Below are 54724 nucleotides of genomic sequence, written 5' to 3'. Positions count from 1 at the left end.
TTTTCTACCATTTAGTGGTTAATCAACAGGCGTGATATTGTATATCTTGAAGGTGGATTTGATCCGGCAGGTGCAACACAGCCGCGAGGACCGTGAACAAGAACGCATCTATGGATGGGAAGCCGGACTCGAATATTTACAGGCCAAGGTAAGGGAATTCGAGGATGGACTGAATATATAGTGTATATTGGACCCAATCCGCTCTTGATGAATTAAGCGGGATACTTGCCTATCACCGGAAGTAAAGGAACGTATTTACCTGGATTCGTTTGATCGGTTGTAGTATACACCAACTCATCTAATGATGTAATAGACTCCACCTCCGCGGCGGAGTTTTTTGCTGTTGCAGCGAGAGAACACTGCTCAGGTAGCTTCATGATTACGGCTATGCTTAGATGAAAGAATCACAACAGTGCATATTTTGCGTGGCAGAATGCTATAATGATAGTAATAAGGCTGGATCAGCTTGATTTTCGGACAAAGAATCCTTGTGAACGATTCGATTAGGAGAAATGCTATGACAAATCAAACCCTGTTGAAGCTTCTGCAGGAAGAAATGAAGATGAGACTTAAGGGGGGACTGTATCATCAGACCCAAATTAAGCTTGCCTATAATTCCAACCGTATTGAAGGAAGTCGATTATCTGAGGATCAGACCCGGTATATTTTTGAAACCAATACGATAAATGTAGCGCCGGAAGAAGCTGCAAGCGTTGATGATATTATTGAAACGGTAAACCACTTCTCCTGTTTTGACTACATGTTGAATATGGCGCATGAAGCTTTGTCTGAAGGAATGATTAAGGAGTTCCACCGAACCTTAAAGAGAACGACCTCGGATGAAAGGAAAGAGTGGTTTCGGGTTGGCGATTATAAAGCGAGGCCCAATGTGGTGGGGGATATGAAAACCACGGCTCCGGGAAAAGTAGCAGACGCGATGGCCAAGTTGCTGGCCGCATACCATCAAAAGCCGAATATATCCCTTGAGGACATTGTGGATTTTCATCATGAATTTGAGAGCATCCACCCGTTCCAGGATGGCAACGGTCGGGTTGGCAGGATCATCATGTTTAAAGAATGTCTAAAATATGATGTTATGCCTTTCATCATTGATCATGAGCATAAGTTGTTTTATTATCGCGGCCTGAAAGAATACCGTTCCGAAAAAGGGTACTTGATGGATACCTGCCGATCAGCTCAAGATCGCTATGAAGCGCTCGTTGATTATTTCTTTCCAGAGTTGAGGAACTCCGGGCAAGAGCCGGGGACTCATCCGGGAATGGGTCAATCGTTGTAAGCCGCAAGGGGTTGAATGGACTTACGATAAATCTACCAAGATTTAATAGAAAACTTCATCCGTGTTAGCCCCCCAGGGTACGTGGAGTGCTATGTGTTGCTTATCAGCAAATAGCTTGTTGGTGCCACATTTACCTGTCCAAATACACGAAGATCTCAAGCGAGACTGAGCAGCCTGAGATCTTCGTTTTTTAATGTAAGTTTAACCAAATACGCTTGAGGTCTGATTCAAGATAACGTTATAGTAGGTCTTAATTACGCATGTTTCCTTGATAGTATCACGAGACCCCTACATTAATCCAAGAGGATGTGAATCGTGAATAGCAGCAGTTGTTGTGACCCATGCTATGCAGTGACATTATGATTCGGTTAATTCAGAAACAGCTTTATCGAAGGCTTCCAAGTACTGGTTCAATTTCCCGGCATCGAGATTTCCATTTTTGTCGTTAGCTTTAGGCGGTGTTGTTTGAAGTTGTTGGTACATACGGTCGGCTTCGCCTGATAATTTAGTCCATATGCTTTTCAGCGAATCATATTCAGACGGAAGGCCCTCCACGTATTGGTCATACTCCTTTTTCTTATCCATGGTTTTTCCCAATTGCTCCATCGCAAAATCAATATCCATACTCTCTCCGGTGCTGTTCGTGCCACTTCCGATGAACCAGTTTATATCGACAAATCCGCTATTCCAAATATCAGAAATGGTGAAGTTCCGAATTTCTTTTAACTTTTCTTTTGTATCAGCAACGGCACTTTCAGCTGGTGAGCTTGAAGGGATCGGATGAGCAAACTCCTTCCTTATTACATCAAAGGTTTCTTTATTCGATGGGCCTGTGGCCCACCCTATCTTATTATTTTTAATCAAGATGATAAGCTCACTTTTAGGAACGGATGACTTCTCTCCCTCAATCAGAACGATTTTATTCTTCCCGCCTTCTTTGTCTGTGTAATCTTTGGATTCAAGGACCTTTGGATTATGCAACTTTGATGACTCTGTGCTTTCTTGCGAGGCAGCTAGTTGGAATATGGGTTGAACGTCGGGATAAATGTTATCAGCAACGAACTTTTTCTTAGCTTCAAGATCGGTCCCATTCAAAAAAACAGTTACATACTCCAAAGCAATCTTCTCAGAGTCACTTAATTTCCTGGGTTTCTCAGTCTCTATGGCCGCAGTCGGAGAGCTTTCTTGATTGTTTCCTTTAGCGCTGCATCCCGAAACTAAGGATGTAGCAATTATGAGACCCCAAATAACTTGTTTCTTCAAGTCTTGTCCCCCTAAAATGTGGCAATATAACAAACCCATTCTAGCAGGATTAGGTATTTTTTACTATGAATTTTACAACTCGGATGGACTTTATCGACAAGCGGTGAACAACATAAAGCATACATGACTTCACTCCTGGCAATCACATCATAACGTGCGGTTGCTTTTTACATTGGACTCAAGCTCAGATGCTGATCTGCAAAATATCTATAATCAAAGTCGCTCTTGCCTAAATTAGATGGATCATCCATTATTGGGAGTGTACGTCATGAAGCACTCAAAAGATGGGAGACGATGTTTATTAGAATGAAGGACTTTGTAATCCGAAATCCGAAAGATGAAGATGTGGAGAAATTTGAAAAGCTGGACTTTGTGCTGAAAATGCTTTATCTGTATCATGGCGATTTCGATAAAAGAAATATGTTCTGCGCGGTAAATGGGGAAGACGAACTGTTGGCAGTTGCTCATTTGATGAAGCATGGTACCTTCAATGCGGCTGGACATGATGGAGATCCGGATTTTATCCGCTACCTGAACTATGAAATCACGTTTGCAAAGCACGTTGAGGATGAAGCTGTCAAAGCCGCTCTGACCGATGCGTTGATCAGGCGTTCCCGAGAAATCAAGGCAGAGAATCCGGAAAAACGCATTGTGATGGCCCAGTATATCGACACAGACAATCTCAAAGAACTGAGCTATTTCCTGGCGCGAGGATTTACCATCCATGATACAATCGTCGTATTCAAATTCGACCTGAGCCGGGACATCCCCCGCTATCCTCTGCCGGAAGACGTGCGAGTAGTGCCCTTTGCGCTGAATAACAGTGAGGCTTTGGAAAAATATCATCAAGCCGAACTGGCTTCCTTCGACGGTGTGGCTCGGAGCATGAACCATCTGGGATGGATGCAGGGAGGGCCGGAAATGACCAATTTTTGCGCCTTTAGCGGCGAGCAATTGATTGGCAACACCTCAACCTGGAAAGTCACAGAAGAGAGAAGCGTCACGGAAAATGTTTTTGTGATCCCAGATTGGCAGAAAAAGGGCGTTGCGCGAAACATGATCTGTACAGCGCTAACTCATCTGAAACAACAGGGCAAAACAATCGCCACATTGGGCACCCATGGGACCAATCGGAAGGCTATTTCTCTCTATACGCAGATCGGATATGAACTGTACGGATTCAGACTGACGATCGGCTATGAAATCGAATAAACAGCATAATAAGTCAACGCAAAGCAATCACATTTCAACGTGTGGTTGTTTTTTATTTTTCAGAACCGCAAGCGCCTGCTGCTGATTGCCCGCGACCATGTGAAGCTGACGCTGGAGTATAGATGGATTATCCCATTCCAGAACAACATCAGGATCAGGGTCTGGCAATGTTTGTCTGTAAATATTTTCTTTATATGGTGTACAATTTATAAGCATATAACAGGGGGAACAGCATGAAAGAATGATGTACCTGTTTAATGAACACTAAGGAGAATGATGATGAGAGTTACCTTATTTGAAGTTGGCGGTTTTTCGGTTCACTCCTATGGAGTGATTGTCGCTCTCGCAGTTTTGCTTGCCCTGGGCGTTGCTCACTCATTGACAAAGAACACCATTTATCAAGAACATTTATTGGAGTCTTTCTATTATGCAATTGTTGCCGCCATTATAGGCGCGCGGGTTTGGCATGTGTTCTTCTTCCAATGGGGGTATTACTCCAACCACTTAGGCCAAATATTCGCGATTTGGAACGGCGGAATTTCGATCATGGGAGCGATTATCGGCGGAGCGAGCGGAATCGCGATTTATGCATGGAGAAAGAAGCTCTCATTCTGGGAATTTGCGGACCATCTTGCTCCGGCATTGGTATTAGGTCAAGCGCTTGGACGGATTGCCTGTTTGTTAAACGGAGACGCATTTGGATCACCGACCGGTTCCGGGTACGGAATTGTATATCCGGAAGGAACCATGGCATATGAACGTTATGGGTCGCAGCCTCTATGGCCGGCCGAAATCTGGGAAGGGCAATGGGATCTTGTGGTCTTTGCCTTGTTGCTGATCTTGCGAAATAAGAAACTGCCTAATGGCGTACTTTTTCTTATTTATAACATTTTGTACGCGTTCGGCAGATTCATGTTGGAATACTTGCGCGGGGATTCGCCTAGATATGCGTTACAGTGGACAGCCGGACAATGGACTAGTGTAATATTAATACTTGGCTCACTGATTTTAATCGCCTATTGTTACACGCGTTCCAGACCAGGACGCCAGATTCCGACGGAAAGCGAAGAAGACAACGCTTGAAAATATACAAGATTACAGATGCAGGTAAGGTTTCCGACATCCCCCGGCTTTTTCATTAACACGTTCCAGAAAGAGACATGTTCACAAATTCCTGAAGCAATTGATCTGCTTCTCGTTGGACACTAAATAGCTAATCCATGCGGAAAACCTTACCTCTCGGGACAAACGGCAGATGCTGGCCTTTCGGTATAAGGAAAGCGTGCTCCCGATGGACTTTTACTCTGTCGCAGAAGCCGTCTGTAATAATCAACAATGGCCCGTTCTTTGGGAAATCCTCGGCATGCTCCAACAAATCAATGCCAGGCTGAAGGATGGTGCCTCCTCTGCCTTTGATGGATACCCGATCCGCTATCACTTCCGGAGCAAGATAGCCCTGATCGTAAACGGCCGCATCGCAAAAAACTACGCGTACCAACGGGACATCCCGTGACAGGCTATAGCTTGCAATGGCCCCCAGCGCTTTCCCCAACAGCTTGGTATCCATAGAACCTGAAGTGTCCAACACAACACCGAAGGTGCGGCCGTCTTCGTCACCTGCACTCGGCCCCCAGCGCGGTCTTGGAATATCTGGGGTGGAAGATTGTCTCCGGCTGATTCTGGAATAGGTTCGAACCTTCTCTAGCGGGGAGAAGTAATGATCAAACCATTTCGCAAGCTCCACATCCCACAAGATTGGCGGCTGAGAAAGAGCGCGGATTTCTTCAACAAGGCCAGCGGGAAGCAGTCCACGTTTCTGCTCATAATGGTAATCAAGACCGTTGCTTAAACAGCTTCGATAAAATTCATCGAGTGTAAGTCCATCGTTCCGGTCCCACCAATCCGGTACACGTGGGGGGAGTATATCCCCCAGGCCGACTCCCCGAAATGTAGCGACTCTACGGTATAGCCTTATATCGTTGACGATACGATCATAGATGGATTCGGCTGACATTCCTTTTAGATCGGGATCATGAAGCCCGCCAATCCTGGGGAAAGCCCCTAGCCCCATTTCCATTAACCACTGATTGATGACGTAGTCGCATGCAACATTCCATAAATACGGGTCCCGTCCATCGGCACGGGCATGGTGCCGGAGCCCCACATGCAGAAATTCATGAGCAAGCACGAAACGGCACTCCTGCTCGTCAAGGCCCGCAGCCGGATTGACGTAGATTTCTTTTGCCTCAGCATCAACAGCAGCTACCGAGATGGATAGCCGGTTGCAAATCACAGGGTCCTCAATGATTTTGAAATCTGCCGCCATGGCGCCCATGAGAGGATAGCTGCTGATAAACCAGTTCCGGGCTTTCAGAGCGGGGGTCAACACATCTTGGTTGGCACCCAAATAAGCTTCATATCCTGCCGTTACATTGACAGCACTGGTTACGGCCATTGTCAGCCCTTTACCCAGACAGTCCTGCCAGTTTACATTATCATTATTCCAGTATGAAGGACCTGTTGTTCGAGGATTCAGGATCATATCCTGATATCCATGCCCGGCCGTGCCGAGATTATGGAAGGAAGAGGGGAGCCCCCTCTCCATAAAGCTCAGGTAAAGATCTTCCTCACTTCCGGCAGTAAGCTCCACTCGCCCATCTCCTGCAGGGGGCCGCCCAAGCTTCATATCATAAAGAAATTTCGCTATAAAGCAATCACAGGCTGCATTCCACAGGTCCTGCCGCTCCTTCACCTGAAAATGTCCGAAGCCAAGGTGCAGCAAAGCATGGGCAAGAATATAAATCCATTCCTCCGAAAGCGCCCTTCGTTTGGGGTGAACGTGAATGTGCCCTGTACTTGTTGTGACGGCCCAGCCATTTTCCGGACAGAGGTTCCCCTCCCGTCGTACAAACTGTGCATGGGATGCGAGGGGAGCGAACATAGGGTGTTGACTGACGAAATGCAGCCCCTCCATATAAGATTTTGCAGCAATGTCCAGCTCTCTGAACTTTGGTTTGGCCATGATCAAGCTTCCTTCTTCTGTACTAATCTCGGTAGGTCACGGACAATCTCCACGAGGAACCAATCAGGGAGACTCTCACCGTTTTCACTTTTTGCAACGGTAAGTTGGGCAATTTCGAGACTGATCGTGCTCAGACTTTTAATCAGAGCTTTAGCACGGTGGGCCAGCCTCCTGTGATGCTCGGCCAGTATGTCTTTAGATTCCGGCAGCTCTTTAATAAGTTGAGCACGGAAGGACTGCGCCATGAAGTACAACACATCCCGATCTTCCGGTTGATGAGGCCAACCTGTCTCGCCCTCCAGAATGGCATTCAGTTTATATTTGTTGTTGGTTTGCTTATAGAAAGCCTTGAGCTGACCGGCATGATGGGGAGACAAACAGCCCGTTGCCAGAATGTCTAATGTTTCCGTCCGCAGTCGATCACCGTATTCCTTTAATGCATCGCTTAACATATGCCATGACCGGGGAGTGGAGAACGGTTCTTCATGTTTCGGAGGCTGAACCCATAAATGATCCGGACGAGTCTCAATATAATTAATTACTAAAGGGTGGATATCATTCTGATAGGCCCACTCCAACCATTCTCGGTGGGAAACTCTTAGTTGAACATGAAACATTCGGTTGATAAGTGCTGATGACATGGGTTTCACTATGGCACTATCCTGAGCACGGTTCCCCGCGCCAATCACGATGGAGCCCTCCGGCAGTATGTATTCCCCAATACGCTTCTCCAGGATCAGGCTGTAGAAAGCCTTCTGAACCTCATGAGTACAAGCGTTCAGTTCATCCAGAAACAGACAATAGGGCTCACTTCGGGCAATCATGCCAGGAGGACAAAATCTGCTTTTTCCGTCCACAATTTGCGGGACCCCGATTAAATCCTCCGGTGCCAGTTGGCTGCCTAACAGCGAAATACAGGGCAACCCCACCATATCGGCAAATTGTTGTACCAGGGAGGACTTCCCTATTCCGGGCGGCCCCCAAATAAAGACGGGACGTACAATAGCTATGTTTAATAAAAGATCCATTATTTGCTTAGACGTAACAGAGGCGGATATATTCATGCATCAATTCCTTCCGTAAATTAACGTTAAAGTAATAATATTATAAGGTCCCGGGAGGCTTGGCGGTAAAGTTTAGTTAAACAATTTGGGTAATCTTTCCGGCTTCGTAATACTTTCACCCTGTTCCTCTGCATAAAAATAAGTGAAAATAAGGCTCAGATCATGTAGGGGCATGGATTCCATAGGCATTTACATCATTAGGCGGGGATTAAGGTTCCCCGCCCAGGGTTCCCAATTTGCAGTTTAGGAGTAGATTGAGATGGCAATCATTCAAGTCAGATCCACGAATCCGCAGTTTTCATTTTTGATCAAGAAGAATCCGAACTCCGGCATGATGCTTCGCTCGGTCCGTAGAGGCATGGCGTACGGCTGGTATACGGATGAAGAGACCTATAATGTGTATTTTAAGGATGCGGATAATGAAATTTCCTATAGGCGGCATGAGCAGGAGAACTTCGAGTATCTGAATGTATCGCGCTACAACACCCCTTTATTTCCGCTGAATGCGATAAATGAATTTTTCTCGGCACCGCTTAAAGCGCAGGATGAGAGAGACGTCGAAGGCTATGAGCACACTTTTTTCATCAATATGGTACATATCGAACTCATCCGGTATATCGAGTTTTTTGAGAAGCATTTGCAGGATTTCTCATTTGAAATCATCCATCAGGCCCACAAGAGCTATTCACTTACCGTTACAACCAGGAAGAGCCTGTATCAACTGCTTCATACTGTAAGTGTGTTGTGCTTGTTCCTCTCCATGTTCGGCAATGAATACTTCGATATCTCGGACAGCATCCTGGATAAGTATATCAAGAGCATGAATGTGATTGATGCGCCGTTCTATATACGCAGCCTGTTCGTGCGAAATTTTCTGTCTTCGAGAGACCGGTTTCAGAAGTACAAAGGTGAGCTTGAGAAAACGGAGCGGTATGACATTCAGTTCGCCTACGGAGGCACGGCGTTGCAGCGGAGAAGTTACATTGGAAGCGCGCTGGCCTTTGACAAGTCGATCCTGGATGTGGGCTGCGGAGAGGGCTACTATGCGATTCCTTTTGCCGGAAAAATGGAGGGCAGCTACTATGCGGTTGACATCAATGCGGAGCTGCTGGAGAAGGTGAGGCGTAAAGCGGAGGCCAAAGAGCTGGGCAACATTGTCACATTTGGCTCGATGGATCAGTTTCTGGAAAGCTACAACGGGGAGCAGGTCGATGTCATTTTGACAGAGGTTATTGAGCATATGAGCCAGGATGAGGCCAAGCGGCTGATTCATCAAATCTGCGCGCATGTCGATTTCGACAGCTTTATCATTACGACGCCTAACGCTGATTTTAACCGCTACTACGAGCTGAGCCATTTCCGGCATGACGATCATAAGTGGGAGCTGGGCGAAGAATCTTTTCAACAGTGGGTGCATGACGTGATTAAGGAAACGAATCTGCATGCCGAATTTGTAGCTGTCGGAGACGGAGTCAACCATATCAAGACGACACAGGGCGTCATACTCAGGAAAAAGGGGGCCTGACCCATGGATATCCAAACCAGGGTTCATACGATTTTCATGCTGATCGGGTCGACCGAATGCGGCAAAACCACGTTTGCCAAGGAAGTGCTGATTCCCGGGCTGCGTTTTGAGGATGCCCTTCGGAATGTCAGGGCCAACATTCAATATTTGTCCTCCGACCAAATCCGCCAGGAGATCCTTGGATATGAATATGACAAGTATGATCAGGTAATGCTGGAGGCCAGCGAGCAGGCTTTTCACCTGCTGTTTGAACGGTTGAAGATGGCGACGTCTTTTCCAATCAATTCGGAGTTTGTGGTCGTCGATACAACCGGGTTATCCGCGGATTTCCGGGCCAAGGTCAAGGAGCTTGCGCTTCAGAACAACTACAACCTTGAGGTCATTGTCTTCGATTACCGGAAGCGGGAGGATTACTATGCGTCGGAGCGTTCGAAGAAGCTGATTACGAACCATATTAACCGGCTGAAAAAGGATGTCCTTGGCTCGCTGGCTCGCGAGGGATACAACAAGATCCATAAAGTGCGTGCAAAGGACTTTTATCTTGCCGAAGAAGGTAGGGCGAATCCGGAATACAACATTGTCATCGAAGATCTGGATGCTTACCTGGCGACCATACTCCCTCAGGATCAGCAGTACATCATCATTGGCGACGTACATGAATGTGTGGACGATTTGAAGGGGCTGCTGCTCGATCACGGGTTCAAGCTTGATGCGGGCAAGCTGATTGCGGCGGATAGACTGAAGCATACCAAGCTTATCCTGGTTGGGGACTGGATTGATAAAGGCAAGCAAACGAAGGAGATCATTGAATTTCTTTACGAAAACCAGGAGCACTTTTACTTCGTCCTGGGAAATCATGAGAACTTCGTCAATAAGTATATGAGAGGCGAGGTTAACGGCCTCGACCCGAAGCTGCTTCATTCCTATTTTGATTCAACACAAGTATTGATGAATGATTCGGAGCTGCTGGAGAAATTTCAGTACCTCGTATCCATATCGAAGCCCTTCTATCGGTACTTGGGGGCCAAGGGGTCATCCTTCTATGTCACTCATGCACCATGCCGGAATAAGTATATCGGGAAGCTCGACAAGAATTCCGCCCGGCATCAGCGGATGTTCCGAATCGACCGGGAAGCGCCCATGGAGGAACAGCTGGCCTTTCTGCAGGAGGAAGCGGTCAAAAATCAACCGTACCATATATTCGGTCACGTCGCGGCCAAGCAGTCCTTCCGCATCGGGAACAAGATTCACATCGACACGGGCAGCGTTCATGGCAACCTGCTGACTTCGGTCAGCATCACGTACAAACCGTTGATGAAGTCCAGGAAGTCCCGCCAAGCGGTGATTGCCGAGGAGCTGCAAACCCTGTTCAAGCAAGAGAGAAAGGTATCCATTCAAGACCTTGGGGAAGATGATATCCGCAGACTCCGCTATTGCTCGCGGAACAAAATCAATTTCATTTCGGGCACCATGTCCCCGGCGGATATGAATGACGAGACGAACGAACTGGAGTCCTTAAAGCGCGGTCTTGATTATTTCAGGGAACGCGGCGTCCGGCAAGTGGCTCTGCAGCCCAAATATATGGGCTCGAGATGCAACATTTATTTGCGTAAGGACCTGGAGCACAGCTTTGCTGTCAGCCGGAACGGCTACAAGATCAACCATGTGGATATATCGGAGATTTACAGCAAGCTGCTGCTCAAGTTTGGGGGCTACATGGAAGAGAACAGGATTGCCATGCTGATTCTGGATGGAGAGCTTCTTCCCTGGAAGGCGCTGGGCGAAGGGCTGATCGAAAGACAATTCAAGCCCATTGTGAAAGCGCTGGAGACGGAGCTTGCGTTCCTGCAGCACAACGGTTTTGAAGAAGCCTGCACTAAGCTGATCACCGAATATGAGGCGAGCGGGTTTGAAGAAGACCGGCATCATACCGCCAAGTCCGCTTTAAGCGATAAGTACGGCCCAAGTGTATACCAGAACTACAAGTATGTTTACGACCTTCGAGACACCTATGTTCCTTTGTCCGAACATATGGAGGCTTATCAAACGTACAAGAGGCAGTTGGAGTTGTATGCGGAAGACGAGCCCATGGAGTATAAGCCGTTTGCCGTTCTGAAGATCGTATATGAGGACGGGGGGGAAGAGGTCCCGGACTGGAAGACCTCCGAAATGTATGCTTTTCTGTCGGAGGACGAGGCACTCGCGCTGGATCTGTCCGAGCCGGAGTGCTTGAAGAGAGCGGAGCGTTACTTCTCTCGGCTTACACTTGAGAACCATATGGAGGGGATCGTGATTAAACCGGAGATATGGGACGGAACAACAGTACCTTATATGAAGGTGCGGAATTCCGATTATTTGTCCATTATCTACGGATATGACTACAAGTTCCCGCATAAATACCGCAAGCTGCTCAAGCAAAAGAATGTCGGTCAGAAGCTTCGCACCTCGCTAAGCGAATACCAGCTTGGGATGCAAATGCTGGCGATTGCGTTTGACGAAGTTACGCCTGAGCATGAGGCCTATCAAGAGATTGCGGCCAATCTGCTGTTCGAGGTTGCGAAGGAGAAGGAGATTGATCCGCGGCTATAACAAAGTGAAGAGTGCTAAATAAAGCCTATAAAAAGCTCAAGCGCCGGGCTTCCCTTACCGGCGCTTGAGCTTATCTTCTTCTATAGCGCTCCGGTACCATTTGCCGTTTTGAACGGTATCTGTGAAACGGCGCACGGCCTTGCTGGCCTGCCGTTTACTCCAGCGGGTACCAGGTGTATGGTGGTCATTCCATACGGGTGATTTTTTTACACTTCTGCTCATTTGGCTCTCTAACCCCTCCTTACGGGAAGCTAGAGGCCGTCTAATATCTTCATAGTTTCACCTCATCAAAAGTTTGTCGTTGTCTGTATAGATAGACGTTGTCGATGCAAATAGGTTTCTTTATAATGGAAATGTAAACCTCAGGACAAGGTGGTTTTGGTTAGAATTATTGTTGTGTGGAGGATACCGGATGAAGATTTTATTTTGCTCTGATCCCTTGAATAATAAGGCTGTAGACATGGAATATGAACAGGAGTACAAATGTGCCCGAAAGCTAGGAATGGATGTCCATTTGATTTCGCTCGAGTCCCTTCTCGATGGGGAGTTAACTACAGCAGTTAAGCGAGTTCCAGCATTCGAAGCACCCGAAAGGTTCATCTACAGAGGATGGATGTTAAAGCCGCATGATTACGAACAACTGTATCACACACTAGAGCGGAAAAATGTCGTCTTGATCAACTCTCCTGCGGAATATAGAAATGGACACTACTTTCCTTATTCTTATGAGGCAATTAAACAGGCTACCCCTCAGAGTATTTGGCTCGAAATGAAAGAACTTTCAAATGGGTTTGACATTCTGTTTGAGAAGATGCGCATATTCGAGAACAAACCGGTTATTGTCAAGGATTACGTAAAATCCAGAAAGCATGAGTGGGAAGAAGCCTGCTATATCCCTGACGCTTCCGACAAGCACAGGGTTCTAAAGGTTCTTCGAAACTTTATTGATCGTCAAGGCTCGGAGCTTAATGGCGGCATCGTAATTCGAGAGTTTATTCAATTGGAGCAGCTCACCAGGCATCCGAAAAGCGGTATGCCTTTATCGAATGAGTACCGGCTTTTTTTTCTTCATCACAAGCTGATTGCATGTACAGAGTATTGGGATGAGGCGGTCTACCAGCAGGGCATTACAGACCTTGATTCGTTTACAGAGTTAGCCAAGGGCGTAGCGAGCCCGTTTTTTACGATGGATATTGCCAAAACCGCAAGCGGAGAATGGACGGTTATTGAAATTGGAGACGGGCAGGTCTCTGGGCTGCCAAGTCATACAGACATGGAACATTTTTATAAATCTATATTATGAGCTTGTCAAGGTGTGAATGACATAGGAGGCAGGCAGGTTGCCCGCTGTAGTTACAACTGCTTTGTCAGCAGCGCAGCCTTCCTGCCGGATTACGAAGACAACTCCTCACCCTCCGAAATAACCCCGTAACGATCCAAAGCCTTCGTCGACGCTTCCAGCATCCTTCTTTTTAAATAATCGCCCTCCATTACCCGAACCCGCTTCCCCAGAAAACGAAGCTTGGACAGTAAATACTCCAATTCATCCGCAGATAGGGAGACTCTGACCCGGTAGGTATCGTTCTCTGTATCGTACTCCACATTTTTTTCGAAGCTGGAGAAGGCGTACAGGATGCGGGACAGCTCTTCGTTATAATCGCGGATGATTTCGATGACCGCCTCACTTCTACGCGAATCCAGCTTCTTTCCGAGCTTCTTCAGTATGCCTTCTGCCATGGACGGCTCCATAGGCTCTGCCGCAACAGAGTGAATGTTCTTTAGTCTGGTTCGCATGAAGGCGTGATGCCGGGTGTGATACCAGAGCAGATACCATTCTCTTTTGACCATGGAGTATTCCAATTTATACGGACAGCCTGAATGGTCGGTGTTCACGCGCCCGCTCTTGATCTGGTAGGTTAACCGGATTCCGGTCTTGTTCATGATGTGGCGGCGCAGAGGCCGCAGGAGCGGGTGATAGACCTGCTGCTCCTGACTTCGGGCTTTTTCAATCAAGTGGCGGGAAGTATCCATGACTTGATCCGGCTCCAGGATCGAACGCAGCTTGTCCAATGTGCCTGGAGTGAAAGCATCAGCCGCAGCGGGATGATCCAGCATCGTCTTCAGCCATGCCCGTTCGTGCGAGGTGACCATGAAGGTGCCGGAATCCTCCAACCGGGAGATGATCTGGTGGTTAAAGATTTTCTCAAACAGATTCATAGTAGGCCTGTATCTCCTTCCATTCGGCAATCATTTCCCGGCGGAGCCGAGCGGGCTCCAGAACCTCGCAGCTGGAACCGAAGCTGCGCAGCCACGGCTTGATTTCGGTAGTCCCGTTTACGGTGATTTCGTAGAGGAAGGAATGCTCATCTTCCATCACAATTTGTCCCCACTGTCCCTGAAGCCGTACCCGCTCCTTGACGAAGTTCGGTTCAGAGTCTTCCGGATTATAAAACCGGGCGCGCACCGTCACTGGCCGGCCGGTATCAATCAGCCAACTGTACCGTATTTTCTCGGCAAGCTCATGCTTTTTTTCCTCATACCAAGCCTCATTTACGGATTCATCCTCTTCGATTTGGGTGATCCCTTCCATCCGGTATTTCCGAATGCCCTCTCTGCCGTAGGACAGCAGATACCATCTTCCATATTGATGATCGTACACGATCTTGAGCGGAAGCGTCTTTTCGGTTTTGCCCTCCGTACCCCGCTCAAATAAGGGGTTGGTGCTCCTGGCGACGTAGCTTTGTTCAGACTTTGGCGAGAAGTAGAGAAAATGGACCTTGCGGCGTTGACGGATGGCATGAAGCAGTGTGAACAGATGCGCTTCATCCAGAATTCGCGAGTAATAGTGATATTTATATAAAAATGGCTCGACAGCGTGCTGCCTGGCCTGATTGCGCAGCAGATGCTTCTTGAGTCCGTCACGCAGCAGATAGCCTTGAACGGAAGGCACCTGCGTGTTCGCCATCACATCCACAAAATCATACAAATCCATAAGCTCCTCATCCGACAGGCTCCGGACCAGCTCATCCTGAATGCGATACCGGTAGGGGCGAGGCCCCGATTCCCTCTTGATGACGCCCACCTCTTCCAGATACTTGAGGTCCGACCGAATGGTCTTCTCGTCAGGCAGCGGAAGGCCCGGAGACAGACTGCCGCAGTACATATCGAGCAGTTCCATCGCCGTCAAAGCCTGTTCATTCATCGCACCCAAAAGCAGTGAAATTCTTTGGCTTTCGGATTCCTTGACGGATTTGGCCCGAAACAGAAACAAGAGCAGCGGATCGGCGGAGTCATAATAGCTGAACCGGATGGTTTCGGATAATTCCTTGCGCTGTTCCTGCGGTAAATGCTGGTGCATGGAGCTTACGACATCCTTTAGCCGCCGGATTGTTTTATCAAAGGTATGGACGGAAATGCCGAGCCGCTCGGCGAACTGCTGCCTGCTGAATGCGCCGCTTGTCAGCACAAGCATGCGCAGGAATTGAATTTCTTTATCAAAGCTTTCTCTAGCCAAAATAATCCCCCGTTCAAATGAAGCTTCTTCTTTTATTGTAACAGGGGAGGGATATGGGGCAAATGGAAAAGTTTATGTTCGTCGTAATACTTTTGCCATGTTCGATCAGAGTGAATTGCGCGATGATAGAACCTGTTAGATGCATTGAGTAAGGTGGTAAACGCCAAATGGCGTTTAATCATACATTGGCTCTTGTTCGGACGGTCGTAACGAGGCGGGGATATCGATTTATCCCGCAGTGCCGTGCATGGTATGTTGCGGTATCCTGTACGATCGATCGGTAAGAAGCCACTATTTGGGGTTCGATTCCCCAATCGCCTGTGACGCGAATCTGGTAGAATACTCGACTTCCAATCGAGCGAGAAATTGTACTAAGACCAAAGGGTAGAATCCCCGGCGGCTAGTTTGAGCGCACTGCAGGTTGGCCTTGCAATCCGTGGATACCGATGGAGCGAAATTCCGGGGGCTTTTTAGGATGGAAGAGGAAGAAGGATGGCTGAAGCAGGGTCACCCTCCTGAATCAAATGTCCTTAAAAATCCCTGGCAGATCGCTTATCTAAAACGAGATTCCGCCGGAACCGCAGTGGGATTCTACACCCAATGGTCGAACCATTAAGGGGGTAACGAAGATGTTTAAAAAAGTAACAATACAAGCTGACCAGCGTGGTTTGCTCTTTCATAAAGGAAGTTATGTGAAAAAGCTGATTCCGGGGACCTATCACTATTTATTGTGGTTACAACCCACAGTTGTGGTATTGAATATCGCAAAACCGTTCGTTGTAGAGGGTAAAGATTTGCAGTTGTTCCTTCAGGATGAAAACCTCTTGCGAGAGCTCGATATCGTACGAGTGCAAGATCACGAATACGTTCTGCATTACGAGGACGGGCAATTCGTACAACTGCTTAAGCCGGGTGTCTACGCCTTTTGGAACATACTTAAAAAACATTCCTTTTTGCATACGGATATCAGACAACCTGAGTTGCCTGTAGAGATAGACCGTTCGATTGTACCGAAGCTTACAGCCAATGTACAGCCCTACGAAATCGCGAGCTACGAATCCGGATTTTTGTTTTATGATCATGTTTTACAACGAGAGCTTTCCCCTGGCAAGTACCACTTCTGGAGAGGTCCAGTTTCAACTATGGTAAAGACGATTGATTTGAGACAACAGCAAATGGATCTCATCGGCCAGGAAATCATGACAGAAGACAAAGTTACGCTGCGGTTAAACTTCGTTTGTCAATACAAGATCGTAAAGCCATTACGCGCTTTGGAAATAAAGTCGTTTGAAGAGCAAATCCATATCCAGCTTCAACTTATGCTTCGTGAATATGTCGGAACTCTTAAATTGGACGATCTATTGAAACGAAAAGAGGACGTTACGTCGTTCATACTATCCCGTTTACGTGAGAAGGGGGAAGAGTTCGGAGTGCATTTCCTGAGCACGGGAGTTAAGGATGTCGTTTTGCCGGGGGAAATGAGAGATATCCTAAACACTGTCCTGCTTGCGGAGAAGAGAGCGCAGGCGAATCTGATCATTCGTCGGGAAGAAACCGCCTCGACCCGAAGTCTGCTTAATACAGCCAAGCTGATGGACGAGAATCAGACGTTGTTCCGTCTTAAAGAGCTGGAATTCCTCGAAAAAATATGCGAGAAGATCGGATCCATCTCTTTAACGGGAGGCGGAGACCTGTTGGAGCGGTTGAACGCTTTGCTTGGTGAAAAGAGCAGATAGCAAATAAAGAACACTATGTTTTCTTTTCATCAACCAAACCGATTGTTAAATCGTTCTGCCGATGCAGGAATAGCAGTTTTATGTAATCCGGGCCCTGGACATTGATGTCCAAGGCCATTTATATCCGTCCCCTAAGGAGGGATTTATATGAGCAGCAGTTACCATCAACAGATTGTGACTGAGCTTGAGCGGATTGAGCGCGAAGACAATGTCCGTATTTTGTATGCTTGCGAATCGGGCAGCCGCGCCTGGGGTTTCCCGTCCAAAGATAGCGATTATGACGTAAGGTTTATCTATATCAGGCCGGAAGAGTGGTACTTATCTATTTTTGACAAGCGGGATGTGATCGAGCGTCCGATCAGCGACAGGCTGGATATCAATGGTTGGGATCTGCGCAAAGCCTTGAACTTGTTTCGCAAGTCGAATCCGCCGTTGCTGGAGTGGCTTCAGTCCCCGATTGTGTATAGGGAGAACTATGCGATAGCCGAGCAAATCCGCCGAATCTCTCCGCTCACCTTTTCCCCAAGGTCATGTATGCACCACTACCTGCACATGGCGAAGGGGAACTACCGGGAGTACCTGCAAGGGGATCAGGTCAAGATCAAAAAATACTTCTATGTTCTCCGCCCGATTCTGGCATGTGAGTGGATAGAGAAGTATAACTCCATGCCGCCTATAGAATTTGCCCGGCTTGTTGATAGCTTAGTGCCAAAGGAAAGCGAGCTTAAGGCGGTTATTGCGGGCTTGCTGGACCGTAAAAGGGCTGGCGACGAAATGGACTACGAACTAAGGATCAACCCGATCAATGAATTTTTGGAGAACAGAATCGCGTATTACGAGAGGGCCGCATCAAGTATGCAGCCTTCTGATGGAGACCAGGATCAGCGGCTTGACGAGTTGTTCCGATCGGCGCTAAATCCGTCGACGGTTCCTTGCCGGATGACGAAGAATTCTGGTCCGGGGGGAAATTAAGATGGGTAGCTGGTGGCATGGATGGAGCATTCGGACACCATGCAGGGTCCGATCAGAGGCCGGATGAAGTACGTGAGTTGGTGCACCTGCTAGCGAAACACTCTAGAAAGCCAAAGAATGGTACAAGAAAGGCTCTGTATGCTAAGCTTGTGAGGTCAGATATAGGTGGTATGATTGACGCCTGACGACTCGGTAAAAGAACGGATTCATAAGCTGCGGGAAGCAAAAGGATTATAGACTGGCGGACAAGAAGCCGTTGTCGTCCGTAAAGGGGCAGCCCCGTCCGCACCCGGTCAGATTGGTTTTATCGGCGGTCAAATCACCACGAAGCAAATACTGGAGGCCGTGCGGGCCTTCGGAAATATATTTTTAAAAAAAAGATTGACATCAAGGGAAAAAATGTTAGGATAATACTATATTTTCTAAGAGGATCGACGGTAAAACGGTTAGAGCTGACCATGAATATGGAGGCGGGTTGCATATAACAATGCAGCTTGCCTCTTTTTTTGCCCCAAAGAATCGCTGGTTGTTATTTATTCTTTGTTTGAAGGGGACTGGTAATGAATGATAGATACTACGGTTAAAAGCCTCAAGAAGGTTTCCATTAAAACCGGATACCGTATTCACATCAATAGTATTGATATGAACGGTTTCAGCGGGCGTTGCTGTGGCGGATTGGGCTTTGCTCTAAAGGAGCCTTTTCTGGAGCTGGAAATTGAGAAGAGCGATGAAGAAATCTATCAGTGTAAATACCCGGATAAAGTTAAGCAATACATAGACAAGCTTAAGGAGGTCTACTCGTTTCAGTCGAACTATTACATAAATGTAGTGAATGAAATTAGCGAGCACATCGGAATTGGATCGGAAACCCAACTGTACTATGCACTGGCAACCGGGATTGTTTCACTTGAGAATGCAGAGTATGATTTTGTCGATATTTCAAAAAAGCTGGGGCTTGCGGGTGTATCGGGGATCGGATATGGAACGTACACGCTGGGGAAATTTATTGTCGACGGCGGATACATGCTAGGAGAAGAAAAAGCGAACTTCGTCGAGCATTCCAAAAAGCCTCCGGTGTTTCTGTTTAATCACGAAATTAAGAGTACATGGAAGGTGATTGTAGTAATTCCCAAGCTGCACACCTCGATAAGCAAAGCTGAAGAAGATGCTTTTTTCGCCAAGTATACTCCGGTTCCCGTAGAGGAAGTGAAAGAAATCGCCTATTTCACTCTAATGGGTGTAATTCCAGCTATTATCGAGAGCGACTTTCAAGGGTTTATCCGTTCGATGAAGATGATTACGAAGGCTGGAACCAAAAGAGCCGAATTGAAAATCAATGAGCGGATATGCGGAGAGATTCTCTGCCGGCTGGAGGAATTATTCGGCTTCTCGGCGCTGTCTTCACTCGGTCCGGCGTGTTATACGTTCGTGGAGGCTCGTGAAGATGGCAGCTTAAGCCCGTTCGTCAATGAGCGTTATCTGACAGAAAAGTTCCCCAACTGCGATATTTATATTACCGAAATCAGAAACGCTCCTTTTGAGATAAGCAAAAGCTATGAGTAGATACGATAGAGGGCAGACTATGAGGATTTACAACTGTGGTCCTACACTGAATGACAGTATTCACTTTGGCTGCTATAGAATATTTTTGATGACAGACTTTATTGTCAAGCATTTCAGAAAGCAAGGCGTTCATGTTGAGCATGGTATGAATATCATGGATATCGATGACCACATTATTGAGGCCAAGACAAGGAATCCTGAGTTTTCTACCGAGTCGCTCCTGGAAGAAATGAAGAAGGAATACGCCTATCTCTCCATCGACTATCCTGAGAAGATAACCTGTACATCGACGCACTATCATGAGATGTATCCGATTATAAATCAATTATTGGCTTCGGGACTGGCTTACACAGGCGATAAAGGGATCTACTTGAATATAAATCGGGTTCCCGATTATGGGAAAATCTCGAATTTGATCCCGGAGAGGACAATAGCGAAGGATCAAGCGAAAGATCTATCCAAGATAAACCATTATGATCCGTCATTATGGAAATTTGAGGAGAACGGTTGTTTTGAATTGGATTACTACGGAAGAAAGGGAAGGCCGGGGTGGGACATTCAATGTGTATCCTCGATCATTAATCAATTGAAGAATCCTGTGGATTATCATGTCGCCGGATTCAATGAAAGAACACATTATGAAAATGAGGAAGCCATTTACGGGGCCTATACCCAATTCAACAACAGTCTGGCGAAAAAGTGGGTTTTGGTTAAGTATGTGCTGTTCACCGAGGAATCTCCTTATTTTTATATGCGGGATTACATCAATGCGGGATACACCAAGCAGGAAATTCGATTTATCATGTTTAACTCGAAGTTTGATAAGGAGTTTAAGCTGAACGCGGACTACATTAAGGCTTGCAGAAAGAATCTTAAACAGCTTAATGAGTTCTACTCCGGCTTGTCCAGGCTGAAAGGAACGGCTGAGGAACAAAGTGAAATGAGCGCACAAATAAGCGCGATAATAACGGAAGCCAAGAGGAAGCTGGATGAGATAAACATTCCATTTGCTTTGGCTCAATTGTTTAAATTAATCCGCATGATACATAAAGATGCGCAGTCGATTCCAAGCGAAAGCCTCAGAGAAGTAAAGAGCTTTATGGAATATCTGGATGAAAGGCTGTTGTTCTTGTACCATTAAATATTTATCGAAAGAGAGGTGCAGGGGTGAAATCTCTGGTTCCCAAAGGGTTTGACTTTAAGGAGGAGGAATGGCGCCAGGCGGAAAGAGAGGGAAGGATGCTTGTGCTCGTTCCGTTCATTTCTGAACGATGCAATTTAAATTGTATTTATTGCATGATGAAGGATGAGAGAGTGAAGGTCAATCAAGAGAGAAAATTAACGTTGGAGGATCACAAGAGAGTTTTCAGGCAGGCGGTGGATTTAGGATGCAAGACTATTGTCATATCGGGCTTGGGAGAGCCCTTCATGGACCCCTATTTGTATAACAAACAGGACAACACCTTTCCTCTTCTGGATCTGGCAGAGGAGCTTGATTTATATACGGTTGTCTTTACCAACGGGATGATGATTGATAGCAAGCTGGCGCAGGCCTTATACAAAAGAAGAATCAGCTTAATTATTAAACTGTCCTCTCTGAATGAGTCGGTTTTTTCGGAGCTGAATCATCATGAGATTCAATTCGTCGATTACAGGGAAAAGGACGGGCGATTAACGAGAATTCCGCATTATCTCAAGTGCTTGATCGAAGCCGGTTTTAGCGACGGGCTTGATGGAAATGCAACCAGGTTAATCAATGACGTAATCATCACAAGAAAAAATATGGACGAAATCACGGAGATTATTCATTTTTCACTAAGAAATCATATGCTTACTTGTATTGACCCGTTAGTCATAAAGTCGGAAGCAGAAAGAAACCGGGATGAGCTGGCTATCACAGACAGTGAAAACCGTATTTTATACGAAAAAGTAAAAAGCACATTCTCCGACTACGATATGGGCATGTACGATTTAAGCAACTGCATTATTCATAATTACGGGCTTGTCTATGATTTGGAGGGCCGGATCAGAAGATGTCTGGCCGTGCCGTCTGATGCCGGAACGATACATGACCGTTCTCTGGCGGAGCATTGGAGTCGTCTGCTGGAGGAGAAACAAGCCGCCAATTTGGCTTATCATATTTCGAAAACGGAGGATATCTTCGGAGTATGTCCAGGCAGACGCTACTATTCATTCAGCCATTAGAACATTGCGGAGCAGGAGGAAGAAATGGAGAAGGAGAGCATAACCGCATTATTGGAATTGACTCACAGATGCAACTTAACCTGCAAGCATTGCTATAACAGCAGTTCTCCCGCTTCAACGGAGGAGCTTGGGCTGGAGACGGTTAAAGAAATCATTCATGATTTAAACAAGCTTACGGATTACCATATTGAGAAGGTCATTCTAACCGGTGGCGAATTTGTCTATATGAAGCAAGCCGCAGAAATATACGCATACATACGTGAGCATTTCCATGGCAGTCTCCGGATTGAAACGAATGGGCTTCTGTTCAAGCGAAGACCGGAGCTTTTTCAAATCTTCCGGGCGGAGGAATATTTCATTAGCGCGGATACCTTTCATGGAACCATAGACAGGAAGGGTCACTCGGAATTGTTGGATTTCTTCATCCATTACTCCATAAGGAATGGCTTTAAGGTGATTTGCCGATTAACCGTCGATCATTCGGATAGCGATATTATCCCCTTATTCCTTGAGCGATATGGGCGGGATGACTCCCTTGCTTTGGAAATAAAATACGTTTCGCCTTCGGGCAGAGCAAGTGAGAATCTTAAGGATTTTAAGGGCTTCCGGTATGAAGAAAATAAAGAGCTGTTCACGTGTCTTGCGAATAACATGATCCATTTCAATGTAAGAAAGCAATGGCACGCATGTTACACGGCATGTAATCTATCCTATGTAGCTCATTTGGGCGACGAAGACATGAATGAGAAATTATTTCATAAAAGACAGTCTGGCATTTTCCGCAGCTTAAGAGTACAAGGGATCGGTTCTCTGCTGGAGGAAGTTACCAATCCTAAGCTGAGAGAGGCCTTTTTAAACCAAACATTTTATTACCGGTGCGAGCCCTGCTTATATTTAAGTGAGGCCCTTCACTAATGGGATGTGATGATCTGTGAAATCAATTATTTTAGTGGACTTGCCGGCATTGGATACCACACAGGATGTTTATATTAAGGGGTTTATTTTTCCAACCTTTACTGAAAAATATCTGGCTCCGTTGCTGTCCCAGGCAGGAATGTCTGTAACGTATGTCAATTTGAATCAAGGGAACATAGAAGAAAAGCTGGAATACATCCTCCAGGCTGGTCATGAGGTTTATACTCATTTGACGGCGAACAAGCATTACTCCTACCGATTATTCAGAAGGCTGATAAATAGAAAAATTCTGGTGGGCGGGCCGCTTCCGAAGTTTCGCCCTGAGCTTTTTGAAGAGGATGTGCTTATAGATACGGAGCTTGAAGAGGACGGCATACTCCAGTATTTCAATATGGCTAAGAGAAGCCTGTGGTCCGATGACAGCTTCGTACCCAGCAGGCCCAAGAGACATTTTTCCAACCAAACGATTGAAGCTGATTTCTCAGAGATCGTTCTGTTTAACAGAGGCTGCCGGTATAAATGTAAATTTTGCATTCATTCTGCCTTTCACAAGAGCATGCATACAAGAGGCGTCAAATCCATCGAATATGAATTGGGAATGTACGCGAACGAGCCCGTGCAGCTTTATATTGCCGATCCCTCCATTAATAATCTGCTAATTCTAAACGATATTATTGCTCTATTAAAGAGCTTTGATAATATCTCGTATTCCATGAATATTAGGGCCGATCAGATTAACCCTGCTCTTCTGGCCCGCATCACAGACTTAAAGATAGACAAGCTGTACATTGGCGTCGAGTCCTTGGATGATGCGCAGCTGAACAGATACTCGAAAGGCGAAACCGTCGCTACGATTACTTCAAGAATTAATCTGGTAAAAGAGTATGGGATTCCCTACCATCTGTCATTTATTATATCGGACAATATGGACATTCATCAGTTTATGACATTTCATCACCTCGTTAACGCTGCTTCTTATTCTTTTCATTTTTATTTGCCCTATCCAGGTACGACAGCAGGGGGACCTATTTCAACAAATTGGTTTATGGACAAGAACTGGCCGGAAAATATAAGCAAGCTCGTCAGTAATTCAGCAGCGATCAAACAGCAGCTAACTCAATTGATGAACTATCCCTCGAATTCCTATCATACGATAACACCTCATGACCATAGTCTTACCTTTCTGAAGATCAGAGAAAATCTGGAGGTGCTGGAGAGGATGGCAGAACCTGCAATTCGTTCCGAGAGCAAAGGGCGAGCCCATGAATATTTCAGATAAGATTCTCGATCAGTTAACGGCGCTTTATGGAACTTGCAGAGCAGCCTTAAACAGTCTAGGGCACGGTCTTTGCGGAGTCGCATTTACTTTTATTCAAAACGGAACAACGAAGGTATTAAAATGCACAGTCCCTCCATCCCGTGATCCGGATACCGTGGAATGCTTTCGCGAGAGGCTTGCATTTGTGAATTTTCTGGGAGAAAGGCAGGTGCCGGTTGCCAGGATCAACTGCTCCCTCCACGGGAATTTAGTGGAATTCATTCATGAAGATCAACAGATTTACATTGCTTATTGCATGGAACTCATTGAAGGCAAGGGGTTCTATGCAGTAAATGAAATGGAGCTGGACGATTATATTACGCAATGGGGCAAGTCGTTGGGACAGCTTCATAGATGGTCCAAAGAGTACGCGTCATGGAGGGAAGTCAAGGTAAGCCAGGCTACAGGGACTCCTATCTTTGGATGGTTGAAAGAATGGAGCTACTTCTACCGGATGTCCAAAGACGATGGGATACAGGAGTGCTGGAGAGATATAAACAGGCAGTTTAGCTCGCTGCCGCTAGATCGGCAGTCATATGGGTTTATACATAATGACCCGAGCAAATTAAACGTGTTGTACGCAAGGAATAAAGGGATATTCATAGACTTTGACGTTGCCAACTATCATTGGTACATGGCGGATATTGCGATTGCTCTTTATAGTATCCTGTACCCCGATCATAGGAATTATGAGGGCGCGGCTATGAAAAAAGATCAAGCCCAAAGGAGCGTCAGCCAATTTTTAAGGGCCTACAATCAGGAGAATGCAATCGATGAGTTTTGGCTCAAACAATTAAATGTATTTCTGAGCTACAGAAGAATTTTGCTTTTTACCGCCATGTACCAGTCGCTGCTTCCTAACCCGGATAATTTCCATGCCATACGCGACAGAATATTGAGACAATCCCCGATTGCAGACCTTTAGCACGAGTATAGGAGGAAGGATGTTTGACACCATTAATCATCGTAGACGATTTGACCAAAGAGTTTCTTCATGCTGTGAAAAAACCGGGGCTGACAGGCTCCGTCCGGCATCTGCTGCGTCCCGAATACGAGAAGAAAACGGCGGTAGACCGCATCAGCTTTTCCATCGATCCGGGTGAGTCTGTCGCATATGTGGGACCTAATGGAGCCGGGAAATCAACAACCATTAAAATGCTGACGGGAATTCTCGTGCCAACCGGCGGAAAGATCCTTGTAAATGGGGTCATCCCGTACAAGCAGCGAATAGAAAACGCCAAGAATATCGGCGCCGTCTTCGGACAAAGAACGCAGCTCTGGTGGGATTTGCCGGTGAGGGAATCCCTATCATTGCTGAAGGCTATTTACGAAATCCCTGAGAGGGAGTACAAGAGAAATCTGGAGCTTTTTACGGACATTCTTAATTTAGGCGAGTTTCTTCACCTTCCTGCGAGAAAGATTTCCCTGGGTCAGAGGATGCGGGCGGATTTGGCCGCTTCGTTGTTGCATAACCCCAAGGTACTCTACCTTGATGAACCGACGATTGGGCTGGATGTTTCGGTTAAAGCGCGGATTCGCCAATTTATCAAGCAAGTCAATCAGGAGAGCGGCACAACCATTCTGCTGACAACGCATGACATGGAGGATATTGAGGATATTTGCAAAAGACTTCTGATTATCGACCAGGGCAGGGTTATTTTTGACGGTGAATTGCAGGCGGTAAAAGATGCTTTCGCACAGGAAAGAACGATTCATTTTGAAGTCCGGGCTCCGCTTCATTTGGCGGAAGACGCCCTGCATAATCAATTTCCGGGGGCAGCGTTGCATATTCAGAATGAAGGAAGCCATTGTTCCATTCAGTTCAATCGTTTCCACCTTGCAGCAGGTGAAATTATTGAATTTATGATGAAGCGAAGCGATGTTGTCGATATCCATATAGACGAGCCCAGCATTGAACTTGTAATCAGACAGATTTATGAAAGCAACTTAAATAATCAGAGGATAATTGTATGAATGCATTCAGAAAATATATAGTCCTTGGCAAAGTATCCCTGCAAAATGCAATGGCATACCGAAGCACGTTCTTAATCAGCTTACTGGCCGGTTTCGTGCTGGTCATGTCCCAGTTTTATATCTGGAAAGCTATTTATTCCAAGCATAATGAAATAGGCGGATATTCGTGGGATGAAATGAAGGCTTATTTGCTCATTATGTTTATTACCAACTCATTGCTATCCTGGTACTCTGAAATGGCGATTTCCCAAAAAATATTGGACGGAAGCGTAGCTATGGATTTGCTAAAGCCTCTGGACTTTCAGAAAGCCCGTCTTGCGGAAACGATGGGAGCCAGTATTTTTGAAAGTATACTCGGCGCCGCGCTGGCTTCCATCATTATCATTATTTTTGAGGGTATCGCATCTCCGCCCGACCTTTTGACCTGGCTATTATTTCTGGTAAGCCTACTGGCCTCTGCCTTGATTAAATTCGGCATTATTTATATTGCGGGCCTGTTCTGCTTTTGGACATCCAATCCATATGGAGTCGCGTGGGTGCGTGCCGCCATAACAAATTTGCTGTCGGGGGCGATCGTTCCTCTTACGTTATTTCCAAGGTGGCTGGAGAGCGTGACGGCGTATTTGCCGTTCAGAGGTGTCGTATTCGTTCCCGCCTCCATATTTCTAAATCGGATAAATGGTCAAGCCGCAGTTCAGGAAATCGCCATACAGCTGCTCTGGGCGCTGTTTCTATGGCTGGCGGGCAGGATGATTTGGAGCCGGGCGGTACGTCAAATTACGATCTATGGAGGATAAGGCGGGAATGTCAAGATGATTGCGAAATGGGTCAAAATGCTGCTCTTGTATGTAAGGTTTATGAAGGCTAATTTGATAGCGCTGCTGGAATATCGGCTGGATATGATGATTATGATCTTCTCTTCCGCGTTGATACACTTGCTGGGTCTTGTTTTTTTGTGGGTGATCTATCAGAGGGTTCCGGATATTAACGGTTGGGGATTATGGGAAGTGCTTGTGGTGTATGCTATGGTTTATGTTACAGAGGGCATCTCTTCTTTCTTGTTCGAGGGAAGCTGGATGATGAACACCTTGGTCAATAAAGGGCTGTTGGATAATTTTCTAATCCGCCCCGTATCTCCGATTCTTCAAATATTATCTTCGCGGATTGGCGTGAATGGAATCGGAAATATTCTCATAGGAACGGCCATTCTTATTCAGGCTGTCAGCCATATATCCATGCATTGGACAATACCCAAAATCATCATGGCTGTTGTCCTGCTGGTTTCGGCAATTATCATCAGGTCCTCCATTAAGCTGGCCTCCAATTCGTCTGTATTCTGGACGCAAAACCCTGGAAGCTCATTTCCCTTTATGATTCATAGCATCGGTGAATTTGCGAAATACCCCGTTTCCATCTATAACACCGTGATTCAAGGGATTGTGACTGTAGTCGTCCCTTTTGCGTTTGTAAGCTTTTATCCCGCCGCCTATCTCTTTGACAAAGAGGTATTCAGATACTGGGGGCTGCTGACTCCGGTAGTTGCCATCTATTGTGCAATCGGAGCGGTAACGATTTTCAACTATGGTTTAAAAAGATACGAGAGTGCAGGCAATTAGGGCAGATCCTAGCAAGGGGGGCTTTCGGAATGCAGGTGTTTAACACGTTAACCAGAGAGAAAGAGAATTTTCAGCCTTATGACCCCAACATTGTGACCATGTATGTATGCGGTGTTACCGTGTATGGACCCGTTCATCTTGGGCATGCAAGAACAGCTATCGCTTATGACATGATCAGAGGCGTGCTGGAAGTGTTTAAAGGATACAAAGTCATTCATGTTCAGAATATTACCGATGTGGGGCATATTGTTGGAGATGTGGATACCGGGGAAGACAAAATTCAAAGAAAGGCAAATCTGGAACAGAAGCATCCAATGGCAATTGTGGATGAGTATATTCAAAACATGTGGAGCGGCTACGACGCCTTGAAAATTGCCAGACCAACTATTGCACCGCGGGCGACAGGACACATAATAGAAATTATAGACGCGATTAAAGAGTTAATAGCAAAGGGCTTCGCCTATGAGGTGGAGGGCGATGTCTATTTCGATGTCCTGACAAGAGAGAGCTATGGTATATTATCAGGCAACGCGGTGGACATGCTGGCGGCCGGGGCCAGAATTGAAGTGAACGGCCGCAAGCGAAATCCCGGTGATTTTGCATTGTGGAAGAAAGCTGAACCCAATCATATTATGCAGTGGTCCAGTCCCTGGGGCAAAGGTTATCCGGGCTGGCATATCGAGTGCTCCGTCATGTCCCTTAAGTACCTGGGCAAAATCGATATTCATGGGGGAGCCGTAGAGCTATGCTTTCCGCACCATGAGAATGAAATTGCTCAGTCGGAGGCTCTGGTAGGGGAAAGAGTCGTCCAATACTGGCTTCATTCCGGCGTCCTTCAAATAAACGGGCAGAAGATGGCCAAGTCGCTCGGGAATTACATTACTATAGAAGAGGCTCTAAAGAAGCACAGCGCCGAGTCCTTGCGTTTCTTTATCCTTTCAAACCATTATTCCGCAATGGTGAACATGAGTGATGACAGTCTGGCATCCGCAAAAGCGGCTTTAAAAAGAATCAATAACTACTTGTTTAATCTCCACAGCAGAACAGGCAAGGTATTCAACCAGTTGTTGCACATCAGATTGCACGAATGGATAAGCTGCTTTGAAGCGGAGCTGGAAAATGATTTCGATACGCCCAACGCTATCGCCCATTTGTTTAATTTCCTGAGGGACACGAATCATGAGATCATTCGGGGGAATTATAACGAGGTTAATTTCAGAGAGATCTGGGAGTATTTCTCTAAAATCAATCAAGTATTCAAGTGCTTTGATATGAGACAGGATCTAAATGTCCAAGCGGATAAAGGCGTTCAGGCCAGTTCGATAGAAGCCTTGGTCTTAAAGCGGGCAGAACTGCGCAAGAACAAGAGCTGGGCGGAAGCCGATGCGGTGAAAAATGAGCTGAGCCAGATGGGAGTTACGCTTTTCGATAACCGGGACGGCTCGACCACTTATAAATTGGCCTGCACGGACTGAGCTTATTTTACATACGCAAGGGGCGTCCCTGGCCATAAATATGGCTTGCGGGACGCCCCTTGCTGCGTGAAAAGAGAAAGCTGATATTTATTGTGCCTTTACGAATTCGGCGGATTTGATACCCGCTTGACGACCGAAAATAATGATTTCGGCTACGGAGTTGCCGCCGATCCGGTTCTGCCCGTGCAAGCCGCCGGTCACTTCGCCTGCTGCAAAAAGACCCGGAATCGCTTTGCCTTCTTTATTCAATACTTCGGTGTTCGTGTTGATCTTCACGCCGCCCATGGTGTAGTGAATCCCCGGGCCGATCTTGATGGCGTAGTATGGCGCTGCGGACAGGTCGTTGTCCATTCCTGTCGTTCTGCCGAACTCGGCATCCTTTTTATTCTTCACGCTGCTGTTCCAGGTATCCAGTGTCGCTTTAAGCTGATCCGCCGGAACATTGATTTCCTTAGCCAGCGCTTCGATGGTATCGGCTGTTTTCACAAAGCCCATTTTTTCATATTGCTGAATCGCTTTGGCGCGGGATTTCACGCCGGAATCAAACACCAGATATGCGGATTTGTCGGCAAGAGCATTGATTGCAGCGGTGACATTGTCGCGGGTGCCCAGCTCGTTGGTGAATCGCTTGCCGTCTTGCGCCACGAGAATGGCCCCTTCGCCGCGAACCGCTTCCCCGATGAGATATGATTTTTCTTGCTGTACGGTCGGGTGAACTTGAATTTGATCCATATCGACAGTTGTGCCGCCAACCTGCTCAATCATCTTAATGCCATCACCCGTGCTGCCGATCTGGTTTGTTGTCACGTATCCTTTTAAATCCGGTCTGACCGAGGCGATCAGCTCCTTGTTGGCCCCGAAACCGCCGGTTGTCACAACGACAGCATTAGAGGCAATCGTCTTTTCATCTACCTGGTTGAAGACGACTTTGACGCCGTTAACCTTACCGTCTGTTTGCGTAAGCTCCTTCACATCGGCGTTAACAAACAGCGGAATCCCCTGTTCTCTTACATTTTGCAGCAGACCTTTGACCAGGTATTGCCCGATCGCGGAGCCGTCCTCAGGACGGTGTGTGCGCTTTTCGTTCATGCCGCCGGTAATCGTGATATTGTTCAGTTTAATGCCGATGGAATCCAGCCAATCAATAGCACTTGCCGAATTGTCAACGAAGAAACGAAGCATCTCTTTGTCGTTGGTGTCATGACCGCCCTTTAATGTCTCTTCATAAAATAGATCATTGCTGTCTTGAATGCCTTGCTCCTTCTGGAACTTCGTTTCAGAAGCATTCATTCCGGAAGAAGATTTGGTTGTATTCCCGCCGGCAACCGGCATTTTTTCAAAAATAACCGGATTCATGCCACTTGCTTTGGCCTCAAGCGCGGCAGACATCCCGGCGCCGCCCGCGCCGACAATGATGATATCATATTTATCCTTCAGTTGATCGAATGGCGTATATTCGGTTTGAGACGCTCCCGATGTGGCTTCAGCTGTTGCCTTGGCGGTTGGTCCCGCAGTTTCTTTGTTCTCCGTGTTGTTGCCCGCATTCCCGCTGCCGCATCCCGCAATAACGAGCAGGACCGAGAGAACGAGAATAAGAGCCGATAATACTTTCTTGTTCATAGTGTACCCCCCAATTTTAAATCTCTTGCAATTAAGATGAATGAAAGAACCAAGCCCAAAAGAGAGAGCAGCGTACTCTTTAATTCATCATATTAAGTATACCATTAAAATTATTTAATTGTGAAGTATTTCACAATTATTTTGTTGTATTTTCTTCATAATGTCACCGTGGGAATTAATCCAATTCAGCAGGGGGAATCTATGAATATGCATGCAGAGAAAAATGAGTTTGATTCGGAATTTAGTCATGTGAAATATATACCGGGAGACAATATAGTGTTTCTTGCATGGAAAAAGTTCTGCTGCTATGACGACTATAGAACCCCGACATGGTTTGCTTTGGAACTGCTTGAGAGTTGTATTCATCATGAATGAAGTTAACGAGATCGAAGAGGAGATGGACATGTGGACGAAGGAGTTCATGAAGTATTTTACAGTAAAGAGAGTCAAAAGTTATGAAGATGCGGTCGAGTCGGCTTTATGAGTAACTAATAGGGGGAGATATAATGATGCTAGCTTTGTTGGTTGGGTTACCGCTGGTTGCTGGTATTCTTTATGCCAATACGGTGAGTATTTTGATTAAAATCAAAAAAGGAGAGGAGACATTCGAAAACACTGCATGGGGAGCAGTCTTGTTTGGAGCGCTTGTCCTTGGTTTCATTTTTCTTGTCTTCGTCTCAAGATGAAAGTAAAAGATTTCAAGCACGCAAAAAAACGAAACCCGCAAAGGTTCCGTTCTTTCTTCAACTAAGCCAAAATCCGCTGCAGCGTTTCGTCACTGCGAAGCAGGTGCAGCGCCTTCTCGCGCATCTCCGGCAGATGCAGATATGTCCGGCGGGACGGCTTGATGGACGGGGCCAGCGTCACCGCCTGTTCGAAATCGTCCCGCTTCATCCCGAGCGCGGCGACGAAATCGAAGAATCCGGTTTCATCAAGGAACTTGCGGACCCGCTCCACCCGATGCTCCTGCACGAGACACATCAGGTATGAGGCTACCCCCACCTGAATCCCGTGAAGCTGCGGCCGCTCCACAAGCTGGTCCAGCGCATGGGAGATCAGGTGCTCGCTGCCGCTTGCGGGCGCGCTGCTTCCGGCAATCTCCATGGCAATCCCGGAAAGCGTAAGGGAATCGACAATCTCTTTAATAAAAAAGAACTCGCGAATATCGGTGTAGGGCATGCGCACAATGCTGTTCACCGATTTCTTGGCCATCATCACCGCAAAGTCGTTCACGCGGGTAGCGCCAAGGGATTCCTCGAACCGCCAGTCGAATACCGCCGGGATCTTCGAGAGGATATCGCCGAGTCCGCTGTACAGGAACTGAACCGGTGAATTGCGGACAAGTCCAAGATCGACCAGAATGCCGTAGGGCATCCGGGCGGGAACCGACGTGCGGCGGCCCTGAACATAGAGGGAGCAGCCGGAGCTTGCGAAGCCGTCATGGGCGACCGACGTCGGAACGCTGATAAAGGGCAGGCCGTTCAGGAACGCGATATATTTTGCAATATCCAGCCCCTTTCCACCCCCGATGCCGACAATGACTTCGGTACGGGCCGGAAGGGAAAAGGCGGTGCCCGCAATCGCCTCCAGGCTGTTATCCAGAACATCCCGGTTGTCCAGAACCTCAAGCTGAGCTTGCTCTGTCAGCGATTGAACAATTTGCGGCTCGCAAAGAGGGCGGATGCCTTCCCCAAAGCAGAGCACAATACGCGAGAACCCGGCCTTGCACAGCAGCATCCCGAAATTGGACAGAACCTGGTCCCCGACCTCCAGGAGCGCAGGGATGGCTACTTCGTGGGCCTGGCGCTTCATTTCGGCCACCCTTGTTCATTCAAATAGCCCGAAATGGCATGATAGTTGTCAACCGGAACATAGCTGACTCCGTCCCGCGTTAGCAGATCGCGCAGCTCCCCCCGGGCAAAGGCGATGTCGGCGGCTTTGGCCGCTTCAAGATCCGGCTCGCTGTCCCCGGCAAACAGAACGGTACGATAGCGCCCCCGGATGTCCTCCAGCACCTTGCGTTTATCCAGTCCGAACATCTCCGAGAAAAAAGGGTTGGCGGTGTCGGGAACAATCCGCAGCGCGCCGTTCTCGTGTACGGCCGGCATGGAAATGACCGTTACATTCGGGATTTCAAGCGCCTGCATGAGCCGCTCGATATACCATGACGTACCCGCGCTTACGATATAGAAATCTCCCCCGCGCGCCTGAACCTCCCGGACAAAATCAATCGCCCCCGGAGTGAGCGGAATCTTGCGGATCTCGTCCATCAACTGCTCCTCCGTAAGATTAAGCTTGCCAAAAATAATGTTCAGAAACTCCACATCAATCTTCTTGGATTTCTTCCAGTCCTGATAGAATTGATGTCCCCATTCCGGGAAGAAACGGTCAATCATCAAGTGGTAAAAATCCCGTTCGGATAGCGTGCCGTCAAAGTCGGAGAGAAAAGCAAATGGTTTCATTGTTATAGCCCCCCAGGGAACAAAAGTATTCATATTTAAGATTACCATACTTTTCTTTATTATTTATAGGGATGCTCATTTCAGGAATAACGGTAGGGGGCCGCATGAAACTATTGAACGTGCAGCTGCGGCTCGCACCGGCCTTGAGCGGTCAAGGCTCCCAATGTGACAAGCTGGCGTTGCCCAGGGCTCAGAGCCGAGCGACTGTAGATTTCACCGAATGGAAATTCGATGATTTGTTCAGCTAACAAGGGAGCGATACCGGCGAGTGAATCAGCAACGGCTTCGCCATGTGCGCCGTCGATTTCCTGAAGCTTGGCTAATCCTCGTTCCCGCCGTTCGTCTACATGATTTAGCAGCTCGTCCTCGATGGTTACATCGATATTCTGTTCGGCAAAAAGCTGCTTCGCAACCTGAACGGCATTTAATGCGCGGGGAAAGCCGCAAAATGGAATGCAGTGAGTAGCAATTTCGATAAATTCCTGCGGGGCGATCCCGACTTTCAAGCCGAAGCTCATATGCCATTTGAGTGATTTGCAGAATCGCCCAATGAGATCAACGCTGAAATTACGTTCATTTCCCTTTGTTGATAGGTGAGCACGGGACGGCTGAACACTTGCCCGATTTTGTGCATAGATTTTACATAAACCTTATTATGTACCGCTAAAATATTTCTGAAAATTAATTAAAATTTGATTGAATAATGCCGATCTCTGCTTTATAATAACGGCATAGAACTTGTATACAGGTTGGTATTCAAGATCAAGGGGGAAGGGCAATGGATGGATGAGCTGTCGTTTACAAGTGTCGGCATCGACATCGGAACCAGCACGACGAAGCTGATTGTCAGCAGGCTTCGGCTGGGGCGGGTATCGGGGGCCTTCCATTTGCCCCGTTATGAAATTACAGAGCGGGAGCTGCGTTATGCCAGTCCGATTTACTCTACGCCGCTGCTGTCCAGGGACGAAATCGACATGGATGAGGTCGCCCGGATATTGAGGCAGGAATATGACCTCATCGGTCTGAGCTTATCCGAGGTCAAGTCTGGGGCCGTTATCATCACCGGAGAAACGGCCACCAAGACGAATGCCCGGAGGGTGGTGCATTACCTGGCGGAGCGTTCCGGGGATTTCGTCGTAGCTGCCGCAGGAGCGGATCTGGAGGGCCTGCTCGCCGGGAAAGGTTCCGGCGCGGAGCAACGCTCCAGGGAAACGCCGGGCGTTGTGGCGAATGTCGATATCGGGGGCGGTACGGCGAATGTCGCTTATTTTCGGGAAGGGAGAGCGATTGGCACGGTCACCTTCCATGTCGGCGGGCGGTTGATCCGGCTGGATGAGCAGGGCTGCGTCATTTCGGTTTCCCCGCATGTGCAGGGATGGCTGCCGGAACGCGGACTTTCGCTGACAGCAGGCAGGAAGACGACAACGGAGCAGCTCGAAGCGATTGCTTCTGCCATGTGCGGCGACATGCTGGCTTATTTGGCAGGGGAAGCCGTCGACCCTTCATTCTGCCATCTGATTGCCGGATCGCCGCCAGCCGGACCGCTACCGGAGATAGACGAGCTTATGATCTCCGGTGGAATCAGCACACTCATGGCGAATCCGGAAGTCCCGGATACCATGGCCGCCATTGCCAGATACGGCGACATCGGGCCGCTTCTGGCCAGCTTCCTGCGGCGGCAAGCGGACAAATGGCCGTTCCGGATCGTTACCTCCAGTCAAACCGTGCGGGCGACCGTCATTGGCGCGGGCATGCAGAGCGTGGAAATCAGCGGCTCCACGGTGCATATCGATCCGTCCGTGCTGCCGCTTCGCAACCTCCCGGTTCTCCATCTGGAATACACCGGGATGCCGGTTGAGGACTGGAGCCGGACGGCGGATGATGCTATGCTGGAGGCCGCAAGGTACGCTCTGCCGGGAGCCGAGGCTCCTTGCGCCATCGCTTTAGGCGGAGAAGTCATCCATTCGTACGCCGCCCTGCAGAGGGTTGCCCGGACGCTGCTGGACACGTATGCCGCTCATTTTTCCGGCGCGAGCATCATGGTCGTTGTCTGCGACCATGACATGGCCAAGGCGCTGGGGCAGGCTTTGTCGATCCGCTGCGGCAAGCGTCTGAGCATCGTCTGCATCGATCAGATTCGGGTGGAGCGCGGCGACTATATCGATATCGGGGAGCCGCTGCCCGGCTATCTTGTTCCTGTTGTCATCAAGACGTTGGCATTTTCATAACCGATGCGAAGAAGGAGGTGACTTGCTTGCTCAGGAGCACGACAATGCTTGGGCAGACCTATCAATTCAACAGTCTCAAGGAAATCCTGGCCAAAGCGAACGAGGAGAAGTCGGGCGACCAGCTGGCCGGAATCGGAGCGGCGGATGCCCGTGAACGGATCGCCGCGAAATTTGTGCTGGCCGACCTGACGCTGGGTGAAATCCGGAATGATCCGCTGCTGCCGCCTGAAGAGGATGAAGTGTCGAGGGTGATTGAGGAGAACGTAGACGAGGCGGTGTATAGCGGAATTCGGAACTGGAGCGTCGCCGAGCTTCGCGAGTATATTTTGTCCCATAAGGCCGGGCCGGGGGAGCTGGAGCGGATCAGCTCGGGCATGACCAGTGAAATGATTGCCGCAGTCGCCAAATTGATGTCCAATCTCGATTTGATTACGGCGGCCTCCAAGCTCCGCACGGTGACCCGGTGCAACACCGAAATCGGTCAGCGGGGCGTGCTTGCCACAAGGGCGCAGCCGAATCATCCATCGGACAGTATTCCGGGCATTGTAGCGGCTTTGTATGAAGCGCTCAGCTACGGCATCGGTGATGCGGTCATCGGAATCAACCCGGTGATTGATTCAGCGGAGAGCGTCAAGGCGATTTTGTCGGCAACCAAGGAAGTAATGGACCGGTGGAGCATCCCGACCCAGAATTGTGTCCTTGCGCATGTAACGACCCAGATGAGAGCGATTGAGCAGGGGGCGCCCATGGACCTGCTATTCCAGAGCCTCGCCGGAACAGAGCAGGGCAATAAAGGCTTTGGCGTAAATATCCGGCTGCTTGACGAGGCGGACGGGCTGATGCGCATGAAGCGCGCCTCGCTGGGACCGAATCACTGGTATTTTGAAACCGGGCAAGGCTCGGAGCTGTCCTCCTACGCTCATTTCGGGATCGATCAGGTGACGCTCGAATCAAGATGCTACGGGCTGGCCCGGCAATACAAGCCCTTCCTCGTCAACACGGTCGTCGGCTTTATCGGACCGGAATACCTGTATGACAGCAAGCAGGTTATTCGCGCCGGATTGGAGGACCATTTTATGGGCAAGCTTCATGGATTGCCGATGGGCGTGGATGTATGCTATACGAACCACATGCAGGCGGAGCAGAACGATATGGAGAATCTTGGCGTGCTGCTGACGTCGGCGGGCGTCAATTTCCTCATCGGCGTGGCGATGGCGGACGATTGCATGCTCAATTACCAGTCGCTCAGCTTTCACGATCTCGCCGCCCTGCGGGAGACGTTCGGCCTCCATCCGGCGCCGGCGTTCGAGGAATGGCTGGTCAAGATGGGGATCATGGCTGATGGCCGGTTGACGGATGCGGCCGGAGATCCGACCCTTTTTATGGGATAGACTATACTTACGGAGGTGCGGCATGGGAGACCGCGAGAAACTGGAGTCGTTAATGAAGAGCACTCCGGCGCGCATCGGGGTGGGACGTGCGGGAGTCCGGCCGCTGACGCATACGATGCTGCAATTTCGGAAGGATCATGCCGCCGCTGTGGATGCCGTGTACGGCGAAGTGGATGAATCGATTCTGCGGCAGCTTGGATTATTTACTGTGGAGACTTGTTACGGGAACAAGGAAACGTATTTGAAACGCCCGGACCTTGGCCGAATCATTACGGACGAGGGCATGGAGGTCATTCGTGAAAGATGCGTCAAGCAGCCGCAAATCCAGATTGTCGTGTCGGACGGCTTGAGCGCCGACGCGATCACTGCGAACATCCTGGATGTATATCCCGCCCTGCTCGACTCCTTGAGAGTCCATGATCTGAACCCGGGAACCTCATTTTATGTAAAAGGGGGAAGGGTTGCCTGCATGGACCATATCGGCGAGGTGCTGCAGCCGGATGCGCTGGTGCTGCTGATCGGCGAGCGGCCCGGGCTGGTAACGGCCCGATCCATGAGCGCCTATATGTGCTACAAGCCCCGCAAAGGCACAATCGAATCCGACCGGAACGTCATCTCCAACATCCATCCGGGCGGAACGCCTCCGCTAGAGGCGGCGGCGCATATCGGCACGATGCTCCGGGGGATGCTGGAGCGTCAGACGAGCGGCACGAACTTTTACTGACAAGAGGGGGAATGCGCATGCATACGATCGAGCGTGACCAATTCGTATTCAGTTTCTCAGGCCATCACGCGCCGGTATTAACCGTGCAGAGCGGCGACCGCGTCGTGCTCCGGACGAATGACTGCTTCTCCGGACAAATTCAGGGAGACGAGGACCTGGTCACTTCCATTGACTATGGCCGAATTAATCCGGCGACCGGACCGGTCTTTGTGGAGGGGGCGCTGCCGGGAGATGTGTTGAAAGCGGAGATTATCCGTATTTCGCTGGACAACCAGGGCGTTATTACGACGCTTCCGGGCATCGGGACATTGATTCACCGCTCCGAAGTCCGGTCGAAGCTGGTACAGATCAGAGAAGGAAGGCGCGTGCAGTTCTCGGACAGGATTCAGTTCGAATGCACTCCGATGATTGGGGTTATAGGCGTGGCTCCGCCCGGCGGCGAAGTCGCTTGCGGACACCCCGGCAGGCATGGCGGCAATCTGGACTCCAGCTGCATCACGGAGGGATCAAGCGTGTATCTGCCTGTGTTCGTTCCCGGCGCGCTGTTCGGGCTTGGCGATCTTCACGCGTCCATGGGCGACGGGGAAATGTGCGGAACCGGAGTGGAAACCGCCGGAGAAGTCGAGGTTCGTCTGACCGTCCTGAAGGGAGCGGAGCTTGGCGCTCCTGTAGTCGAAACGGAGGATTCCTGGTATGCCGTATCCAGCGATCACGATGTCCTGGCGGCCATCCGGCAAGCGAGCGAGGATATGCAGAGCATGATTATCCGGCGCTGGGAGCTGACGCCGACAGACACCTATTTGCTGATGGGCGCGGTGAGCGACGTCCAAATGAGCCAATGCTGCAAGCCTTGTCCGGTGGAGACGGTCGTTCGCGTGCGAATACCGAAGCTGGAAGGCATGCCTGGCCTGGTCGAATAAATAAAATTTTAAATACCCCATTGAAAAGAAAGGGCGTTTATTTTATATTAGACCTGTATACAACTTGGTATACAAGTAACGCATGCAGACGAGCATGCCGCAAAGGGTGAGAATCAGTTGATAGATAAACATGATAAAGTTCTCTTAAAAGATACCGCATACGACAAAATCAAGGAAAAGATGATCCGGGGAGATGAGGAATATACGTCGGAGAATACGCTGGTTCAGGAATTAAGCATGAGCCGAACCCCGATTCGCGAAGCATTGAACCGGCTTCAGTACGAAGGCTTCCTGAAAATATTGCCGAACCGGGGCATCGTCTTCACCGAGCTGTCCGTGGAGGAACGCAATGAGCTGATTGACATGCGGATCGCCATCGAGACGTATTCGCTGAAGCAGGCCGAGAGCCGTATCCGGGACCATCACATTCAGGAGCTTGCCCGCATCATCGGCATGCAGGAGAAGGCTTACCGGGCGGGGGATTTTGCCGATCTGGTCGAGAAGGACGCGCTGTTCCATCATTACCTGCTGGAGATCGTCGGGAACTCGCAATTCATCAAGATGTACCGTCACGCGAGGGAGCGGCAGTTCACGGTGCGGGCCGGAAAATGGCTCAAGAATCAGCCGGATATTCTCCAGACCTTTATTGAAGAGCACAGAACCATTCTGGACGCGATCACCCGGAAGGATATTCCGGCCGCGATTCAGCATTTGGTGGAGCATCTGGAAAAAGGAAAGCTGTAGCGCTTAAACGAAAGGAGGCGGCGGAAGCGATGAAAGTTCGAGTAGTTATGGCCCAGTTGGAATCGACATCGGACAAGCACATCAATTACGAAAAAGCGGTAACGGCCGTCCAGGGAGCTGTTCGTGACCACTTCGCGCAGATGGTCGTTTTCCCGGAAATATTTATGAGCTTCTTCCCCGCACATACTCCGAGGCATGTCATTGTGGACGACGCCGAGACGCTGGAGGGCCCGTTCGTCGCCGGGATGAGGAAGCTCGCGGCCGAGAACGGCGTATGGCTGATATTCGGAATGAAGGAATTGGTGGATGAGCGCAGCGCGGACCGGGTGTATAACACGGTAGTCATTGTCGATAGCGGCGGCTCGATCGCCGGAGCTTACCGGAAGACGCACCTGTACGATGCGTTCGGGCTTAAGGAATCCGACACGATTATGCCGGGGGACCGTCTCTTCGAGCCGATTCAGACCCCATTCGGCAAGCTGGGATTATTCGTCTGTTACGAGCTGCGCTTCCCGGAGATCGCCCGCTATCAGGCGGCCAAGGGGGCGGACATCATCATTGTTCCTTCCGGCTGGGTCCGCGGGCCGATGAAGGAGCGCCACTGGAGCCACTTGATCACCGTTCGGGCGTTGGAAAATACGGTGTTCATGGTGGCCTGCAACCAGGTGAGCGATTTCTACAGCGGACAGAGCCTTGTCGCAGATCCGATGGGCGTGTTGATGGCTGCGGGTCCCGAGACGGAGGCGCTGATCCCCTGCGAAATCGACCTGTCCCGAATCGGAAGCGTCCGTTCCAAGCTGCCATCGTATGAACAGCGGAGACCCGAGCTGTACGAGGCAATATCAGATCCCGGAAGGAGCATTTATCGATGAATAAACTGAGCAAGCTGCTGCATCATCAAGAGTCGGCTTACGGAATGATTGTCACGCTGAAGGACCCTGCCGTCGTGGAGATGCTGGGGCATGCCGGGTATGATTTTGCCATCATTGATATGGAGCATACGACAATGGACTTCGGGCTGGTGGAGCATATGATCCGGGCGGCCGAGTGCGTTCAGGTATCTTCCGTGGTCCGGACCCCTCAGAATGACTATGGCGCCATGCTGCGCGTTCTTGAAGCGGGAGCCGACGCCATCATGGTTCCTCATCTCACCACGCGGGAACAGGCTGAACGAATCGTCGGCACGGCCAAATACCGCCCGATCGGCTCCCGCGGGCTCGACGGCTCCTCAAGAACGGCGCAATATGGCACTACGCCTTTCCAGCAGCATCTGAGCAGGCAAAATGAACGGGTCACCGTGATCGGCATGATTGAGGATGAATCGGCTCTGACCAACCTGGACGATATTGTCAGCGTGCCTGGACTGGATTTGCTCTTTGTCGGCCCGGCGGATTTGGCGGCCTCGCTTGGATTTCAGGAGCAATTTGATCATCCCGTCGTTATGGAGGCCATCGAAGAGATTATCCGAACGACCCGGGAGGCCGGGCTTGGCATCGGGATTCCGGCGTTTACGGCGGAGGAGGTGGACAAGTATTCCGGGTGGGGGGCTAACTTTTTTACCGTGCCGCCGATTGATACGCTTCTCTTCAGCCGGGCAATGACCTCCTATCTGCGCGATGTGAAGCGAAATGAAAGGTTGTCCATGATGTAGAACAAGAGAGATGTCTTGCCGTTCATATGACCAAACCTAAGGAGGAAAATAAATATGCGATGGAATCAGGCCGGGAAAGCAGTGGGACTTATGTTGATGGTGTTGTCTTTGCTCTTGTCCGCATGCGGTTCGGATCAGGGAGCGGCGAATGGGACGGAGAAGGAAGCCAAGGGGCTGGTTATCACATTAAAAGGCGACCCTGTCGGCTTCGATCCTCAGAATACAACCGATACCATTTCCAGCCTTATCAATTACCAAATCTACGACAGGCTTGTTACCTTCAATGAGAATATGGAGATTGTTCCCCAACTGGCCAAGAGCTGGACAACCTCCGAGGACGGCAAGACCTGGACCTTCGAGCTGAACACGGGAATCACCTTCACCGACGGTACTCCGTTTAATGCGGAAGCGGTAAAAGCCAGCTTTGAGCGGATCGCCGATGAAGGAAAGAATTTGAGCCAGCATTCGCTGGTAGGCTCATTTATCGACAGCATTACAACGAACGGCGAGACGGAGGTTGTCTTTCATTTGAAAGCCCCGCAAGGAGCCTTCCTGGGGAACTTGGCTTCCGTAGCGAGCAGTATTCTCAGCCCTAAGTCCATTAAGGAGGACGAGGAAGGCATCGCCAAAAGCCCGGTGGGAACCGGCCCGTTCAAATTAAAAGAATTTACGACCGGGGATGCGGTGGTGCTTGAAGCCAACAAGGATTATTGGGGCGGAGCGCCAGGGGTCGGCAGCGTTACCTTCAAGAATGTTCCGGAAACCGCCTCCCGCGTAATTATGCTTGAAAATGGCGAATCCGATCTGATGGAAGGTGTCCCGATTACGGAAATCGAACGGCTGAAGCAGAACAGCGAGCTGGTCATCAATCCGATCAAGGCCAACCGGATCGCGTACATCGGGTTCAATACGACCGTCAAGCCTTTTGATCAGCCGGCCGTGCGCCAGGCGCTGAACTATGCGATTGACAAGGAAACGCTTGTGAACAAGCTGTATGACGGACGGGTTACCGTCGCCACCTCCGCCATCGCGTCGAGAACGATTGGGTACAGCAATGTAGGCTCTTATCCATTTGACATGGACAAAGCGAAGCAAATGCTGAAGGACGCGGGAATCGTACCGGGAAATTACAAGTTCAGATTGATTCTGGCCGCCAATGTTGTCCAGGATAAACCGGCCGCCGAATTTGTCCAGAACAGTCTGACGCAATTGGGATTCAATGTCGAGCTGCAGACACTTGAGCTTGGCACTTATTTAGAGACGCTTAAAGATCCCGGCAAATACGATTTATTCGTCAGAGGGGCGCTGGCAACCACCGGCGACGCCGATCCTCTGTTCCGGGATGCCCTGTTATCGACCAGCGCCACGAACTACGCCCATTACAACAATCCGGAAGTCGACAAATTGATCCTCGCGGGGCAAGCGCAATTCGAGCCGAAGCAGCGTCTGGAGAGCTACGCGAAGGTGCTGGAGCTGGTCAAGGAAGATGCGCCATGGATTTTCCTACATGAAGATATGGCCCGCTACGGAATGTCCAAGAAGGTTGAAGGAATCACCTTCCTTCCTACTTATATCTATGATCTGCGCAAGGCGGTCAAGAATTAACGAATCTGAATCGTAAGGAGGAGTTCTTTTGTTAAGCTATGTCGTCAAGCGTGTGCTGCAAATGATTCCCACCTTGTTCGGCGTATCTCTCCTCTGTTTCGTCATCATCCACTCGGTTCCGGGAGACCCGGCGCATTTAATTGCGGGAGTCGATGCGACCGATGAGCAGGTGCAGAGCGTCAAGGAACAGCTGGGGCTGGACCGGCCGCTTTTGGAGCAGTATTTCAGCTACGTGTCCCATTTGCTCCGGGGCGACCTGGGAGAGTCGCTGCAATCCGAGCGTCCGGTTCTCCAGGAAATTATGACGAGGTTCCCCAATACGATCCTGCTGACGGTATTCTCCGTTGCCATTATGGTTGTCGTCGGCCTGTTTGCCGGAATCCTCTCCGCGACGAAGCCGAACAGCATCAGGGATAATGTGACGATGATGTTCTCGCTGTTTGGCATCTCAATGCCGGTGTTCTGGTTCGGAACGATGCTTATTCTGTTGTTCTCCTACTACTGGCCCCTGCTTCCTTCCGGAGGAAGCAGCGGGTTCCGGCATTTCATTCTTCCGTCTGTCGTCCTGGGCCTGTCTTCCTCCGGGGTGCTGGCGAGGTTAACCCGTTCCAGCATCCTGGAGGTGATTCATCAGGATTTCATCCGTACCGCGCGGGCCAAAGGGGTCAAGGAGAGAATAGTCATCTACAAGCACACCTTGAAAAATGCGCTCATTCCGATCATTACGATCATTGGCCTGGAGTTCGGCACGTTGCTTGGCGGGGCTGTTCTGACGGAGACGGTATTCTCGATGAACGGGCTGGGCCGGTTCATTATCCAATCCATCCAGTTCCGGGATTATCCGGCTGTTCAGGGCTGCATCTTGTTCGTGGCGACGATCTTCGTCGTAGTCAATCTCGTGGTTGACCTGTGTTACAGCGCAGTAGACCCCAGAATCAGGTATGAGTAGAAGGGAGCGTACGCAATGAGCAAGACCTCAATCCTTCTGATGAGCCGGGAAGCGGGGGAAGCGGTATATCAACGGCGCTCGCCGTGGACGTTGATGATTCAGAGGTTCAAGAAGAACAAACGCGCCATCGTAGGATTATGGATGGTTGTCATTTTTGTATTTGTCGCGGTCTTCGCGAGATGGCTGGCGCCGTATGATCCGATTGAGCAAAATATGCAGAGCATACTGAACGCTCCTTCATTAAGCCATCCGTTCGGGACGGATGAATATGGCCGGGACATTTTATCGCGGGTGATTTACGGAGCGCAAATTTCCCTGATGGTCGGGGTTGTCGGCGTGCTCATCTCCATCGTGCTCGGCGTCGCGCTTGGTACGGTCGCGGGTTACTTCGGCGGAAAAGCCGATCTCCTGATTATGCGGGTGATGGATGTGTTTATGGCGTTTCCGAGCTTTCTGCTCGCGCTCGCTATCGTCAGCGTGCTCGGTCCGGGCATGGTGAACGTGATGATCGCCATCGGCATCTTCTCGGTCCCGACCTTTGCGAGAATTTCCCGCGGCTCGGTCATGTCCGTTAACGGCAAGGAATACATCGAGGCGGCAAAATCGATGGGCTCCGGACATATTCGCATTATATTCAAGCATGTGATTCCGAACAGCATCGCGCCGATTATTGTATTGTCCTCGATGCGCATAGCGACGGCCATTCTGACAGCCTCCGGGCTGAGCTTTCTCGGAATGGGCGCCCAGCCGCCGACGCCAGAGCTGGGGGCGATGCTAAGCTCGGGCCGGGATTATTTAAGGTCCGATCCCTATGTCAGCACAATCCCCGGCTTGGCCATCATGTTTATGGTGCTGGCCTTTAATATGCTGGGCGACGGTATCCGGGACGCGCTCGATCCGAAAATGAAGCTGTAAATGCCGCATACCAGGGGAGGGAAAGCTATGGAACGTGAACTGCTTGCGATCAAAGGGCTCAAAACTTATTTTTATACGGATGAAGGGGTGGTCCCGGCGGTTGACGGTGTGGATATCACCATCCGCGAAGGGCAGACCGTAGGGGTCGTCGGAGAGTCCGGCTCCGGCAAGAGCGTCACCTCCTTAACGGCGATGCGATTGACGCCGGGCAAAGTGATGGACGGCTCCATCCGGTTTGGCGGCAAGGATCTGCTCGCTCTGTCCGAGCAGGAAATGCAGGATATCCGGGGCAATGAAATGGCGATGATCTTTCAGGAGCCGATGACCTCGCTGAATCCGGTATTTACGGTGGGGGAGCAGATTGGGGAAGCCGTCCGGATTCATTTAAAGTACAGCAGGAAGCAGGCGAGAGCCCGCTCCATCGAGATGCTGAAGCTTGTCGGGATTCCGAGACCGGAACAGATTGTCGACGAGTATCCCCACCGTCTGTCGGGAGGGATGAGGCAGAGAGTGATGATTGCGATGGCCATGGCCTGTAGTCCCAAGCTGCTGATTGCCGATGAGCCGACGACTGCGCTGGATGTAACGATTCAGGCGCAGATTCTGGATTTAATGAAAGAGCTGAAGTCGTCCCAGGGCACGGCGATTCTGCTCATTACCCATGATCTTGGTGTCGTGGCGGAAATGTGCGACCGCGTGGTGGTCATGTACGGCGGCAAGGTCGTTGAAGAGAGCGACGTGTTCACACTCTTTACCGAGCCGAAGCACCCGTATACGCAAGGGCTGATGAAGTCGATGCCGACGCTGGACTCCGAGGAGGCGCGGCTCTATTCCATCAAGGGAAGCGTACCGGTTCCCGGCAGCTTGCGGGAAGGGTGCACGTTCGCGCCCCGGTGCGAATTTGCGATGGAGGTCTGCCGCCTGCAAGCGCCGCAGCTTGCGGAAATCGGGCCGGGCCACTTTACAAGCTGCTGGCTCCATACATCCGAGGGAGGGGGGAAATCACAATGAAGCAGCCTTTGGTTGAGGTCCGAAATTTAAAAAAGTATTTCCCGATTAAAAAAGGAATCTTTGGCCGAACAGCAGGTCATGTCAGAGCCGTCGACGGACTGGATTTTACGATTTATAAGGGAGAAACCCTCGGATTGGTGGGGGAAAGCGGCTGCGGAAAGTCGACAACGGGGAGAACGCTGCTCCAACTGCTGCATCCGACCGAGGGCCAGGTCTATTATCAGGGAAGAAATCTCGTGGGGCTGCCCTCAGCCGAGCTAAGAAAGGTCCGCAAGGATATGCAGATGGTCTTTCAGGACCCGTATGCTTCTCTCGATCCGCGCCTCACAGTCTTCGATATTATCGCCGAACCGCTGGAAATCCACAACGCTGCCCAAGGGAAGGAAAAAGTACGGCGGGTCGAGGAGCTGCTGAATACCGTGGGCTTGAACAGCTACCATGCCAAGCGGTATGTGCACGAATTCAGCGGCGGGCAGCGGCAGCGGATCGGGATTGCCAGGGCGCTGGCGCTCCATCCCATGCTGATTGTCGCAGACGAGCCGGTGTCGGCTCTGGACGTATCCATCCAGTCCCAGGTTATCAATCTGATGCAGGACTTGCAGGAGCAGTTTCATTTGACGTATTTATTTATCGCCCATGATTTGAGCGTGGTGAAGCATATCAGCACCCGGATCGGGGTGATGTATTTGGGGCGGATGGTGGAGCTGGCGGATAAGCGGGACCTGTTCGATTCCCCGAAGCATCCGTATACCCGGGCCTTGCTGTCAGCCGTGCCGAATCCGAATCCGTTACTCAAGAAGGAGCGGATCGTGCTGCAAGGGGATGTGCCGAGTCCGGCCAATCCGCCTGCGGGCTGTACGTTCCACCCGAGATGCAGCGAATGCATGGCGATATGCAAGACGGAGAAACCGGAGCTTATGAAAGTGGAGGGGCGCTACGTCGCCTGTCATTTGTACTCTTAAATGCGAAAGTGAGGCGGACAAGCCTGGGCCGGAGTATATCGCCGGACGACATCAACGTAAGTGGAGGAGGACAGGCCATGAGATTGAACGGGAAGCCATCGATAACGCCAGCAAGCGGCGCAACTTCGTTATACGCATGCCAAGACGATCAAAGGTTTTCTTACTGCGCCTATATTCCAGGCCCATCTGCCGAACCCGGTCCAACGAAGCGCCCGCTGCTCGTCGTGATTCACGGGACGGACCGTTCCGCCCAGCGGTACAGGGACGCATTCCAGGATTTTGCCGACAGCACTGGCACCGTTGTCCTCGCTCCGCTCTTTCCGGCAGGAATCGGAGAACCGGGAGAGCTGAATTCCTACAAGATGATTAAATACCGCGACATTCGTTTCGACCGCGTATTATTGGCGATCATTGAAGAGTTTAAGGCCCGATATGGAATTTCTGAGCAGAAGTTCCTGCTGTTCGGCTTTTCCGGCGGCGGACAATTTGTTCACCGTTTCTTTTACCTTTATCCTGACCAGCTGCTGGGGGTATCGGTTGCCGCACCGGGCAACGTTACGCTGCTTGATCCCTCCATGGATTGGTTTACGGGAACCCGTGACTTTAAGGAACAATTCGGCACGGATCTTCGGATAGAGGAGCTGCGCCGTGTTCCCGTCCAATTGGTCATTGGAAGCGAAGATAAGAACATTCTGCCAAGCGGCAAGGATAATCCGTTTTGGCTACCGGGCGTTGAAATTGCCGGTAATACGCGGCTGGAACGAATCCGGTCGCTGAGGGATAATTGGACATCGAATGGGATTCGCGTCCGGTATGATGAAGTTCCGGGCGCTGCCCATGAAGGTATCAAGCTGTTGTCTCCTGTGAAAGATTTTCTGGCGGAAACATTGAAGGCGAATGACCACCATCTCAAATGAAGAAGGAAGGGATTATATGCAGGTTAGAAAAGTAATCCTCAACATTCATCTGACTCTAAGCTTGTTGGCCGGGCTGTTCATTGTCGTTCTCTCCTTGACAGGTACCGTTCTCGTATTTAAAAATGAGCTCACCCAAGCCATGTATCCGGAGCTGTTTAAAGTGACCCAAGGGGAGCGGATTTCTTATCAGGATGCTCAAAAGTCCATTTTGACCCAATATCCCGAAGCGCAGTTTCTGAGAATTTACACCCCCGATGAACCGGTTACAAATGGCTCGTTCCTGTTCTGGATCAATAATGACGGCGAAAGGGTGTATGTATACATGGACCCTGCCACCGGGAACATACTCGGAACGCTGGATGAGAGCGCCTTTCCCAATAAGCTAAGCGTATTTCATCGCAATTTACTGCTGGAAAAGTATCACGGGTTTGAAATTGTCGGGATCGTCGGCTTCATGTTCACGTTCATTCTCATATCGGGTCTTTACCTGTGGTGGCCGGGAATCAAAAGCATGGCGCAGGGCTTCAAACGAAGAAAGGCCACGAATCCGTATGTTAAAAAGAATGACCTTCACCGGCTGATTGGAATATACTCCATCCCCGTACTCTTAATCATCGCATTTACCGGCGCCGTCTATCCGTTTAGCGAGAAGATATTAGGCTGGTTCGGCACAGGCTGGACGCCGCCGGCTCAGAAGCTTGCCGTTCAAGTTAAGCCCGAAGGCAGGCTCCCTGTGGACGAGCTGGTCCGGCTTGCCGAACAGACCACGCCAAGCAGCAAAGCAACCCTGATTATTCTGCCTGCCAAACCGGAGAAGAACATTGACATTCGTCTAACCCGTTACTATGACCCCGGAGCCGGACATACCGGAAATGTGAAGGTGTGGATGGACCCGTACAACGGTAAGGTGCTGGAAAAATGGGACCCCAAAATCAATAACGTCTTTTACCAAACGTGGGTATTTCCTCTGCACACCGGCGCTTATGGAGGGATCATCACCAAAGTCTTGTATTCCATCGTCGGTTTGATGCCTTCCATATTGATGTTTACCGGTATCTATATCTGGCAGTATAAAAAAAGACGGCGGAAAAAACAGCAGGCCGAGGTTCAGCTGAACGCGTCGTAGATAATTCATCTTCCTTAATGGTTGTAGAACCCCCTTACTTTCAGTAAGCTGAATATATAAGGGGGAAGACTGAAATGACGATACGACTGCGCGGGCACCATCTGCTCTGCCTGCTGGGATACCGCGGGATGGGATATTCCGCGGATTTTTGCGTGAACATGACGGGGATTTATGAGACCCTTCGAACGAAGCCGGATACCCGGATCGAAATTGTCACAGGAGTAGACGACATTTGCCGCGCGTATCCGCCGGATCAAGATAATCATTGTGATGGAACTGTGCATGAACTGGACCAGGCGGTATTAACCAAGCTCGGACTTGCGCCCGGTTATCAGGGAGAGTGGCGGGAGGTGTGCGGGTACGTAGCCCGGCAGGTGGAGCCTTCCGACATCGAGAATTTATGCGTAACCTGTCCGTGGAAATCCTACGGGGTATGCCAGGAGGGCGTGCAGTTGGTCAGGGAAGGCCGGCCGCTGCCGGAGGTTAAAGCGCAGACGTAAATACCAGTAATATCGGCCTAAGGATGCTAAATGACCGGAAAGCATGAGCAGGGCAGGGGCTCTGATATCAGAGCGTTTCAGGAGGCTGATTCCCATCAAGCCACAGTCACAATCATTGCAAAAACCTGCGCATTGCGCATCACAGTGAACAGGCATCTGCTCCAACAGGAAGGCACAGCGTACAAAATTACGCAGCCTTCCTTTTTTATGTTCTACTGAGATTTGTTGATGTACGAAAGCGATACGCACTATCAGAGCAAAATCACGAGCCGGGATATCGAAGCCCTGTTCGAATGCAATTTCGACTACCTGAACCGGACCTTCAACAAGCTGACCGGCCACTCGATCACCCATTATATCAACAAGGTAAGAATCGACCAGGCTCAGGAACTGCTGCAGGCGACGCACCTGAGCATCGGTGAAATCGCCTACCTCGTCGGCTTCGGAGACATCTATTATTTCAGCAAAGTATTCAAGAAATATGCCGGGCTGTCCCCCGCCGCGTACTACAAGAAGATACGGGAAGAGGAGTAGCGTATCTCCCGGCAGCTGAACTAGTGGATGGTCTCCGTACCGGATTCATAAAAACTAACGTCAAGCGGGTTTCTGTCCACGAATCTTGGATAGCGATACTTGGGGTAGCCAGTCATAACGGCGCCGGTTATTTTCTTCCCTTCAGGAATATTGAATAATTTCAGCAGGGGAGAATGCTCCTGGAGCGCAATATTTTCAAATATTCCGGCCCAGCATGAACCTAATCCGAGCGTTGGCGCATACAGCTCCAAATAGGCTAACGAAAGAATAGAGTTTTCTCTGCCTCTTGGGAAATTCTTATCCGCAATGGCCAGAACGAGAGCGGGGGCTCCCCGTAAAATCGTGTCGATCCCTTGCTCATGATAAGGCTTGAAAAAGTTATCCCGTCTCTGGCTGAATCTCTCATCTCTTTCCAATCCTTCAACCGTCATTGCGACAGCCCGGTCAATGATATCCTTATTGTCTATGATTTTGTAGGAGACGCCTTGCAGATTGCTTCCTGAAGGCGCATAATGAGCGATATTAACAAGCTGGATCAGCTTTTCTCTTGGAACGGGAGCGGCTTTATAGGACCGGATGGAGCGTCTGGAGCGAAGGAAGCTTTCCGCCTCCTCCGGGCTTAATTTTGGCAGGCTTCTTGAACTTGCTTGATTGGCGAGCGGTGTTCTCTTGTTGTCAATAGCTCCTTTGGGACAGACCGCTACACAATGACCGCAGGCAATGCATTGTTGCGGATACACTTCTTCCGGACCCTTGTCTCCAAGCTTCAATGCCTGTTCCGGACACTCGCTTATACAAACCCCGCACTTCGCACATTTGTCTTGATCTACCGTTATCAAACTCATGTTTCTTCCTCCTTCTGGAAAAATCATTTTCGAGTAATTTCTGATTCCGATGATACAATACAACCTGACATAAATAAAATGAATATTTATTATATTATACATATCAAAAATGATATGAAGATACGCAGTCCAGAAGCTAATAGAATGCCTGGTATTCCATTAGTTTGGATAATTGCTGCGAATCCGGCACATGCTATACATGGTAAAAGTTATGTACGGAGGTCCGATGGATGACGATCTGGCGACGCAAGCGGATAAGCAGCACCCCGATGATGGATGATCCAGGCACCATAGAAGCAAGGCTGTCTGCTGATCTCCGTCAGAACGAAGCCTTTGTAGAGCAAGCGTTTCAAAAGTGCTCGGATTTGGTGCGCCGCCGCATGAATTATCCAGACGGGACTTTAAGGCAGCTCATTGTTTATTTGGAGACTTTGGCAGATGAGAAAAAGGTGAGCGAGCAGCTCGTCAAGCCGCTGGCGGCCGATCAACCGGACCGCGAAGCTGTTGAAACGGGAACGTGGACCGGCGAGGCGATGCCGGTTGATCAAAAGGTGGTTACGCAGAGCTGGGCGGAGGTAATCCGGCTTGTCCTGCGCGGGTACGCGGCCGTGTTCACCGAGGGGGAAGATCATGCTGTTTGCTTTCCAGTCCATGTTACGATTCAAAGGTCCATCCAGGAGCCATCGTCAGAACAGGTCATTCGGGGGAGCAAGGAAGGCTTCATTGAAAGACAGTCCGTTAATGTTGGGCTGCTGCGCAACTATCTTCGGACCCCGCGTCTGAAGATGGAGGCTTTTAACGTAGGCGAGCTGACGGAAACGAAGGTGCTGATTGCTTATATTGAAGGACTGGCCGATGCTTCCGTCGTGGATCAGGTACGAAGCAAAATCACTTCCATCCATATTGACGGCGTACTGGAATCCGGAACCCTGGAGGAGCTGATCGTGGACGATCCGTTCCCCATTTTTCCCCGTGTACAAATCACGGAGCGGCCGGACGTTGTTGCCGGAAGCTTGCTGGAAGGAAGGGTCGGTATTCTCGTCGATAATACCCCCTTCGTTATGATCGTGCCCACCACGTTCTGGGCCGGTTTGCAGGCAAGCGAAGATTATTACCTTAACTACCCTGTAGCCACTTTTACGAGATGGATACGGTTTATTTTTTTATTTGTGGCTATATTTGCCCCTTCCTTCTTTGTTGCCGTGACCTCGTATCATCAGGAAATGATCCCGACCAGCTTGCTGCTGAGTATCGCTTCCGCCCGGGAGCCGGTGCCCTTTCCGGTGATGATCGAAGCCTTGATCATGGAAATTATGTTCGAAGCGCTGCGGGAGGCCGGCATTCGCCTGCCAAGGGCTATAGGCCAGACGGTAAGCATCGTCGGCGGTCTTGTCATCGGGCAGGCAGCCGTGCTGGCCGGGATTATTTCGGCGCCCATCCTGATCGTTGTATCCACGACAGGCATAGCGGCCTTCCTCATTCCGCGGTTTACTTTTGCGAACGGGGTTCGGCTGCTGCGGTTTCCGATCATTCTTCTGGCGGGGTCGCTGGGATTATACGGGTTGGCGCTTGGTTTTTTGGGCATTCTGCTGTATGTCACCCATATCCGATCATTCGGTGTCCCGTATCTTACACCGGTCGCTCCTTTCTCGCTCCGGGCCTTGAAGGATGTCTGGGTTCGGGCACCGGGAAAATATGATGCCGGCCTGTCCGCCCCCTCTTACGAACGAACTGTACAAGCGACGCGGAAGGAAGGAGGAGAGTAGCTTGAAGCGGATGATGCGGGTCTCTATGGTATTTTTGCTTCTGCTGACCCTTACCGGCTGCTGGGACCGGAAAGAAATTAACGATATCGGTCTGGTTATGGCAACTGCAATCGACCTGGCGGAAGACGGACAAATCCTGGCAACCATTCAGGTCGCCGTTCCTTCGCCCTCCTCGCAAACGACCGGGGCATCGAAGGAAACGGAACGCTTTTTTCTGATTTCGGAGGTTGGCAGGAACGGGTTGGAAATTGACCAGAAGCTTCAGCAAAAAATGTCCAGAACGTTATTTTTTTCACACCGCAGCGTGATTCTGGTTGGGGAAGCTCTAGCCCGTAAAGGTCTAGACGGGATATTGGATACCTTCACCCGTAATCCGCGAAACCGGCTCAAGGCCTACATTCTGGTCGTCAAGGGAAAAAAAGCCGGGGATCTCCTCCAGGTTGAATACCCTTACGAGCTTGTCCCTTCGGAAGCGTTGAAGGAAATGGAGATGCTGCGGGGAGAAGGAACGGTCGCTACGCTGCGCGATTTTATGGTTGCATCGGCGAGCGAAGGAATGAGCCCGACAACCGGTGTTCTGGAGCCGGCCGTTTACCGCCGTTCGGGACAACAAGGTGAGCGTCCGCTGTTTCGTATAACCGGGACAGCCATTTTCAAATCGTTGAAATTGACCGGTTTTTTGAATAATGCGGAAACGCATGAATTTCTTTGGTTCAAGAAGAATAAAAATGCGGATCATATCGTAGCCGAGCTTCCTGATGGCATGGGGGATACGTCTTTTACCATCACCTCCAGTAAAGTGAAAATCAGGAGCGACTCGAAAAAGGATTCCCTCAAATTTCATATTCATCTCAAAGGAAAAGGAGAATTGGTGGAGAGTGATTCCCCGCTCGACGTAAGCGACTCGAACAACCTCAGAATAGTGAAAAGGGCGCTTGAACAACAGGCCATTCACAATATGGAGGAATTCCTGCACAAAATTCAAAAAGAATATCAGGCGGATATTGTCGGCTTCGGCCAGCAATTACAAAGGGATAACCCGAAGAAATGGCGGGCCGTGCAGAAGCAGTGGGACCGGTATTTTGCACAGGCTGATATGTCCGTCACAGTGAATCTCACCATCGACAATACCGGAGAAACCGGCCCTTCATTACAATTGAAAGACAAGGAGATCGTGAAGTGACATTGTTTCTGCCAGCGGTATATATCCTGTGTCTCGGCACGTTCACTTTCATCCAGATCCGCCGGTTATGGAGCCGGAACGAGAAACGGGAAGCCTGGATCTATCTGCTATCCATGACCGTCTCCGCCGCCGCTGGCGCGCTTCTGATTGCGGGTGTGAATGTGCCGACCTTTATTCTGCCCTACCGGCTCGTATTTGAAGCTTTCGGGAAGTCGATTCTGTCCCGTTAATGGCTGAGAAGCCTGGCTTTGATCGTGTCAATCGCAAGCAGCAGGAGAGGAAGGAAGCTTTGCGTAAAGAGAGCCAGAATCGGATAAGTATACGTAATCCAGCCTTGAAATTCTGCGGCATTTTTGAAAATCCAGACGGACCCGACGATGGATAACAACGTAATTGGAACGATGGTTCTGCGGTGGTTATTCGTGCCCAGCAGCTGGGCTGCGCTTATGCAGAACATATACAGCAGCATGGACACCTTAATGAAAATACCGAGAATCCAGATCATTATGGCGATGGCTTCCAGTCTCTCCAAAGGCCCGATAATCCCGGTATACTTGATGACATTCAGGAAAGCGAAGTTCATCCGCGGGGTGATCGGACCGAACATCATGATGGTCAGCGCATCAATGGCCATGATCAACACGACAATGCCGATTAGCGCCGCGAGCAGCTTCTTGCGGATCTGCTGCGGCTTCTCGTTCAGGTGCGGGAGGAACCATCCCAGAAAGAAGAATTGGCTCATCCAGGCGGACGGAACAATCGCGCCTTTGATGACCGGAACAAGCCCCTCTGCGAGCACGGGCGACAATCTTGCAAAATCACCGTCTCGGATGGAGAACACAAAGATGGGAATGAGCATCATGACGATGATGAGCACAATAACTTCATTGCACCTGCCGATTGTCTCGACCCCGGCCAGCACGGCGAACCCGCATAATAACAGCAGCGTGATTATAAGTACGAGAGAAGGCGTATTCATCAGGAGAACATTGTTCAGAAATCGCGCATGTTCGTTCACGGTGCTGGAAATAAAGAAAAACAAATAGTAAGTAAAGAACGCCCCTACCGCCTTGCCCGCCCATTTCCCGCAAATGGCAGTCAAATACTGCATGATGGAGCGGCCAGGGTAGCGCTTGGACAGCGTCGTTAGCACATAAATATTCACGAGTCCGGTTAATGAAGCCGGAAGAATCGACAGCCAGGCATTTTGCTTGGCGAAGGCCACCATGATTCCTGGAACGGACAGGATCAGGGTGGAAACGATAAAGGTGAAAAAAAGCAGACTGATCTGATAACCGGATATTTTATCACTGGGCTGCACGCTTGCTCTCACATCTCTCCTTTGTTGGTACTTCTATTTTTTCCATAACCATCCGGTTTAAACCTGATTACATCTCACCTAACAAGCCTC

53 protein-coding genes are annotated in these 54724 nt (G+C 49.6%); 40 read left to right on the top strand and 13 right to left on the bottom strand.

Annotation, left to right across the window (positions count from 1 at the left end):
* Positions 1–37 precede the first annotated feature (37 nt).
* Both L692_RS31665 and L692_RS0105495 read left to right on the top strand, forming a co-directional pair.
* Positions 38–181 carry a hypothetical protein gene (locus L692_RS31665; protein ID WP_156940312.1) on the top strand — a complete coding sequence of 48 codons (144 nt, stop codon included), beginning with the start codon at positions 38–40 and terminating at the stop codon, positions 179–181.
* Between the two features lie 336 nt (positions 182–517).
* Complete coding sequence (locus L692_RS0105495) at positions 518–1297, top strand: Fic family protein (RefSeq protein ID WP_025697920.1); 780 nt, start codon at positions 518–520, stop codon at positions 1295–1297.
* Between the two features lie 357 nt (positions 1298–1654).
* On the opposite strand, the gene L692_RS31660 is transcribed toward L692_RS0105495, so the two are convergent.
* Positions 1655–2560, bottom strand: a complete 906-nt coding sequence (locus tag L692_RS31660) for a hypothetical protein (RefSeq protein WP_025697918.1) — start codon at positions 2558–2560, stop codon at positions 1655–1657.
* Positions 2561–2866: 306 nt separating this feature from the next.
* Here L692_RS31660 and L692_RS0105485 point away from each other — a divergent pair, with 306 nt between their 5' ends.
* Entirely contained in the window at positions 2867–3772 is a 906-nt protein-coding gene (locus L692_RS0105485) for a GNAT family N-acetyltransferase (RefSeq protein ID WP_025697916.1), read from the top strand.
* Positions 3773–4045: 273 nt separating this feature from the next.
* On the top strand, positions 4046–4855 hold the full coding sequence (gene lgt, locus L692_RS0105480; protein WP_232238730.1) for a prolipoprotein diacylglyceryl transferase: 810 nt from the start codon (positions 4046–4048) through the stop codon (positions 4853–4855).
* Between the two features lie 130 nt (positions 4856–4985).
* Here lgt and L692_RS0105475 read toward each other — a convergent pair whose 3' ends face one another.
* Positions 4986–6794 (bottom strand): vWA domain-containing protein, encoded by a 1809-nt coding sequence (locus L692_RS0105475; protein ID WP_025697912.1) that lies wholly within the window; start codon positions 6792–6794, stop codon positions 4986–4988.
* A gap of 2 nt (positions 6795–6796) precedes the next feature.
* Entirely contained in the window at positions 6797–7858 is a 1062-nt protein-coding gene (locus L692_RS0105470) for an AAA family ATPase (protein WP_025697910.1), read from the bottom strand.
* A 259-nt stretch (positions 7859–8117) separates the two neighbouring features.
* On the opposite strand from L692_RS0105470, the gene L692_RS0105465 reads away from it, so the two are divergent.
* A complete protein-coding gene (locus L692_RS0105465; protein ID WP_025697908.1) occupies positions 8118–9383 on the top strand; it encodes a class I SAM-dependent methyltransferase in 1266 nt (421 codons plus the stop codon).
* A gap of 3 nt (positions 9384–9386) precedes the next feature.
* Positions 9387–11972 (top strand): metallophosphoesterase, encoded by a 2586-nt coding sequence (locus L692_RS0105460; RefSeq protein ID WP_025697905.1) that lies wholly within the window; start codon positions 9387–9389, stop codon positions 11970–11972.
* Between the two features lie 54 nt (positions 11973–12026).
* Here L692_RS0105460 and L692_RS31655 read toward each other — a convergent pair whose 3' ends face one another.
* Positions 12027–12194 (bottom strand): hypothetical protein, encoded by a 168-nt coding sequence (locus L692_RS31655; RefSeq protein WP_156940311.1) that lies wholly within the window; start codon positions 12192–12194, stop codon positions 12027–12029.
* Between the two features lie 190 nt (positions 12195–12384).
* On the opposite strand from L692_RS31655, the gene L692_RS0105455 reads away from it, so the two are divergent.
* Complete coding sequence (locus tag L692_RS0105455) at positions 12385–13275, top strand: ATP-grasp domain-containing protein (RefSeq protein ID WP_025697903.1); 891 nt, start codon at positions 12385–12387, stop codon at positions 13273–13275.
* On the opposite strand, the gene L692_RS33980 is transcribed toward L692_RS0105455, so the two are convergent.
* The 3 genes from L692_RS33980 to L692_RS0105445 are packed head-to-tail and all read right to left on the bottom strand — an operon-like array spanning position 13270 to position 15486.
* Positions 13270–13365 carry a macro domain-containing protein gene (locus tag L692_RS33980; protein WP_156940313.1) on the bottom strand — a complete coding sequence of 32 codons (96 nt, stop codon included), beginning with the start codon at positions 13363–13365 and terminating at the stop codon, positions 13270–13272. The two genes, L692_RS0105455 and L692_RS33980, sit on opposite strands and share 6 nt — an antisense overlap.
* On the bottom strand, positions 13365–14189 hold the full coding sequence (locus tag L692_RS0105450; protein ID WP_025697901.1) for a WYL domain-containing protein: 825 nt from the start codon (positions 14187–14189) through the stop codon (positions 13365–13367). Before L692_RS0105450 ends, L692_RS33980 begins: the two co-directional genes overlap by 1 nt.
* Entirely contained in the window at positions 14176–15486 is a 1311-nt protein-coding gene (locus L692_RS0105445) for a helix-turn-helix transcriptional regulator (RefSeq protein ID WP_025697899.1), read from the bottom strand. Before L692_RS0105445 ends, L692_RS0105450 begins: the two co-directional genes overlap by 14 nt.
* A 475-nt stretch (positions 15487–15961) precedes the next feature.
* On the opposite strand from L692_RS0105445, the gene L692_RS31645 reads away from it, so the two are divergent.
* The 13 genes from L692_RS31645 to cysS all read left to right on the top strand — a co-directional run bounded on the left by L692_RS31645 (position 15962) and on the right by cysS (position 29260).
* Complete coding sequence (locus tag L692_RS31645) at positions 15962–16102, top strand: hypothetical protein (protein WP_156940310.1); 141 nt, start codon at positions 15962–15964, stop codon at positions 16100–16102.
* 13 nt (positions 16103–16115) lie between these two features.
* Positions 16116–17222: a slipin family protein gene (locus L692_RS0105440; protein ID WP_025697897.1), complete on the top strand. Its 1107-nt coding sequence runs from the start codon at positions 16116–16118 to the stop codon at positions 17220–17222.
* 147 nt (positions 17223–17369) lie between these two features.
* Entirely contained in the window at positions 17370–18194 is an 825-nt protein-coding gene (locus L692_RS0105430) for a nucleotidyltransferase domain-containing protein (protein WP_025697895.1), read from the top strand.
* Positions 18195–18758: 564 nt separating this feature from the next.
* The gene (locus L692_RS0105425) at positions 18759–19757 is read left to right on the top strand and encodes a beta-ribofuranosylaminobenzene 5'-phosphate synthase family protein (RefSeq protein ID WP_025697893.1); all 999 of its coding nucleotides are present in this window, start codon (positions 18759–18761) and stop codon (positions 19755–19757) included.
* Positions 19750–20898: a cysteine--tRNA ligase gene (locus L692_RS0105420; protein WP_084463084.1), complete on the top strand. Its 1149-nt coding sequence runs from the start codon at positions 19750–19752 to the stop codon at positions 20896–20898. The genes L692_RS0105425 and L692_RS0105420 overlap by 8 nt, the downstream gene beginning before the upstream one ends.
* A 26-nt stretch (positions 20899–20924) precedes the next feature.
* Entirely contained in the window at positions 20925–21962 is a 1038-nt protein-coding gene (locus L692_RS0105415; protein ID WP_025697888.1) for a radical SAM protein, read from the top strand.
* 24 nt (positions 21963–21986) lie between these two features.
* On the top strand, positions 21987–22877 hold the full coding sequence (locus tag L692_RS0105410; protein WP_025697887.1) for a radical SAM protein: 891 nt from the start codon (positions 21987–21989) through the stop codon (positions 22875–22877).
* Between the two features lie 16 nt (positions 22878–22893).
* Entirely contained in the window at positions 22894–24156 is a 1263-nt protein-coding gene (locus tag L692_RS0105405; protein ID WP_025697886.1) for a radical SAM protein, read from the top strand.
* The gene (locus tag L692_RS0105400) at positions 24140–25120 is read left to right on the top strand and encodes a phosphotransferase enzyme family protein (RefSeq protein ID WP_084463083.1); all 981 of its coding nucleotides are present in this window, start codon (positions 24140–24142) and stop codon (positions 25118–25120) included. Before L692_RS0105405 ends, L692_RS0105400 begins: the two co-directional genes overlap by 17 nt.
* 23 nt (positions 25121–25143) lie before the next feature.
* Positions 25144–26169 (top strand): ABC transporter ATP-binding protein, encoded by a 1026-nt coding sequence (locus tag L692_RS0105395; protein WP_025697882.1) that lies wholly within the window; start codon positions 25144–25146, stop codon positions 26167–26169.
* On the top strand, positions 26166–26966 hold the full coding sequence (locus L692_RS0105390) for an ABC transporter permease (protein WP_025697880.1): 801 nt from the start codon (positions 26166–26168) through the stop codon (positions 26964–26966). Before L692_RS0105395 ends, L692_RS0105390 begins: the two co-directional genes overlap by 4 nt.
* A gap of 15 nt (positions 26967–26981) precedes the next feature.
* Positions 26982–27785 (top strand): ABC transporter permease, encoded by an 804-nt coding sequence (locus L692_RS0105385; RefSeq protein ID WP_025697878.1) that lies wholly within the window; start codon positions 26982–26984, stop codon positions 27783–27785.
* 29 nt (positions 27786–27814) lie between these two features.
* Complete coding sequence (gene cysS / locus L692_RS0105380; protein ID WP_025697876.1) at positions 27815–29260, top strand: cysteine--tRNA ligase; 1446 nt, start codon at positions 27815–27817, stop codon at positions 29258–29260.
* A gap of 87 nt (positions 29261–29347) precedes the next feature.
* Here cysS and L692_RS0105375 read toward each other — a convergent pair whose 3' ends face one another.
* Positions 29348–30880: a flavocytochrome c gene (locus L692_RS0105375; protein WP_025697874.1), complete on the bottom strand. Its 1533-nt coding sequence runs from the start codon at positions 30878–30880 to the stop codon at positions 29348–29350.
* Between the two features lie 506 nt (positions 30881–31386).
* Here L692_RS0105375 and L692_RS0105365 point away from each other — a divergent pair.
* Positions 31387–31566 (top strand): hypothetical protein, encoded by a 180-nt coding sequence (locus tag L692_RS0105365; protein ID WP_025697872.1) that lies wholly within the window; start codon positions 31387–31389, stop codon positions 31564–31566.
* A 61-nt stretch (positions 31567–31627) separates the two neighbouring features.
* Here L692_RS0105365 and L692_RS0105360 read toward each other — a convergent pair whose 3' ends face one another.
* The 3 genes from L692_RS0105360 to L692_RS30495 form a co-directional block, all read right to left on the bottom strand.
* Positions 31628–32692, bottom strand: a complete 1065-nt coding sequence (locus tag L692_RS0105360; protein ID WP_025697869.1) for an iron-containing alcohol dehydrogenase family protein — start codon at positions 32690–32692, stop codon at positions 31628–31630.
* Positions 32689–33342, bottom strand: coding sequence for an MtnX-like HAD-IB family phosphatase (locus tag L692_RS0105355; RefSeq protein WP_025697867.1), 654 nt, complete (start codon positions 33340–33342; stop codon positions 32689–32691). Before L692_RS0105355 ends, L692_RS0105360 begins: the two co-directional genes overlap by 4 nt.
* 110 nt (positions 33343–33452) lie before the next feature.
* Positions 33453–33893, bottom strand: coding sequence for a carboxymuconolactone decarboxylase family protein (locus tag L692_RS30495; protein WP_332258252.1), 441 nt, complete (start codon positions 33891–33893; stop codon positions 33453–33455).
* Between the two features lie 231 nt (positions 33894–34124).
* Between L692_RS30495 and L692_RS0105345 the strand changes: the two genes are divergently transcribed.
* The 16 genes from L692_RS0105345 (at position 34125) to L692_RS0105265 (ending at position 49519) form a co-directional block, all read left to right on the top strand.
* On the top strand, positions 34125–35570 hold the full coding sequence (locus L692_RS0105345; RefSeq protein ID WP_025697865.1) for an ethanolamine ammonia-lyase reactivating factor EutA: 1446 nt from the start codon (positions 34125–34127) through the stop codon (positions 35568–35570).
* Positions 35571–35614: 44 nt separating this feature from the next.
* On the top strand, positions 35615–36961 hold the full coding sequence (locus L692_RS0105340) for an ethanolamine ammonia-lyase subunit EutB (protein ID WP_036722091.1): 1347 nt from the start codon (positions 35615–35617) through the stop codon (positions 36959–36961).
* Between the two features lie 22 nt (positions 36962–36983).
* On the top strand, positions 36984–37685 hold the full coding sequence (eutC, locus tag L692_RS0105335; RefSeq protein WP_025697862.1) for an ethanolamine ammonia-lyase subunit EutC: 702 nt from the start codon (positions 36984–36986) through the stop codon (positions 37683–37685).
* 17 nt (positions 37686–37702) lie between these two features.
* Positions 37703–38605, top strand: coding sequence for an acetamidase/formamidase family protein (locus tag L692_RS0105330; RefSeq protein WP_025697860.1), 903 nt, complete (start codon positions 37703–37705; stop codon positions 38603–38605).
* A gap of 117 nt (positions 38606–38722) precedes the next feature.
* Complete coding sequence (locus tag L692_RS0105325; protein ID WP_025697859.1) at positions 38723–39349, top strand: GntR family transcriptional regulator; 627 nt, start codon at positions 38723–38725, stop codon at positions 39347–39349.
* Positions 39350–39378: 29 nt separating this feature from the next.
* Entirely contained in the window at positions 39379–40221 is an 843-nt protein-coding gene (locus L692_RS0105320) for a carbon-nitrogen hydrolase family protein (RefSeq protein WP_025697858.1), read from the top strand.
* Positions 40218–41000 carry an HpcH/HpaI aldolase family protein gene (locus tag L692_RS27795; protein ID WP_025697856.1) on the top strand — a complete coding sequence of 261 codons (783 nt, stop codon included), beginning with the start codon at positions 40218–40220 and terminating at the stop codon, positions 40998–41000. The genes L692_RS0105320 and L692_RS27795 overlap by 4 nt, the downstream gene beginning before the upstream one ends.
* Positions 41001–41054: 54 nt before the next feature.
* Positions 41055–42605, top strand: coding sequence for an ABC transporter substrate-binding protein (locus tag L692_RS0105310; RefSeq protein WP_025697854.1), 1551 nt, complete (start codon positions 41055–41057; stop codon positions 42603–42605).
* A gap of 28 nt (positions 42606–42633) precedes the next feature.
* Positions 42634–43554, top strand: a complete 921-nt coding sequence (gene nikB / locus L692_RS0105305; RefSeq protein WP_025697852.1) for a nickel ABC transporter permease — start codon at positions 42634–42636, stop codon at positions 43552–43554.
* A gap of 15 nt (positions 43555–43569) precedes the next feature.
* Entirely contained in the window at positions 43570–44469 is a 900-nt protein-coding gene (nikC, locus tag L692_RS0105300; RefSeq protein ID WP_198027706.1) for a nickel transporter permease, read from the top strand.
* 27 nt (positions 44470–44496) lie between these two features.
* Positions 44497–45480: an ABC transporter ATP-binding protein gene (locus L692_RS0105295; protein WP_025697849.1), complete on the top strand. Its 984-nt coding sequence runs from the start codon at positions 44497–44499 to the stop codon at positions 45478–45480.
* Positions 45477–46442 carry an ABC transporter ATP-binding protein gene (locus tag L692_RS0105290; RefSeq protein WP_025697848.1) on the top strand — a complete coding sequence of 322 codons (966 nt, stop codon included), beginning with the start codon at positions 45477–45479 and terminating at the stop codon, positions 46440–46442. The genes L692_RS0105295 and L692_RS0105290 overlap by 4 nt, the downstream gene beginning before the upstream one ends.
* Positions 46443–46519: 77 nt before the next feature.
* The gene (locus L692_RS0105285) at positions 46520–47359 is read left to right on the top strand and encodes an alpha/beta hydrolase family protein (protein ID WP_025697846.1); all 840 of its coding nucleotides are present in this window, start codon (positions 46520–46522) and stop codon (positions 47357–47359) included.
* Between the two features lie 16 nt (positions 47360–47375).
* A complete protein-coding gene (locus L692_RS0105280; protein WP_025697844.1) occupies positions 47376–48485 on the top strand; it encodes a PepSY-associated TM helix domain-containing protein in 1110 nt (369 codons plus the stop codon).
* A gap of 74 nt (positions 48486–48559) precedes the next feature.
* Entirely contained in the window at positions 48560–48985 is a 426-nt protein-coding gene (locus tag L692_RS0105275) for a DUF1284 domain-containing protein (RefSeq protein ID WP_025697842.1), read from the top strand.
* Between the two features lie 228 nt (positions 48986–49213).
* Positions 49214–49519: a helix-turn-helix transcriptional regulator gene (locus L692_RS0105265; RefSeq protein ID WP_025697840.1), complete on the top strand. Its 306-nt coding sequence runs from the start codon at positions 49214–49216 to the stop codon at positions 49517–49519.
* 20 nt (positions 49520–49539) lie between these two features.
* Here the strand turns inward: L692_RS0105265 and L692_RS0105260 are convergent, their stop codons facing one another.
* On the bottom strand, positions 49540–50364 hold the full coding sequence (locus tag L692_RS0105260) for a nitroreductase family protein (RefSeq protein WP_025697838.1): 825 nt from the start codon (positions 50362–50364) through the stop codon (positions 49540–49542).
* Positions 50365–50594: 230 nt separating this feature from the next.
* Between L692_RS0105260 and L692_RS0105255 the strand changes: the two genes are divergently transcribed.
* Genes L692_RS0105255 through L692_RS0105245 form a run of 3 tightly spaced genes read left to right on the top strand, consistent with a single transcriptional unit; the run spans position 50595 to position 53543 of the window.
* Positions 50595–52130, top strand: coding sequence for a spore germination protein (locus L692_RS0105255; RefSeq protein ID WP_025697836.1), 1536 nt, complete (start codon positions 50595–50597; stop codon positions 52128–52130).
* Between the two features lie 10 nt (positions 52131–52140).
* Positions 52141–53313, top strand: coding sequence for a Ger(x)C family spore germination protein (locus L692_RS0105250; RefSeq protein WP_232238731.1), 1173 nt, complete (start codon positions 52141–52143; stop codon positions 53311–53313).
* A complete protein-coding gene (locus L692_RS0105245) occupies positions 53310–53543 on the top strand; it encodes a hypothetical protein (RefSeq protein WP_025697833.1) in 234 nt (77 codons plus the stop codon). The genes L692_RS0105250 and L692_RS0105245 overlap by 4 nt, the downstream gene beginning before the upstream one ends.
* Here L692_RS0105245 and L692_RS0105240 read toward each other — a convergent pair.
* Positions 53540–54634, bottom strand: a complete 1095-nt coding sequence (locus tag L692_RS0105240; RefSeq protein ID WP_025697832.1) for a GerAB/ArcD/ProY family transporter — start codon at positions 54632–54634, stop codon at positions 53540–53542. The genes L692_RS0105245 and L692_RS0105240 overlap by 4 nt on opposite strands.
* Positions 54635–54724: the final 90 nt, after the last annotated feature.

Origin of the sequence: Paenibacillus forsythiae T98 (assembly GCF_000520735.1) — a bacterium.
Classification (GTDB): domain Bacteria; phylum Bacillota; class Bacilli; order Paenibacillales; family Paenibacillaceae; genus Paenibacillus_AQ; species Paenibacillus_AQ forsythiae.
Note: the sequence above shows the minus strand (reverse complement) of the source record. Positions and strands in the feature narration are given on the sequence as shown.

Excerpts from the sequence above, each read along its gene's own strand:
- L692_RS0105255 (WP_025697836.1), top strand. The coding sequence starts at position 50,595 with ATGACGATCTGGCGACGCAAGCGGATAAGCAGCACCCCGATGATGGAT.
- nikC (WP_198027706.1), top strand. The coding sequence starts at position 43,570 with ATGAGCAAGACCTCAATCCTTCTGATGAGCCGGGAAGCGGGGGAAGCG.
- L692_RS0105375 (WP_025697874.1), bottom strand. The coding sequence starts at position 30,880 with ATGAACAAGAAAGTATTATCGGCTCTTATTCTCGTTCTCTCGGTCCTG.
- L692_RS0105330 (WP_025697860.1), top strand. The coding sequence starts at position 37,703 with ATGCATACGATCGAGCGTGACCAATTCGTATTCAGTTTCTCAGGCCAT.
- L692_RS0105400 (WP_084463083.1), top strand. The coding sequence starts at position 24,140 with ATGAATATTTCAGATAAGATTCTCGATCAGTTAACGGCGCTTTATGGA.
- L692_RS0105260 (WP_025697838.1), bottom strand. The coding sequence starts at position 50,364 with ATGAGTTTGATAACGGTAGATCAAGACAAATGTGCGAAGTGCGGGGTT.
- L692_RS0105310 (WP_025697854.1), top strand. The coding sequence starts at position 41,055 with ATGCGATGGAATCAGGCCGGGAAAGCAGTGGGACTTATGTTGATGGTG.
- L692_RS31645 (WP_156940310.1), top strand. The coding sequence starts at position 15,962 with ATGGAAGAGGAAGAAGGATGGCTGAAGCAGGGTCACCCTCCTGAATCA.
- cysS (WP_025697876.1), top strand. The coding sequence starts at position 27,815 with ATGCAGGTGTTTAACACGTTAACCAGAGAGAAAGAGAATTTTCAGCCT.
- L692_RS0105280 (WP_025697844.1), top strand. The coding sequence starts at position 47,376 with ATGCAGGTTAGAAAAGTAATCCTCAACATTCATCTGACTCTAAGCTTG.
- L692_RS0105465 (WP_025697908.1), top strand. The coding sequence starts at position 8,118 with ATGGCAATCATTCAAGTCAGATCCACGAATCCGCAGTTTTCATTTTTG.
- L692_RS0105250 (WP_232238731.1), top strand. The coding sequence starts at position 52,141 with ATGATGCGGGTCTCTATGGTATTTTTGCTTCTGCTGACCCTTACCGGC.
- L692_RS0105365 (WP_025697872.1), top strand. The coding sequence starts at position 31,387 with ATGATGCTAGCTTTGTTGGTTGGGTTACCGCTGGTTGCTGGTATTCTT.
- L692_RS0105295 (WP_025697849.1), top strand. The coding sequence starts at position 44,497 with ATGGAACGTGAACTGCTTGCGATCAAAGGGCTCAAAACTTATTTTTAT.
- L692_RS0105425 (WP_025697893.1), top strand. The coding sequence starts at position 18,759 with ATGATAGATACTACGGTTAAAAGCCTCAAGAAGGTTTCCATTAAAACC.
- eutC (WP_025697862.1), top strand. The coding sequence starts at position 36,984 with ATGGGAGACCGCGAGAAACTGGAGTCGTTAATGAAGAGCACTCCGGCG.
- L692_RS0105460 (WP_025697905.1), top strand. The coding sequence starts at position 9,387 with ATGGATATCCAAACCAGGGTTCATACGATTTTCATGCTGATCGGGTCG.
- L692_RS0105470 (WP_025697910.1), bottom strand. The coding sequence starts at position 7,858 with ATGAATATATCCGCCTCTGTTACGTCTAAGCAAATAATGGATCTTTTA.
- L692_RS0105390 (WP_025697880.1), top strand. The coding sequence starts at position 26,166 with ATGAATGCATTCAGAAAATATATAGTCCTTGGCAAAGTATCCCTGCAA.
- L692_RS0105430 (WP_025697895.1), top strand. The coding sequence starts at position 17,370 with ATGAGCAGCAGTTACCATCAACAGATTGTGACTGAGCTTGAGCGGATT.
- L692_RS0105385 (WP_025697878.1), top strand. The coding sequence starts at position 26,982 with ATGATTGCGAAATGGGTCAAAATGCTGCTCTTGTATGTAAGGTTTATG.
- L692_RS0105440 (WP_025697897.1), top strand. The coding sequence starts at position 16,116 with ATGTTTAAAAAAGTAACAATACAAGCTGACCAGCGTGGTTTGCTCTTT.
- L692_RS0105455 (WP_025697903.1), top strand. The coding sequence starts at position 12,385 with ATGAAGATTTTATTTTGCTCTGATCCCTTGAATAATAAGGCTGTAGAC.
- L692_RS0105265 (WP_025697840.1), top strand. The coding sequence starts at position 49,214 with ATGTACGAAAGCGATACGCACTATCAGAGCAAAATCACGAGCCGGGAT.
- L692_RS0105450 (WP_025697901.1), bottom strand. The coding sequence starts at position 14,189 with ATGAATCTGTTTGAGAAAATCTTTAACCACCAGATCATCTCCCGGTTG.
- lgt (WP_232238730.1), top strand. The coding sequence starts at position 4,046 with ATGATGATGAGAGTTACCTTATTTGAAGTTGGCGGTTTTTCGGTTCAC.
- L692_RS0105360 (WP_025697869.1), bottom strand. The coding sequence starts at position 32,692 with ATGAAGCGCCAGGCCCACGAAGTAGCCATCCCTGCGCTCCTGGAGGTC.
- L692_RS0105475 (WP_025697912.1), bottom strand. The coding sequence starts at position 6,794 with ATGGCCAAACCAAAGTTCAGAGAGCTGGACATTGCTGCAAAATCTTAT.
- L692_RS0105340 (WP_036722091.1), top strand. The coding sequence starts at position 35,615 with ATGCTTGGGCAGACCTATCAATTCAACAGTCTCAAGGAAATCCTGGCC.
- L692_RS0105355 (WP_025697867.1), bottom strand. The coding sequence starts at position 33,342 with ATGAAACCATTTGCTTTTCTCTCCGACTTTGACGGCACGCTATCCGAA.
- L692_RS0105410 (WP_025697887.1), top strand. The coding sequence starts at position 21,987 with ATGGAGAAGGAGAGCATAACCGCATTATTGGAATTGACTCACAGATGC.
- L692_RS0105275 (WP_025697842.1), top strand. The coding sequence starts at position 48,560 with ATGACGATACGACTGCGCGGGCACCATCTGCTCTGCCTGCTGGGATAC.
- L692_RS0105320 (WP_025697858.1), top strand. The coding sequence starts at position 39,379 with ATGAAAGTTCGAGTAGTTATGGCCCAGTTGGAATCGACATCGGACAAG.
- L692_RS27795 (WP_025697856.1), top strand. The coding sequence starts at position 40,218 with ATGAATAAACTGAGCAAGCTGCTGCATCATCAAGAGTCGGCTTACGGA.
- L692_RS0105285 (WP_025697846.1), top strand. The coding sequence starts at position 46,520 with ATGAGATTGAACGGGAAGCCATCGATAACGCCAGCAAGCGGCGCAACT.
- L692_RS0105290 (WP_025697848.1), top strand. The coding sequence starts at position 45,477 with ATGAAGCAGCCTTTGGTTGAGGTCCGAAATTTAAAAAAGTATTTCCCG.
- L692_RS0105345 (WP_025697865.1), top strand. The coding sequence starts at position 34,125 with ATGGATGAGCTGTCGTTTACAAGTGTCGGCATCGACATCGGAACCAGC.
- L692_RS0105485 (WP_025697916.1), top strand. The coding sequence starts at position 2,867 with ATGAAGGACTTTGTAATCCGAAATCCGAAAGATGAAGATGTGGAGAAA.
- L692_RS31655 (WP_156940311.1), bottom strand. The coding sequence starts at position 12,194 with ATGAGCAGAAGTGTAAAAAAATCACCCGTATGGAATGACCACCATACA.
- L692_RS0105495 (WP_025697920.1), top strand. The coding sequence starts at position 518 with ATGACAAATCAAACCCTGTTGAAGCTTCTGCAGGAAGAAATGAAGATG.
- L692_RS0105420 (WP_084463084.1), top strand. The coding sequence starts at position 19,750 with ATGAGTAGATACGATAGAGGGCAGACTATGAGGATTTACAACTGTGGT.